This window comes from Rhizorhabdus phycosphaerae, assembly GCF_011044255.1.
Classification (GTDB): domain Bacteria; phylum Pseudomonadota; class Alphaproteobacteria; order Sphingomonadales; family Sphingomonadaceae; genus Rhizorhabdus; species Rhizorhabdus phycosphaerae.
The window spans coordinates 911442-968454 of the sequence record NZ_CP049107.1 but is presented as its reverse complement, the minus strand read 5'-3'; the positions used below and the strand labels follow the sequence as shown (position 1 = coordinate 968454).

General features: G+C 64.2%; 50 protein-coding genes and 1 tRNA gene (2 of these 51 only partly in view). 30 read left to right on the top strand and 21 right to left on the bottom strand.

Annotated elements, in window-relative coordinates; genetic code table 11:
* Positions 1-1276 carry the 3' portion of an HAD-IA family hydrolase gene (locus tag G6P88_RS20475; protein WP_345719194.1) on the top strand. It extends 113 nt beyond the left edge of the window, so only the last 1276 of its 1389 coding nucleotides appear in the window; its start codon lies beyond the left edge, outside the window; it ends in the stop codon at positions 1274-1276.
* A 285-nt stretch (positions 1277-1561) separates the two neighbouring features.
* Here the strand turns inward: G6P88_RS20475 and G6P88_RS04435 are convergent, their stop codons facing one another.
* Positions 1562-2470 carry a cobalamin B12-binding domain-containing protein gene (locus tag G6P88_RS04435; protein WP_165322019.1) on the bottom strand — a complete coding sequence of 303 codons (909 nt, stop codon included), beginning with the start codon at positions 2468-2470 and terminating at the stop codon, positions 1562-1564.
* Positions 2471-2628: 158 nt separating this feature from the next.
* On the opposite strand from G6P88_RS04435, the gene G6P88_RS04430 reads away from it, so the two are divergent.
* A complete protein-coding gene (locus G6P88_RS04430) occupies positions 2629-2958 on the top strand; it encodes a hypothetical protein (RefSeq protein WP_165322018.1) in 330 nt (109 codons plus the stop codon).
* 104 nt (positions 2959-3062) lie between these two features.
* Here the strand turns inward: G6P88_RS04430 and G6P88_RS04425 are convergent, their stop codons facing one another.
* The 3 genes from G6P88_RS04425 to G6P88_RS04415 all read right to left on the bottom strand — a co-directional run bounded on the left by G6P88_RS04425 (position 3063) and on the right by G6P88_RS04415 (position 6567).
* Positions 3063-3476, bottom strand: a complete 414-nt coding sequence (locus tag G6P88_RS04425; protein ID WP_165322017.1) for a hypothetical protein — start codon at positions 3474-3476, stop codon at positions 3063-3065.
* A 546-nt stretch (positions 3477-4022) separates the two neighbouring features.
* A complete protein-coding gene (locus tag G6P88_RS04420; RefSeq protein WP_165322016.1) occupies positions 4023-5444 on the bottom strand; it encodes a cytochrome P450 in 1422 nt (473 codons plus the stop codon).
* Positions 5437-6567 (bottom strand): hypothetical protein, encoded by a 1131-nt coding sequence (locus G6P88_RS04415; RefSeq protein ID WP_165322015.1) that lies wholly within the window; start codon positions 6565-6567, stop codon positions 5437-5439. The genes G6P88_RS04420 and G6P88_RS04415 overlap by 8 nt, the downstream gene beginning before the upstream one ends.
* A gap of 55 nt (positions 6568-6622) precedes the next feature.
* On the opposite strand from G6P88_RS04415, the gene G6P88_RS04410 reads away from it, so the two are divergent.
* The gene (locus G6P88_RS04410) at positions 6623-6874 is read left to right on the top strand and encodes a hypothetical protein (RefSeq protein WP_226946724.1); all 252 of its coding nucleotides are present in this window, start codon (positions 6623-6625) and stop codon (positions 6872-6874) included.
* Positions 6875-6939: 65 nt separating this feature from the next.
* Complete coding sequence (locus G6P88_RS04405) at positions 6940-7380, top strand: host attachment family protein (RefSeq protein ID WP_165322013.1); 441 nt, start codon at positions 6940-6942, stop codon at positions 7378-7380.
* Positions 7381-7414: 34 nt separating this feature from the next.
* On the opposite strand, the gene gyrA is transcribed toward G6P88_RS04405, so the two are convergent.
* The 3 genes from gyrA to yaaA form a co-directional block, all read right to left on the bottom strand.
* Positions 7415-10102, bottom strand: coding sequence for a DNA gyrase subunit A (gene gyrA / locus G6P88_RS04400; RefSeq protein ID WP_247710567.1), 2688 nt, complete (start codon positions 10100-10102; stop codon positions 7415-7417).
* A gap of 197 nt (positions 10103-10299) precedes the next feature.
* Complete coding sequence (locus G6P88_RS04395) at positions 10300-10473, bottom strand: hypothetical protein (protein WP_165322011.1); 174 nt, start codon at positions 10471-10473, stop codon at positions 10300-10302.
* 78 nt (positions 10474-10551) lie between these two features.
* Positions 10552-11313 carry a peroxide stress protein YaaA gene (yaaA, locus tag G6P88_RS04390; protein WP_165322010.1) on the bottom strand — a complete coding sequence of 254 codons (762 nt, stop codon included), beginning with the start codon at positions 11311-11313 and terminating at the stop codon, positions 10552-10554.
* Between the two features lie 197 nt (positions 11314-11510).
* On the opposite strand from yaaA, the gene G6P88_RS04385 reads away from it, so the two are divergent.
* A complete protein-coding gene (locus G6P88_RS04385) occupies positions 11511-12785 on the top strand; it encodes a tetratricopeptide repeat protein (RefSeq protein ID WP_165322009.1) in 1275 nt (424 codons plus the stop codon).
* Positions 12786-12859: 74 nt separating this feature from the next.
* Here the strand turns inward: G6P88_RS04385 and G6P88_RS04380 are convergent, their stop codons facing one another.
* On the bottom strand, positions 12860-13336 hold the full coding sequence (locus G6P88_RS04380; RefSeq protein ID WP_165322008.1) for an Lrp/AsnC family transcriptional regulator: 477 nt from the start codon (positions 13334-13336) through the stop codon (positions 12860-12862).
* Positions 13337-13540: 204 nt separating this feature from the next.
* On the opposite strand from G6P88_RS04380, the gene G6P88_RS04375 reads away from it, so the two are divergent.
* The 6 genes from G6P88_RS04375 (at position 13541) to G6P88_RS04350 (ending at position 20436) form a co-directional block, all read left to right on the top strand.
* Positions 13541-15442, top strand: coding sequence for a sensor histidine kinase (locus G6P88_RS04375; RefSeq protein WP_206335857.1), 1902 nt, complete (start codon positions 13541-13543; stop codon positions 15440-15442).
* A gap of 85 nt (positions 15443-15527) precedes the next feature.
* Positions 15528-15603 (top strand) — tRNA-Ile (locus tag G6P88_RS04370).
* Between the two features lie 196 nt (positions 15604-15799).
* Positions 15800-17068 carry an FAD-dependent oxidoreductase gene (locus tag G6P88_RS04365; RefSeq protein WP_165322006.1) on the top strand — a complete coding sequence of 423 codons (1269 nt, stop codon included), beginning with the start codon at positions 15800-15802 and terminating at the stop codon, positions 17066-17068.
* Positions 17065-17529, top strand: coding sequence for a c-type cytochrome (locus G6P88_RS04360; RefSeq protein WP_165322005.1), 465 nt, complete (start codon positions 17065-17067; stop codon positions 17527-17529). Before G6P88_RS04365 ends, G6P88_RS04360 begins: the two co-directional genes overlap by 4 nt.
* 310 nt (positions 17530-17839) lie before the next feature.
* Positions 17840-19522: an ATP-binding response regulator gene (locus G6P88_RS04355; RefSeq protein WP_165322004.1), complete on the top strand. Its 1683-nt coding sequence runs from the start codon at positions 17840-17842 to the stop codon at positions 19520-19522.
* Positions 19519-20436, top strand: coding sequence for a response regulator transcription factor (locus tag G6P88_RS04350; protein WP_165322003.1), 918 nt, complete (start codon positions 19519-19521; stop codon positions 20434-20436). Before G6P88_RS04355 ends, G6P88_RS04350 begins: the two co-directional genes overlap by 4 nt.
* Positions 20437-20460: 24 nt before the next feature.
* Here the strand turns inward: G6P88_RS04350 and G6P88_RS04345 are convergent, their stop codons facing one another.
* Complete coding sequence (locus G6P88_RS04345) at positions 20461-20964, bottom strand: Rid family hydrolase (RefSeq protein ID WP_226946723.1); 504 nt, start codon at positions 20962-20964, stop codon at positions 20461-20463.
* A 289-nt stretch (positions 20965-21253) separates the two neighbouring features.
* On the opposite strand from G6P88_RS04345, the gene G6P88_RS04340 reads away from it, so the two are divergent.
* The 5 genes from G6P88_RS04340 to G6P88_RS04320 all read left to right on the top strand — a co-directional run bounded on the left by G6P88_RS04340 (position 21254) and on the right by G6P88_RS04320 (position 28152).
* Positions 21254-23911, top strand: coding sequence for a TonB-dependent receptor plug domain-containing protein (locus tag G6P88_RS04340; protein ID WP_165322002.1), 2658 nt, complete (start codon positions 21254-21256; stop codon positions 23909-23911).
* A gap of 69 nt (positions 23912-23980) precedes the next feature.
* Positions 23981-24463, top strand: a complete 483-nt coding sequence (locus G6P88_RS04335; protein ID WP_165322001.1) for a Rid family hydrolase — start codon at positions 23981-23983, stop codon at positions 24461-24463.
* A 36-nt stretch (positions 24464-24499) separates the two neighbouring features.
* Complete coding sequence (locus G6P88_RS04330) at positions 24500-26092, top strand: flavin monoamine oxidase family protein (protein WP_165322000.1); 1593 nt, start codon at positions 24500-24502, stop codon at positions 26090-26092.
* Complete coding sequence (locus tag G6P88_RS04325) at positions 26089-26532, top strand: c-type cytochrome (RefSeq protein ID WP_165321999.1); 444 nt, start codon at positions 26089-26091, stop codon at positions 26530-26532. The genes G6P88_RS04330 and G6P88_RS04325 overlap by 4 nt, the downstream gene beginning before the upstream one ends.
* 30 nt (positions 26533-26562) lie before the next feature.
* A complete protein-coding gene (locus tag G6P88_RS04320; protein WP_165321998.1) occupies positions 26563-28152 on the top strand; it encodes a flavin monoamine oxidase family protein in 1590 nt (529 codons plus the stop codon).
* 131 nt (positions 28153-28283) lie between these two features.
* On the opposite strand, the gene G6P88_RS04315 is transcribed toward G6P88_RS04320, so the two are convergent.
* Positions 28284-28592, bottom strand: a complete 309-nt coding sequence (locus G6P88_RS04315; protein WP_165321997.1) for a UrcA family protein — start codon at positions 28590-28592, stop codon at positions 28284-28286.
* A gap of 275 nt (positions 28593-28867) precedes the next feature.
* Between G6P88_RS04315 and G6P88_RS04310 the strand changes: the two genes are divergently transcribed.
* From G6P88_RS04310 to G6P88_RS04275, 8 genes are all read left to right on the top strand, one after another.
* Entirely contained in the window at positions 28868-30979 is a 2112-nt protein-coding gene (locus G6P88_RS04310) for an acylase (RefSeq protein ID WP_226946722.1), read from the top strand.
* On the top strand, positions 30957-32138 hold the full coding sequence (locus tag G6P88_RS04305) for an efflux RND transporter periplasmic adaptor subunit (protein ID WP_226946721.1): 1182 nt from the start codon (positions 30957-30959) through the stop codon (positions 32136-32138). Before G6P88_RS04310 ends, G6P88_RS04305 begins: the two co-directional genes overlap by 23 nt.
* 4 nt (positions 32139-32142) lie before the next feature.
* A complete protein-coding gene (locus tag G6P88_RS04300) occupies positions 32143-35289 on the top strand; it encodes an efflux RND transporter permease subunit (protein WP_165321996.1) in 3147 nt (1048 codons plus the stop codon).
* Between the two features lie 117 nt (positions 35290-35406).
* A complete protein-coding gene (locus G6P88_RS04295; RefSeq protein ID WP_206335856.1) occupies positions 35407-36999 on the top strand; it encodes a flavin monoamine oxidase family protein in 1593 nt (530 codons plus the stop codon).
* 11 nt (positions 37000-37010) lie between these two features.
* Positions 37011-37439: a c-type cytochrome gene (locus G6P88_RS04290; RefSeq protein ID WP_165321995.1), complete on the top strand. Its 429-nt coding sequence runs from the start codon at positions 37011-37013 to the stop codon at positions 37437-37439.
* Positions 37440-37537: 98 nt separating this feature from the next.
* Complete coding sequence (locus tag G6P88_RS04285) at positions 37538-39190, top strand: FAD-binding protein (RefSeq protein ID WP_226946720.1); 1653 nt, start codon at positions 37538-37540, stop codon at positions 39188-39190.
* A 183-nt stretch (positions 39191-39373) separates the two neighbouring features.
* A complete protein-coding gene (locus G6P88_RS04280) occupies positions 39374-40372 on the top strand; it encodes an L-histidine N(alpha)-methyltransferase (protein WP_165321994.1) in 999 nt (332 codons plus the stop codon).
* A 39-nt stretch (positions 40373-40411) separates the two neighbouring features.
* On the top strand, positions 40412-41029 hold the full coding sequence (locus G6P88_RS04275; protein ID WP_165324890.1) for a ribonuclease HII: 618 nt from the start codon (positions 40412-40414) through the stop codon (positions 41027-41029).
* Positions 41030-41032: 3 nt separating this feature from the next.
* Here G6P88_RS04275 and G6P88_RS04270 read toward each other — a convergent pair whose 3' ends face one another.
* The gene (locus tag G6P88_RS04270; protein ID WP_165321993.1) at positions 41033-41332 is read right to left on the bottom strand and encodes a hypothetical protein; all 300 of its coding nucleotides are present in this window, start codon (positions 41330-41332) and stop codon (positions 41033-41035) included.
* Between the two features lie 287 nt (positions 41333-41619).
* On the opposite strand from G6P88_RS04270, the gene G6P88_RS04265 reads away from it, so the two are divergent.
* Positions 41620-42759 carry a site-specific DNA-methyltransferase gene (locus tag G6P88_RS04265; protein WP_165321992.1) on the top strand — a complete coding sequence of 380 codons (1140 nt, stop codon included), beginning with the start codon at positions 41620-41622 and terminating at the stop codon, positions 42757-42759.
* A gap of 101 nt (positions 42760-42860) precedes the next feature.
* On the top strand, positions 42861-43982 hold the full coding sequence (gene folP / locus G6P88_RS04260) for a dihydropteroate synthase (RefSeq protein WP_165321991.1): 1122 nt from the start codon (positions 42861-42863) through the stop codon (positions 43980-43982).
* Between the two features lie 17 nt (positions 43983-43999).
* Here the strand turns inward: folP and parE are convergent, their stop codons facing one another.
* The 3 genes from parE to G6P88_RS04245 all read right to left on the bottom strand — a co-directional run bounded on the left by parE (position 44000) and on the right by G6P88_RS04245 (position 47066).
* On the bottom strand, positions 44000-45982 hold the full coding sequence (gene parE, locus G6P88_RS04255; RefSeq protein ID WP_165321990.1) for a DNA topoisomerase IV subunit B: 1983 nt from the start codon (positions 45980-45982) through the stop codon (positions 44000-44002).
* A gap of 84 nt (positions 45983-46066) precedes the next feature.
* Complete coding sequence (locus G6P88_RS04250; RefSeq protein WP_425594469.1) at positions 46067-46354, bottom strand: I78 family peptidase inhibitor; 288 nt, start codon at positions 46352-46354, stop codon at positions 46067-46069.
* 10 nt (positions 46355-46364) lie between these two features.
* Positions 46365-47066: a GcrA family cell cycle regulator gene (locus G6P88_RS04245; protein ID WP_165321988.1), complete on the bottom strand. Its 702-nt coding sequence runs from the start codon at positions 47064-47066 to the stop codon at positions 46365-46367.
* Positions 47067-47145: 79 nt separating this feature from the next.
* Here G6P88_RS04245 and G6P88_RS04240 point away from each other — a divergent pair, with 79 nt between their 5' ends.
* The gene (locus G6P88_RS04240; protein ID WP_165321987.1) at positions 47146-47973 is read left to right on the top strand and encodes an ABC transporter permease; all 828 of its coding nucleotides are present in this window, start codon (positions 47146-47148) and stop codon (positions 47971-47973) included.
* A gap of 93 nt (positions 47974-48066) precedes the next feature.
* Here G6P88_RS04240 and G6P88_RS04235 read toward each other — a convergent pair whose 3' ends face one another.
* Complete coding sequence (locus G6P88_RS04235; protein WP_165321986.1) at positions 48067-48357, bottom strand: hypothetical protein; 291 nt, start codon at positions 48355-48357, stop codon at positions 48067-48069.
* A gap of 135 nt (positions 48358-48492) precedes the next feature.
* Complete coding sequence (locus G6P88_RS04230) at positions 48493-49485, bottom strand: 2-hydroxyacid dehydrogenase (RefSeq protein ID WP_165321985.1); 993 nt, start codon at positions 49483-49485, stop codon at positions 48493-48495.
* Between the two features lie 136 nt (positions 49486-49621).
* On the opposite strand from G6P88_RS04230, the gene G6P88_RS04225 reads away from it, so the two are divergent.
* Both G6P88_RS04225 and G6P88_RS04220 read left to right on the top strand, forming a co-directional pair.
* On the top strand, positions 49622-50065 hold the full coding sequence (locus G6P88_RS04225) for an SH3 domain-containing protein (RefSeq protein WP_165324889.1): 444 nt from the start codon (positions 49622-49624) through the stop codon (positions 50063-50065).
* On the top strand, positions 50062-50595 hold the full coding sequence (locus G6P88_RS04220) for a GNAT family N-acetyltransferase (RefSeq protein WP_165321984.1): 534 nt from the start codon (positions 50062-50064) through the stop codon (positions 50593-50595). Before G6P88_RS04225 ends, G6P88_RS04220 begins: the two co-directional genes overlap by 4 nt.
* A gap of 154 nt (positions 50596-50749) precedes the next feature.
* On the opposite strand, the gene G6P88_RS04215 is transcribed toward G6P88_RS04220, so the two are convergent.
* The 5 genes from G6P88_RS04215 to G6P88_RS04195 all read right to left on the bottom strand — a co-directional run bounded on the left by G6P88_RS04215 (position 50750) and on the right by G6P88_RS04195 (position 56555).
* Positions 50750-52519, bottom strand: coding sequence for an ATP-dependent nuclease (locus G6P88_RS04215; RefSeq protein WP_206335855.1), 1770 nt, complete (start codon positions 52517-52519; stop codon positions 50750-50752).
* A gap of 96 nt (positions 52520-52615) precedes the next feature.
* The gene (dinD, locus tag G6P88_RS04210; RefSeq protein ID WP_206335854.1) at positions 52616-53944 is read right to left on the bottom strand and encodes a DNA damage-inducible protein D; all 1329 of its coding nucleotides are present in this window, start codon (positions 53942-53944) and stop codon (positions 52616-52618) included.
* Positions 53941-54870 (bottom strand): IS1595 family transposase, encoded by a 930-nt coding sequence (locus tag G6P88_RS04205; RefSeq protein ID WP_165321982.1) that lies wholly within the window; start codon positions 54868-54870, stop codon positions 53941-53943. The genes dinD and G6P88_RS04205 overlap by 4 nt, the downstream gene beginning before the upstream one ends.
* A 208-nt stretch (positions 54871-55078) precedes the next feature.
* On the bottom strand, positions 55079-55909 hold the full coding sequence (locus G6P88_RS04200) for a 23S rRNA (adenine(2030)-N(6))-methyltransferase RlmJ (RefSeq protein ID WP_165321981.1): 831 nt from the start codon (positions 55907-55909) through the stop codon (positions 55079-55081).
* Positions 55910-55973: 64 nt separating this feature from the next.
* The gene (locus tag G6P88_RS04195) at positions 55974-56555 is read right to left on the bottom strand and encodes a pseudouridine synthase (protein ID WP_165321980.1); all 582 of its coding nucleotides are present in this window, start codon (positions 56553-56555) and stop codon (positions 55974-55976) included.
* Between the two features lie 152 nt (positions 56556-56707).
* On the opposite strand from G6P88_RS04195, the gene G6P88_RS04190 reads away from it, so the two are divergent.
* Positions 56708-57013, top strand: partial view of a hypothetical protein gene (locus G6P88_RS04190; protein ID WP_165321979.1) — the 5' portion only. Its footprint extends 15 nt past the window's final position; only the first 306 of its 321 coding nucleotides appear in the window; its start codon is at positions 56708-56710; its stop codon lies off the right edge, out of view.

Sequence of the window (57013 nt, the reverse complement as noted above, 5' to 3'; positions counted from 1 at the left end):
GCCCGCCGTGCCCGCCGAGGATGTGCGCCACATGGTCGGCCATGGCGCCCGCGCGCTGCTCCAGAAGGGCCTCGCCGCCACCGGCGAGATGACCGAGGCGCTGGTCGAGCAGGGCTTCCCGATCTTCATCGAATATTATCTCGACCATATCGCCGACGGGACAACGATCTTTCCGGGGCTGAACAAGGCGCTCGATACCTTGGCGGCGCGCGGCGTGAAGCTGGCGGTGTGCACCAACAAGGCCGAAAAGCTGGCGCGCCGCTGCATCGACGAGCTCGGCTGGGCCGACCGCTTCGACGCGCTGGTCGGCGGCGACACGCTGCCCGTCCGCAAGCCCGACCCGGCGCCGCTGTTCGAGGCGATCGCGCGCTGCGGCGGGGGCAGGGCGGCCTATGTCGGCGACTCGATCACCGACACCGACACCGGCCGCAATGCGAACATCCCGACCGTCGCGGTGAGCTTCGGCTTTTCCGATCGCCCGCCCGAGCAGCTGGGGGCGGCAGCACTGATCGACCATTTCGACGAGTTGATCCCGACGCTCGAGCGACTGGGGCAGGACGAACAGTGGATGCGCTGCCCGATCTGCGGCACGGCGCGCTTCGAAGGGGCGGGCTCAAAGCCGCATATCACATGTGCCGGCTGCGGCTCGAACGTCCGGGCTCGGTTGCTGTGGATGATGCTCGAGCGCGAAGGGCTGCTCCGCCCCGGCCTGCGCGTCCTCCACTTCGCGCCCGAGGCCTGCTTCGCCGGCCGCTTCCGCGAGATCTGGGGCGAGGGCTATGACCCGGTCGACTTCGACCCGTCGCTCTTCTCCCATGTCCCCGGCATCCGCGCGATGGACCTCGTCCGCGATGCGGCCGCGCTGCCCTCCGGCCATTACGACCTGATCATCCACTCGCATGTGATGGAGCATATCCCCGGCAATGTGACGGCGGTGCTCTACCATCTCCACCGCGCGCTCAAGCCCGAGGGCAGGCATATCTGCTGCATCCCCATCATCCGCGACGGTCATTCGGCCGAAGACCTCGGCCCCCTCGACCCCGCCGACGCGACCGCGCGCTTCGGTCAGGACGACCATGTCCGCCGCTTCGGCGGTCGGGACGTCCAGCAGACCCTGGGCATGATCTTCCGCCTGCCCGAACATTATGACCTGACCGCCACGTTCGACGAGCCGACCCTGATCCGCAACAACATCCCCCGCGTCGTATGGCGGGGCTGGTGCCCGAGTTCGGTGCTGGCGCTCGGCAAGGAGGATTTGCTGCTGCGCGGGGCATGAGCCTGGAACGTTTTCCAGTCGGGTGGAATCACCCGACGATTCAGAAAACGCGACAAACGAAGAGGATAGAGCAGTTGATCTGACGCAGTCAGATCGGGAACCGCTCCAGGCGGACTTTGTAGCCGAACGGATCAGGATTTCTATGCCAGTCCGATAAGTTCAAGCTCGGTCTCGCCGGCCCGGCAGATCGCGGATTGCCCGCCGGGCCGGAATAGAAACACAGATTTGCACCTCAAGGTGCCGAGAGGACGCGCCGCCGCTGTGTTTCGATTTGCGGGGGCTGGCCTATGGCCGCGCCGTGCCATGGAATGCAGCCACGGAAAGGTCGAACAGTTTCTGTGCGACAATGACGGCGGACGGCGCGTTAGGGGCCGTGGCGTCTGCACCGACGTCGTGGGCAAGCTTGGAATTCGCGGTAAACATCGGCCCGCCGACCATGATGCCGACCGCCTGATTGCGAGACTCCCGGCGTATCTGCGCAATGGTCGAGCTCATGCTCGCGAGTTGCCGCTCCGATCCCGCCGTCAGCCCGACGACCGCGAACCAGCTGTTCTTGGCGATCTCCGCGATGTCTGCGGACGTTCCCTCAAGCTCGGTCCGGACCTGCCAACCGGCAGCCAGCAGGAACCGTTCCACAATCTTGACCCCGAAGGAATGCTGGTTACCCGGCGTCATCGCCATCAGGACATGGCGACGTTCGTCCAGCGCCAGCAGGGTATAGGTGTCGTTGAAGACCGCCAGCAGCTTCTGCAGCCGGGCGACGCCCAGGGTGACATCGATGAAATCACACTCGTCGCGGTCCCACATCTCGCCGAGACAGCGCGCGGTAGGCTCGATCAATTCGAGGAACAACGTGTCCATCGAAAGCCCCCGGTCGCGGAGAACCAGCACGTAAGCGGCGGCAGCCTCCAGATCGCTGCCAAGCACGATGTCGGCAAGGCCTGTGATGTCGGCGCTGGTCGGGGCCAGGGTTTCGATGACGAGCTTCACGGGCGGGGCAGCCGGAACAGCCTCGCTGTGCAGCCTGAGCAGCCGCGGGACTATCTCGCTCGACACGATGCGCGCCAGCTTCGCCTGGCGCTCTGCCACGTCTTCGCGGCGATAGAATTCGGGAGCGATGAAGTGCGTTTCGAGTCGCTTCAGGCTTTGACCGTCGATTGCTGGTCTCGCCAACGGACTGATCGCCTGCCCCATAAATTTTCTCCGCGCCCCGCCTTGGTGGCGATCGCAATGTCTGAAATCAACACATCGGACGGCAGGTGTCGATAGCTTAGGTTGCCGCTGCACCATTTGCCGTAGACTCTGGGCGCGTGGACATAGTTGGGGTTGACGGTGACACGTGCGACAACCCCTTGAATAGCGGCGCGTCGGAAGCGTGTTGGACTGGGCGTTTTCGCGAAATATGGGGCGAGGGCTATGACCCGGTCGATTTCGACCCGCTCGACCCCGCCGACGCGACCGCACGCTTCGGCCAGGACGACCATGTCCGCCGCTTCGGTGGTCGGGACGTGCAGCAGACCCTCGGCATGATCTTCCGCCTTCCCGAGCGCTATGAACTGACCGACTCGTTCGACGAGCCGACCCTGATCAGCAACAGTATCCCCCGCGTCGTGTGGCAGGGCTGGTGCCCGAGTTCGGTACTGGTGCTGGATAAGGCGGACCTGCTGCTGCGCGGGGCGTGAGTTCGAGCGCTGGTCCTCAATTTCGCTCTTATCTGCATGGTACGAGGCAACAATCCGCCGATCACGACGTGAACCGAGCAGGAGGAAGCGATTTTCGAGATTTTTTAGGAGCCGAATGGCAACGGCTTGCAGTCTCTGACGGGTGCAGCCTGCATTGTCGAAGAAATTAGGGCTTTGTCACTTGCATTTGGGTGTCCCGGCTTTACTCCGAGTAATTCTACTGTCGGGCTATTTTCTAGATATATGAAGACTAGTTGAACATCATTTTTATCGGATTTTACACGATTTACGACAACCACTTTTCCTGTCTTTCCGTACGTAATATCGTGAATTTCTGCGGTTGCATTTAACCGCTTTGCAAATCCGTTGATGCTTTTGGCTGCATCTTCAGCTGAGCCTTCGGCCTTGCACTCAAATCGGGCAAAAGTCCGGGCAGTAATTACGGGATTGTAAGTGGACGTATTGCACCCCGCCAGCGTTGCAATCAAAACGAGAGAAGCGCGCTGGGATTTGTTCACATATTTCATCTTACAGGCGCACAAAGCCTCTGCAATAGGTCGCCTTCTGACAGATCCGAAGCTCGGCCTCGCAGGATTACGGTGACGCTGCACTTAACTCCCGGGGCTTCGGGCTCAAATCAGGTTGCGGCGGGTCTAGTACTGTTTCGCCTTATTAGCGAAACGACCGGTTCCCGGATGTGTCGGCTAACGCGAGCCGAGCCGATGAACAGCGGTTTAGCGCGTTTAGCGCGGTGGTTCGCTTATGAATGCAATCCCTCTGGCATCCGTACCTCTTAGCTGCTCCATCAGGCATCTGGCTTTTGCGGGGTTGTCTGGCGAGTTTCCCCGCAAGAGAATTGTTTGTGGGTCAGACTTCGATAGATGGGCGTCAGGTGCCTCACACTTGGTCTTGGCGATGTCGAATATGTCGGGCGTGAGCGGTCGTCTATGGTCTGCGCAGGCCGACACTGTTGCTACTACGGAGAATAGGATCGTGAGCCGAGCGATCACAAACATACTCCCACCGAGGCAAAGATTTTGCAGGTCTGCTTCCGGACAGCGCGCCTAAAGGTATCGATCATCTAATCGGCCCAACGCACGCTCCTCGAAAAACAACTGCACCGCCTCTTTCGGCCGCAACGTCAGCCGGCTCACCGGTTCCGGCCTCTTTATATGCTCGGGATAGCGTAACCTGAACGCGCGGACGATGCTGGCGATGATCAGTATCCCTTCCTGCTGGGCGAAGCCCGCGCCGATGCAGATGCGGGGGCCCTTGCCGAAGGGCATATAGGCGCGGCGGCTGGCTTCGGCCTGGTCGGGGTCGTCGAACCGTTCGGGCGCGAAGGCGTGGGGGCATTTCCAGTTGTTGCGGTTGCGCTGGATCAGCCAGGGCGAGATGACGAGCATCGCGCCCTTCTTCAGCCATTTGTCGCGCAGCGTGAGGTCCGCAGTCACCTCGCGCACGAAGAAGCTGACCGGCGGGTAGAGGCGCAGCGTTTCCTTGAACAGGTTGCGCACCGCCGTCATGCCGCGCAGCGATTCGAAGCTGATCGCTTCGCCCGCCGTCTCGCGCTCGATCTCCGCCACCAGCGCGTCCTGCGCATGGGGGCATTCGGCGAGAAGGTAGAGCGCCCAGCTCATCGCCGAGGCGGCGGTCTCGTGGCCGGCCAGGAAGATCGTCGAGATCTGCTCCATCAGCTCGACATAGGTGAAGGGCTGGCCGGTGCGCGGATGGCGGGCTTCGAGCAGCGACTGGAGAATGTCGTCCTGGGCTTCGCCGGTGCCGGCATGCCAGGCGTCATAGCGGGTCCGCACGATCGGTCCGAACACGCCGTGGATCGCCTTCGCGGCCTTTTCGGCGCGCTTGCGATAGCCGAGCAGCGGCAGGCCGTAGAGCTTGAGCATCGCCGCCGGCTGGACGTTCTTCTGGTAGCGATGGAAGGCGTGGTAGATATGCTCGGCGCTGGCGGCGTCGAGCTTCACCGAGAAGATCGTGCGATAGATGATGTCGGCCGCGACATGGGTCATCAGCGGATCGACCTCGATCGGACGGCTGCGATCCATCGCCGCGATCGTCGCGAGCAGGTCGTCGACCGCCCCCTGCATCGCGGGAAAGACGCGCTTGAGATTGGTGTGGGCGAAGGCGGGGTTCACCATCGTCCGCTGCTCTTCCCAGTCCTGCCCATTGGCCGAGAAGACGCTGTTGCCGATCAGCGGATCGAGCAGGTCGTTGAGGAAGCGGTGCTTGGGAAACACCTTGTCCTTGTCGTCCATCACCCGGTCGACCACCGACAGGTCGTTGGCGATATAGAAATCGAGGCGGGGCAGGCGGATTTCGCCCATCTGCATCGTGTAGCTGCGCTCGAACAGCGTGTGGATCCAGCTGTTCCAGCCGGTCAGGAAGCGCTTGACCAGCGATGCCTTGTCCCGGTGCGGAACCGGGTAGGGCGGGATGAAGCCGCAATCTTCTGTGGACGGCTCAGCCATGATTGTCGGCCTTGAACGCTTCGATCGATCCGGCGAGCGGCCGGGCGCCCGAGCTTAGCCCGATATAGTCGAGCGGAGAGAGGCGGTCGAACGTCCGCAGATAGTCGAAATGCGTCTCGTACTTGTTGCGGCGGCGCGCCTGATAGGTGGCGGGATCGCAATATTTGAACCAGCGCGGGCTGGTCTGGAACAGGTGGGCCCGGCGCGGCTGCTTGCAGCTGATGCACGGGTCGATGCCGGCGATGCAGGCGCCGTCGGTAATCGATCCGATGTCGAGCCAGTGGAAATCGCCCTGGCCGACCGCCTCCAGCTGCTCGTGGAAGCGGTGGCTGTCCTTGCGGTTGCCGATCAGGGCGATGCAGGAGCCGAGGGTGACGAGACTGAACCGGTCGGGGAGGGCGCCGCCCTCGGCCGCCAGGATGCGTGCCATGATCGGCACCGCCATGATCGAGCCGTTGCTGTGGGTGACGAACAGGATTTCGTCCCAGTCCTCCGACAGGCTCGCGCGGATGCGGTCGGCGAAGGCGGCCATGCGCTCGTCGACGTCGCCGGGCAGGCGATCGCCGGCCAGCGTGTCGTTGAAGATGATGAAGCGCAGCAGCCAGAAGCCCTGGATCTTGCGCACCACGAACATCGCGACCGCCAGACCGACCAGTGCGGCGGCAAGCCCACCCCATAGCGGCCCCAGCAGGATCGCCGCCGGCAGCGCCAGCAGCAGTCCGAACAGGATCGGCAGCAGGATCGTCGAGACGCCCGGATAATAGAAGGCGAAGCGCACGCCCCACGGGAATTTCCGCACGATCGGCCAGTCGAGCAGACGGGTGAAGTTCCAATAGGCACGCACCGAGTGGCGCAGCAGTCCGATCGGGTTCTTGACCCAATGCGCGCGAATGACGTCGTCCCAGCCGAGAAATTCATGCTCGGTCACGGCATCGTCGGTGCGGTCCTCGACGGTCCAGCCGACCGAATGGGGTGGCAGCCGGCGACGCTTTCCCACGTCGATCTCATGGCCGCTGGCGCGCGCATAGAGCGCCGCCTGCTCGGCATAGAGCTGGTGGTAGAAGCGGGCGCCACGGGGATCGAAACCGCTGAGATAGAATATTTTACGCTTGAACCCCGGCATCGCCGCTGCTTACTCGATCCTCATGGCCGACCAGGAACGTCACTATTGCCTTTTCATGGATGGCACCAAGCATAATCGCAACGCGGGGTGCCGGGCGCACGACAATGCCTATGGCATATATGGCGGCGGAACCGAGCGCGACCGGCGCGCGGCCGATCTGGCGCTGTATCGGCACATGCGGGCGAACCGCGATCCGCTCGCGCCGCTGGTCCTGTTTTTCACGACGGTCTATGGCTGGTTCTTCTTCAACTATCATGGCCGCCCCTGGCGCGGGCAGCTGGTTCGGAAGATCTTCCGCAATTACTGACGAGGGGGGCAACCCTCGAAGGTGATGAGACGTTTCCCTTTCAACTCATTGAAAGGACAGAATTCATGCGGATCGCACATGACGTCCTCGTGATGCTGGCAGACGGCCGGAAGTCGCTGTTCCTGCGCAACGAAGGCGATGCCGACTATCCCAATCTGGTGGTCGAGGATCAGCGAGCCCAGCCGGGACTGGATGATCGCGAGCTCAAGACCGACGCGCCAGGCAGAGCGATGAATCAGGTAGGCGGCGGGCTCAACAGCTACGAGGAGCCCGACTATCACCAGATCGAAGAGGACCGCTTCGCCCGCGACATGGCGGAGGTGCTAAAGGCCAAGGTTCAAAAGAATGGCGACGCGGACATCATCGTAGTCGCGCCACCGCGCACCTTGGGAGAGCTACGCCAGGCCTATGATCACAGCGTTGCCGACAGGATCGTCGCCGAACTCGACAAGGACTATGTCAATCATCCGATCGACAAGGTGGAAAAGCTGCTGCTGGCGCACTGAGGGCGAAAGGGGCGGCCGTCGGCCGCCCCCTCGATCACGCTTCGCTGTCCTCTCCGCCATCGGCAAGGTCTTCGCCGATAACGGCGCCATCGTCCGGCGCGATGGTCTGCTCGCCATCGCCCAGATCAACCTCGGCATCCTCTTCGCTTTCTTCGATCCGCGCCGCGCCGACGACATGTTCGTTGTCGGACACGTTGAAGAGGCGAACGCCCGCAGAGTTGCGCCCGATGACGCGCGTATCGCCCACCGAAAGGCGGATCAGCTTGGCCTGATCGGTGACCAGCATCAGCTGCTCGCCATTATGCGCCGGGAAGCTGGCGACGACCGGGCCGTTGCGCTCCAGATTGTCGATATTGCCGATGCCCTGGCCGCCACGGCCGGTCCGGCGATATTCGTAGGCCGAGCTGCGCTTGCCATAGCCATTGGCGCAAACGGTGAGGATGAACTCCTCTGCGGCTTCGAACTCGGCCATCCGCTCGGGCGACAGCGTTGGGTCGGCGCCATTGTCCTTCCACGGCGCGGCGCGGAGATAGGCCTCGCGCTCCTCAGTGGTGGCTTCAAACCCCTTGAGGATCGAGAGCGAGATCACTTCGTCGCCATCCTTGAGCAGGATGCCGCGCACACCCGTTGAGGTGCGGCTCTGGAACTCGCGCACTTCGGTGGAAGCAAAGCGGATCGCCTTGCCCGCGCGGGTAGCCAGCAGGACGTCGTCGCTTTCGGTCAGCAGCGCCACGCCGATCAGGCGATCGGTTGCGTCCTCGTCGAAGCGCATCGCGAATTTGCCGTTGGTCGGTACGTTCGCGAAGGCGTCCATCGAGTTACGGCGGACATTGCCATGCGCCGTCGCGAAGACGACGTGAAGCGAACCCCAGCTTTCCTCGTCCTCGGGCAGCGGCAGCACAGTGGTAATCTTCTCGCCGTCCGCGAGTGGCAGCAGGTTGATCATCGGCCGCCCGCGCGCCTGCGGCGCGCCCTCGGGCAGGCGCCACACCTTCTTGCGATAGACCTTGCCGTGGTTCGAGAAGAACAGCACCGGCGTGTGGGTGCTCGTCACGAACAGCTCGGTGACGGCATCCTCTTCCTTGGTCGCCATGCCCGAGCGGCCCTTGCCGCCACGGCGCTGCGCACGGAAGGCTTCGAGCGGGGTGCGCTTGATGTAGCCGCCATGCGTCACGGTGACGACCATGTCCTCGCGCTCGATCAGGTCCTCGTCGTCGATATCGTCGCCGGCCGGTGCGATGAGCGTGCGGCGCGGCGTCGCGAACTCGACCTGGACCGCGTCGAACTCCTCGATCATCACCTGATAGAGGCGCGCGCGATTGCCGAGAATGTCGAGCAGCTCGGCGATCGAGGCCGCCAGCTCCGCCAGCTCCCCGCCGATCTCGTCGCGGCCGAGTGCGGTCAGCCGGTGCAGGCGCAGGTCGAGGATCGCGCGGACCTGGGTCTCGGTCAGCTGATAGGTCGGCGCGTCGCCGATCGTGTCGACCGCCTCGACCAGCTTGATGTAGGATTCGATTTCACCACGCGGCCATTCGCGCGCGAGCAGCGAGGCACGCGCTTCCGCCGGGCTTGCCGAGCCACGGATGATGCGCACCACCTCGTCGAGATTGGTGACCGCGATCACCAGTCCGAGCAGGATATGCGCGCGCTCGCGGGCCTTGTTGAGCTCGAACTTCGACCGGCGCGTGATCACCTCTTCGCGGAACTTGACGAAGGACTCGATGATGTCGCGCAGGTTCAGCGTTTCCGGGCGGCCGCCGCGGATTGCGAGCATGTTGGCCGGGAAGCTGGTCTGCGCGGGCGTGTGCCGCCACAGCTGGTTGAGCACGACATCGGGAGTGGCGTCGCGCTTCAGCTCGAGAACGATGCGGACGCCGTGGCGGTTGGACTCGTCGCGGATGTCGGAGACGCCCTCGATCCGCTTGTCCTTGGCGGCTTCGGCAATCTTCTCGACGAGGCCCGACTTGCCGACCTGATAGGGGATCTCGGTCAGCACGATCGAGCGGCGGTCGTTGCGGCCCTCTTCGACCACATGGCGCGAGCGCATGATGATCGAGCCGCGGCCGGTGTGATAGGCCTGGCGCGCGCCCGACTGGCCGAGGATCATCGCCCCGGTAGGGAAATCCGGCGCGGGGACGATGGCCATCAACTCGTCGATCGTGATCGCCGGGTTCTCGACATAGGCTTTGCAGGCGGTGATGACCTCACCCAGATTGTGCGGCGGAATGTTGGTCGCCATGCCGACCGCGATGCCGCCGGCGCCGTTGACCAGCAGATTGGGGAAGCGCGCGGGCAGGACCTGCGGCTCCTGCCGCGAGCCGTCATAATTGGGCGTGAAGTTGACGGTGTCCTTCTCGAGATCCTCGAGCAGGGTCATCGTCACCTTGGCGAGGCGCGCCTCGGTGTAGCGCATCGACGCGGGCGGATCGGGATCCATCGATCCGAAATTGCCTTGGCCGTCGATCAGCGGCACACGCATCGCCCAATCCTGGGCGAGGCGTGCGAGCGCGTCATAGATAGAGGAATCGCCGTGCGGGTGATAATTACCCATCACGTCGCCGACGATCTTCGCTGACTTGCGATAGGGGCGTCCGGCGACGAAACCGCCTTCCTGACAGGCGTAGAGAATGCGGCGATGGACGGGCTTCAGACCGTCGCGCACGTCGGGGAGCGCGCGCGACACGATCACCGACATCGCATAGTCGAGATAACTCGACTTCATCTCGTCGACGATCGAGATTGGAGAAATATCGCTGTTTTCGATAGGCGGCGGTACGCTGGCCAAGTCTTACGATCCGTCTGTTTGAAGCGCCAATATGCCCCGGAACGGGGTGTCTGACGCTCCTAACGGACGATGTGCCTTATGGCTAGTGCAATGCGCCCGGAGCCCGCCCTATCGAGGCCGGCCACAGGGCAATATCAGCTCGCGACCATGTAGATAGCGAGCACGACGGCAAAGCCTACGAGGACTAGCGCAAGGCCCCATCCGAGGACGTTTCGCGTGACATGCGGGGTCGCGCCTGCACGGGCTTCATCGGTGCTGAGGTGCACGGCTTCCTGGTCGCTGCCGTCGGGGCGCACATGCGTTTCCATGATGATCTCTCCAAATAAGCTTCCCGCGACCAACGGGTGGAGAGGGGGGATGTTCCTGCCGAAAGGCCCGGGCGGGGCTCAGCGTTGCCGCACGAAGCGCCAGACCTGTTCGTCCGAATCCGCTGCCACGAAGGCATAGCCGTCGCTGTCGAAGCCTTTCAGGTCCTCCGGCTTGGCGATGCGATGTTCGCACATCCAGCGCGCCATCATGCCCCGTGCGCGCTTCGCGCCGAAACTGTTGAAGACGAGGCCCTTTGGCCCGTTCTCTCGGAAGTCCATGGTGATGATCCGCACGCCCTTTGGCGGCGCCTGCTCGACGACGTGCCAATATTCCTTGCTGGCGCAGTTGATGATCGTGTCCGATCCTTCCGCCAGAAGATCGGCGGCGAGCGCATCGGATACCTTGTTGCCCCACATCGCGTAGAGGTTGCGCGTGCGGCCCGGCGCCCAACGCGTGCCCATTTCGAGGCGATAGGGGCGGATGCGGTCGAGCGGCTTGAGCAGACCGTAAAGCCCCGACAGGATACGGACATGGTCCTGCGCATAATGGACCGCCGGCTCGTCCAGGGTCCGCGCCTCCAGCCCGATATAGACGTCGCCCGAAAAGGCGTAGAGGGCAGGGCGCTCCTCCTGCTCGGCGAACATCGCGTAGCGGTCGGCGTTCAGTTGGGCGAGTTTGTCCGAGATGCTCATCAGCTTTGCCAGCTTCTTCGGGCCCAGCCGCGAAGCCGCTTCGGCGGTGGCGAGTGCCTCCTGGGCAAAGCGCGGGGTGGTCGCGTCGACATCCGGGAGGGGGCTGGAATAATCGAGGGATTTGGCGGGCGAGAGCAGGAGCAGCATGGTCGAAGCCCTAGCCCCGGCGTGGGGCGGGATCAACCGTCGCGGTTCAATGCCCGTTCAGCGAACGGTGCGCAGAGTGCGACGAGTTAAGCCGGTTCATTTCGCCTGTGCTTGTGCGCAGGCGAGGGAGCGATTAGTCAACCGGCGTGTTTTACCGTCGGCCGTCCCTTTCGGCCGTCGATCAGGAGGCCTGAAGAATGAAATCCACGTCCCGCTATGCGCTTGTTGCGGCGCTTGGCTTCGCGCTTGCCGCCGTGGCGCCGGGCGCGCCCGCTTTCGCCAAGAAGAAGGAGGAGGCCGCGACCCCGCAGCTGAAGATCGGCGACGCGGTCCGCAAGCCGCTGGCGGAAGCCGACGCGGCCATCAAGGCCAAGAACATCCCCGGCGCAGAAGCCGCTTTGGCCCAGGCCAAGCAGGCCGCGAAGACCCCGGACGAGCAATATGTCGTCGCGCAATATGGCCTCAACGCCGCCCAGGCGAGCGGTGACCAGGCGAAGCTCTCCGCGGCGCTCGACGAACTGATCGCGACGGGCGAGGCTGCCGGCAAGCTGCCCGACGACCAGCGCGCCAAATTCTACTGGTTCCAGGGCCAGTTCGCCTATCAGACGAAGAATTATGCCAAGGCGGAAGCGTCGCTGACCAAGGCGATCGCCGCCGGTTCTACCGAAGCCGACGCTTATGCCGTTCTTGCCGACGTCCAGAACCGCAATGGCAAGCCGGCCGAGGCGCTCGCGACGCTGCAGAAGGTCATCCAGACCAAGGCGGCGGCTGGTCAGCCTGTCCCCACCGACTGGTACGGTCGTGGCGCCGACATTGCCTCGCGCGCCAAGCTGCCGGGTGAGTTCGTGAAGATCACGACGTCCTGGCTCGCCGCCTATCCGGTCAAGCAGAACTGGCATGATTCGCTGTTCATCTATCGTCAGATGGCCGGCCTGTCGGGTGAGAACGACCTCGACCTGCTGCGTCTCGCGCGCGCCGTCGATGCGCTGCCGCTGTCGGCTCAGTCCAACTATGTCGACTATGCGCTGGCGGTCTATCTGCGCTTCCCGAACGAAGCCGTCGACGTGCTCAACGAAGGCATCAAGGCCGGCAAGCTGAACCCGTCGACCAGCCAGAACACCCGCGAGATCATCGCCCTGTCGCAGCCCAAGCTCGGCCCCGACAAGGCCTCGATCCCGGCGGCGATCACGGCTGCAAACGGTCCGAAGGCTACGTTCAAGTCGGCAATGACCACCGCCGACCTTCTCTATGGCTACAAGGACTTCGCGAAGGCGGCAGAGATCTACAAGGTCGCTCTGACGAAGCCGGGGGCTGACACGGCCCAGGCGAACTTCCGTCTCGGCCTTGCGCTTGCGCAGGCGGGTGACAAGGAAGGCGCCAAGGCGGCGTTCGACGCGGCCGGCACCACCGGCAATTATGGCGTCCTGGCGCAATATGCGAAGGTGTGGGTCGACCACCCCGCCGCATCCTGATCGCGCTTAAGGAATGAAAGGCCCCGGTCGGAGCAATCCGGCCGGGGCCTTCTTTTTAGCGCCGCAGATAGCGATCAGGCTCCGTCGACGGGAATCCCCGGTACGTCCTTCGACGTACGGATGGTGAGCGAGGTCTTCACGCTCGCCACATTGGGCGCCGTCGTCAGCTGCGACGTCAGGAACTGCTGGAACGCCTGGAGATCGTGCGCCACGATCTTCAGGATGAAGTCGATCTCGCCGTTCAGCATATGGCATTCGCGCACTTCGGGGAGCGCTGCCACATGGGCTTCGAACTGGCGCAGGTCCTCCTCCGCCTGGCTACGGAGCGAGACGAGCGCGAACACCGTAATGCCATAGCCGAGGGCGGCCGCGTTGAGCCGGGCGTGATAGCTCTCGATGACGCCCGCTTCTTCCAGTGCGCGCACGCGGCGCAGGCAGGGCGGCGCCGTCAGACCGGCCTTGCGAGCGAGATCGACGTTGGTCATCCGCCCGTCCTCCTGCAGCTCGTGGAGGATAGTCCGATCGATAGGATCAAGCGAGGGAGCCGACATGGTGTAACCTTTCAACGATTACCCCGATCTTTAGAATAAAGTTACTGCGGGCTGCAATTAAAATAGAAGCTGCCCCGCAATGGTACCGGCGGCGGCAAACGCCCTTTGCGCAGCGGGCCGATGCGTTTACTATGGAGCGAAGGGGGACCGGTTCGGTTCATTCGTTCGGCACCGATCGGAGGCGGGCCTTTGCGTTTTGACGACATGTTGGCCACCTTGCTGGCACAGCCGACGCCCACTGCCGACGCGCGCATCTTCCTGTGGCGGCAGGTGGTGGACGTGCTGGCGCAGGGGCGCGGCCACCGCGTAGACGATCCTCTGGTCGACGCGCCGCGCGCTGTCGATGCCTATAATTTCCTGCGTGCAACCCGGCCGGAGATTCCGGCCGAATTGCGTCTCGCTGCCGGTCGCGGCCTGGCCGGCCGGCGCGTCCCGCCCGAACTGGTGATGCTGTTTGCCGAGGATCTGCCGCACATTGCGGCGCCGATGCTGGGCAATGTCCTGCTGTCGTCGCAACAATGGCTGGATCTGTTGCCGCGCCTTTCGCCAAGCGCGCGCAACCTGCTGCGCAACCGGCGCGACCTCGGGCGGGCGGTCGAGAAGGCGCTGGAAGGGTTCGGCGCGACCGATTTCCTCATCCAGGGACCGGTCGAGCCTTCGCCATCCGCGCTTGCGCCGCTGGCTGCGCCGATCGATGCGCTGAAGGCGTCCGCCGAGGTGGCCCAGCCGGCACCGGTTCCTGCGCCGGCTTCCGACGCCAGGCCTGCCGTCGCTGCCGCTTCGACTGCGCCGTCACCCCAGCCTTCGCCAGCGCCGCCGCCGCTCGCTCGCTATGATGTCGAGGGGGCGCTGGCCGAGCCTTCTCCGCCGCCAGCGGCAGAGGCAGTCCTGTCGTCCGATGCCGCTCTTTCTCCCGGCGACAGCCAGATTCGCGAACTTCTCTCGCGTATCGAGACCTTCCGGACCCGCTATCCGGCCAGCAGCCCGACCGAGCTGGACGAAGCGCAGGCCGCCGCGCTCGCGGAGGAACCGTCGGTCGTCCCTGCCCAGGCCGAGAATTTCCGGTTCGAGACCGGCGTGGACGGCGTCATCTGTTGGGTGCAGGGGGTGCCGCGCGGACCCGTCATCGGTGAGACGATCGCCGTTGCCGCTCACCAGACCGACCATGGCGTCGATGGCCATGCCGCCGGGGCCTATCGCAGCCGCACGCCTTTTCGCGATGCACGCCTCACCATAGCGGGCGAAGGGCCGGCTTCGGGCGAGTGGCGGATTTCGGCGGTGCCCTTCTTCGACCCGAAGGATGGGCGGTTCAGCGGCTATCGGGGAACCGCGCGGCGTCCGCGCGCCGACGAAAATGCTGCGAGCCTGTCGACGGGCCGCCAGAAAGCCGACGAACCGGCTGTGCAGGATTCGCTGCGCCACCTTGTCCATGAACTGCGGACGCCGCTCAACGCGATCATCGGCTTTTCAGAGATGATCGAGGGGCAGGTGCGGGGGCCCGCCGCGGCGCCCTATCGGAGCCGTGCGCAGGAGATATTGGAGCAGAGCAAGAAGCTGCTGAGCGCGGTCGAGGATCTCGATCTGGTAGCGCAGACCAAGCCGGTCGAGCAGGGCGGCGCCCCGGGCGCGGTGGACGTTTCTGCCATCCTCGCGCGTCTGCACAGCAATTTCGAGGACGTGGCGGCCGAGCGCGCGAGCGGCATCGCCTTTCGGATCGATTCGACGCTGCCGCCGGTTGCGGTCGACGCCGCAACGGTGGAGCGGATGCTTTCACGGCTCCTCGCCGCCACGATCGCCATGGCGGGCGAGGGCGAGCGCATCAGCGTCGACCTGCAGCGCGACCCGCGCCGCGCCAGCCATGTGCTGCTGACGGTCCTGCGCCCGCGCTCGCTCGACGGGCGCGACGAGAAGATGCTGCTCGATCCCGGTTATAATCCCGGCGGCAACTGGCCCGACGCCCCGGTCCTCGGTCTCGGCTTTGCGCTCCGGCTGGTTCGAAACCTCGCTATTGCCAGCGGCGGCATGCTCGAGATCGATTCGACGCGTTTTTATCTGAGCCTCCCGCTCGACGATCGCGGCGGCCGCGCCGAACAGGGCGCGCGCTGACTGGATCACGCACAGGGCGATTGAACCGCATCGCGTGCCCTTGCCGCCGGCCCCGCCCTTCGCTATCGCCGGGCGGCGCTGGTCGGGGCCTGTAGCTCAACGGTTAGAGCTGGCCGCTCATAACGGCTAGGTTGCGGGTTCGAGTCCTGCCGGGCCCACCAGCGCGCTTATCCCTTGTTTTCGACGTTCCGCCAGAGGCGACCCGCCTCATGGGTCCACGTGGGCGCTTCCGGATCGGGCGCGCCTGTCCCCGGTCCGGACGTACCTGATCGGCTGGCGGAAAGTCGCAATACGTAAAATGCGCCATTGGCCGGCTGGCGGGGCATCCGCAACTTTCCGGAATTGCGGGGGAAGCAGATGGCCGGAGCTTATGACGACACACTGGGCCGCAGGGCCCTTCTGCGGCGGGCCGGCGCGGCGGGGATCGTCGCCGGGCTGAGCGCCTGCGCGCCGGTAGGCTCGAAGCGGCTTGCGACCGCTGCCAAACTGGCCCGGCTCGATGGCACCCGCACGCTGGTTCCGTTCCGTGCGACGCCGCGCGAGATCGTCGACGTCAAATGCTGCATCCGGCCGCTGCGCGCGGCAGGCCCCAATCTTGGTACCGAGATGGTCGGCGACACGCTGGTCGTCCACAATTACGGTCATGGCGGCAGCGGCTGGTCGTTGTCGTGGGGATCGGCGGACATTGCGGTCGGAAAGGCGCTCTCGGTTCTCCCCCGCGAGATCGCCGTGGTCGGCTGCGGGATCGTCGGGCTTACGAGCGCGATCGTTGCCCAGAGGGCGGGGCTGAAGGTCACTATCTACGCGCGCGAGCTGATTCAGAAGACGCGCTCCTTCCGCGCCAGCGGCTCCTTTACGCCGGATGCACGTGTCGCGCTGGCCGAGCCGGCCGGTGCCGCCTTCGGCCCGCTGTGGGAGCAGATGGCGCGTCTGTCGTGGAAGACCTTCCGCACCTTTCTCGGCCTGCCGGGCAATCCGGTGGCTTTCAGCGACAGTTTCGCGCTGTCCGACGAGCCGATCAAGCGGCGTATCTGGCCCGCCGATCCGGCGATCACGGACAGCTGGAAGCCGGGCGGTCTTCCGCGCCAGAATGCGGAGTTCGGCCATTACATCGACCGGATCCGGGACATCGTTCCGCTGGGCACGGACCTGTCGCCCGAGGAAAACCCTTTTCCCGTGGCTTATGCCCAGCGCTCGTCGAACATGCATTTCAACTTCGCGAGCTACGCCCATTGCCTGCTTTCGGAATTTTTCGAGCGGGGCGGGCAATTCGTCGTGCGCGACTTCGCCGACCCGTCCGAACTGGCGACGCTGCCGCAGAAGGTGGTAATCCATTCGACCGGCTATGCTGCGCGCGACTTGTGGCGCGACAATACGATCATCCCGGTGCGTGGTCAGACCGGCTGGCTGATGCCGCAGCCTGCGGTCGACTATGGCGTCCGCTACAAGAATATCTCGCTTCTCTCCAAGGCTGACGGGGTCGTCGTCATGAACAACAATCCGGAGATCGGCGACATGCTCGGTGTGGGCGACTCCAATGAACTGCCCAACCGTAGCGCGATAGAAGAAGGCCTGGCGATCATCGCACCTGTTCTCGCGGCGGCGCGGCCGGAGCGCCTGGCATGAGCAGCCGGCCGGCCATTGCACTCGCGCTCGCCGCTGTCGTCTGGACGACGCTCGCCGTCGCGGCGGGGCCAGCGACCCGGCCCGCTGCCGCCCCCGCTCTCGGCGTCAGGGAGGGTGTCTATACCGCCGAGCAGGCTAAGGCGGGGGCACGCACCTATGCCATCCGTTGTGCGGTCTGCCATGGTTCGCGGCTCGAAGGCAGCTACGAGGTTCCCGCGCTGACGGGCAAGTTCGTCGCCCACTGGGCTCGGCGACCGGTCTGGCCGCTGTTCGATTATGTGTCGAGAGCGATGCCGCAGCCGGCGCCGGGATCCCTGTCCCCCACCGAAAACGCCGCTCTCATTGCCTTCCTGCTCGAAGCGAATGGGCTGCCAGCGGGCGAGCGTCCGCTCCCGTCGGATCAGGCAGGGCTGTCGGCGATTGCGTTCGATGGACCGGGGGCCGGTGCCGCATCGCGCTGAAGAGTCTAGAAATTTGTGCGGCGCGATAGAGGGTGAGGGTGGCCCGGTCCGTTTTGTGGACTGCTGCGCGCGGCGTTTACAGGCGGTAATGCTGGACTGGATCCTGAGTTGCTCCGTGCCTCACCCTTAAGTCGTAAAATCTGCAATGGATTGCTGTTGCGTTGCAGCAGGAGTCGGCGCAGCATGATGGTCAGATAATGAGCGATTCCAGGGGGCGGGAATTGGTCTTGATGGAGCGATACAAGCGGCGAAATGCGCCAGCAGCGGCTGGACCGGATGCTTGCGCCGCCGGAGCGGCCGGATGACAGCCATGGCGCCCAGTTCCGCGAGCGACGTCGACGCCCCGGACGCGGCCCGACACCTCGCTGGCGACGGTAATCGCCGCTATTTTCAGGGTATGATGCTGATCTTCGCAGCCTGCGTGCTGGACTGCGTGGTGTTGGTGCTCGAGATCGCGACCGACGGCGCCGACTGGATTTACTGGTCGATCCTGGCGCTGGTCCAGCTGCTGATCGGCTATGCCGCCTGGGCCTGTTTCAGGATGTTCCACCAAGGGTCGCGCCGCATCGCCGAGCAGTTGGAGCAGATGCAGCTACTGCGGCGCGCGAAGGATGCAGCGGAGACGGCCAACGTCACCAAGAGTCGCTATATCAGCAATGTCAGCCATGAGATCCGCTCGCCGCTCAACGCCATCTATGGCTATGCCCAGCTGATCGAGGGCAATGACGGCGTCGGCGCGAAGGAGGCGGTGCGGGTGATACGCCGCTGCGCCGAGCATATGACGAGCCTCGTCGAGGGGCTGCTCGATGTCGCCCAGATCGAACATGGCGTACTGCGCGTAAGATCCGAGGTCGTGCGGCTCGATAAATTCATCGACCAGCTGATCTCGATGGTGCGGCCCGCCGCTGCGGCCAAGGGCCTGCACCTGGACTATGTAAAGCGCGGCCGGTTGCCCGAGCATGTGCGCACCGATCCCAACCGCCTGCGCCAGGTCTTCCTGAACCTGCTGTCCAACGCGATCGCCTATACAGACAGGGGCTCGGTGACGCTCAGCCTCCATTATGCCGCCCAGGTCGCGACCTTCGAGATACGCGACACCGGGCGCGGCATCAGCCCCGAGGACCAGCCGACGATCTTCGATCCCTATGCGCGGGGCGGGGAGGAGCATGTCCGGTCCAAGCCGGGAGCGGGGCTGGGGCTTTCGATATCGCGCGCGATCGTCGAGATATTGGGCGGCCAGCTCGAACTGGTCGAGAGCAGCCCGACCGGGACCTGCCTGCGGGTCACATTGTTGTTGAGCGAGGTGGTAGCCAGGCAGGGCAGTAGCGAGAAGAAGCCGCAGATCGAGGGCTATCATGGCCCCCGACGCTCGATCCTCATCGTCGACGACGACGCCGATCAGCGCCAGTTCCTCGACGGGTTTCTCGGGGGCATGGGCTTCGATGTCTGGTGCGCACCAGACGGGGAATCGGCGATCGCGCTCGCATTGGACCGGCAGTTCGACCTCGTCCTGCTCGACATCAGCCTGCCCGGAATCTCGGGATGGGCGACCGCATCCGAGCTTAGGCTGCGGGGCGGGAGCGATCTGCGGATCGTCATGCTGTCCGCCAATGCCCATGAGCTGCACCGGCCGGACTTCCCGAACCCCGTGCACGACCATTTCCTGACCAAGCCCGTCAGCTTCGCCGCCCTGATCGAGACGATCGGGTCCCAGCTCGAGCTGGTCTGGCGCTTCGAGGCGGACGAGCCGGTGCCCCGCAAGGGTGGCGAGGGAGACCGTCGCGGCGGGCGCCTGGGGGAGGAGATGGAGGCTCGCCTCCGGCGGATCACCGAACTGCTGAAGATCGGCCACTTCCGGGGCCTGGAGGACGAGATACGCGAGCTGGCGGACCAATGCCCCGAGGCGCAGCGGCTGAGTGCGGAACTGTTCGACCGGCTCGACCGGTTCGATCTCGAAGGCATGGCGCGACTTGTCGAGGAGTATGAGGGTTGAACATTCCCGGTCACAGCGACACCGTCCTCATCGTCGACGACGAGCCGGACTCGCTGCGCGCAATCAGCCGTGCCCTTGAGGCCGCCGATCTGGCGGTGCTCGTCGCGACCTCGGGCAAGGCCGCGCTCGATCGTCTCCACCACATCGTACCCGACCTCATCCTGATGGATGCGGTCATGCCCGAGATGGACGGGTTCGAGGTCACGGCGCAGATCAAGAAGCGGCCCGAACTCCACCATGTCCCTGTCATCTTCATGACCGGGCTGACCGAAAGCGAACATGTCGTCGAGGCGTTCGAGGTCGGCGGCGTCGACTATGTCAAGAAGCCGGTGCAGCTGTCGGAGCTCGTCGCGCGCGTCCGCGTCCATATGGCGCAGGGTCGAGCGGTCCAGGCCAGCGTCGCCAGCCTCGACGCCACCGGTCGTCTCATGATCGCGACCGATACGCGCGGCAAACTGCTCTGGTGCACGCCCGGCGCCGAGCAGGCGATCGGCGGTATCGTGCCGGGCTGGAAGCGGGGGGCCGATCTTCCCCCCGCCCTGGGGCAGAAGGTTGCCACCCTGGTCGAGCGGGGCAGTCCGGGGTCCTCGGTCAAGATCGGGCCGCCCGGCTTTGCCGGTAATCTCGAACTGGTGATCATCGCCCGCTATCGCGGAGACGAGGTGCTCATACGGATCAACCAGCTCGATCCCGAAAAACATGTCGTTCGCCTGCGCGAGCAGCTCCAGCTGACCCATCGCGAGGCCGAGGTGCTGCTATGGGTCAGCTATGGCAAGGCGAGCATCGACATAAGCGACGTGCTGAACATCAGCCCTCGTACGGTGCAGAAGCACCTCGAACGCATCTACGAAAAGCTGGGCGTCGAGATGCGCTCGGCAGCGGCAGCGATCGCGACGCGGCTATTGGACCAATAGCGCGCGGTCGCGATCGCCCGCGCGTCATTTCGGCTTCCTGGCGGCGATCGCTTCGATCTCGATCAGGAAATAGGGGCCGACCAGAGCCCCGACCTGAAAGGTCGAGCGCGCGACCGTGGTCGGATTCTCGGCGGTTCCGAAGAACATCTTGAAGCCCTCGTTGGCGCCCATGAAATCGAGCTTGCCCAGTTTGGGGTCGGGGGCGACGAACAGGCTGAGCTTGACCAGATCCTGCATCCCATAGCCCTGCGACTCCAGGATCGTCTTGATCTTGTTGAGCACGCTGATGGTTTGCGTCTTCGTGTCGCCGAGATCCTCGATGCTCTTGATGTCGGCCATCGACTTGGCCGGATCGATCGGGGAGGGGAGCTGTCCGGAGATGTACAGCGTCTCCGCACCCGCCGAGACCTTGGCCGCGTCGAGAATCACTGCCTTGGGGTTGTTCTGGATCCGCGTGATCTGTGCCTGAGAGGCGGTTGCGAGGCAGGCCGCCATACAGGCGCCCGCTATCATCCATGTGCGCGTCAAGATCCATCCTCCGTTGCTGAATGCACGGCGGGAAACACCCCCTCCACCGTGGCGCGGACGATCATATGCGGAGCGGTCGACGGGGCCGTACGCAAAACGGCGTATGGGCAATGTGCCGGCCGATGCCCTGTTATGTCCTAACAAGAACTTACCAAGTTCGATTCGAACCGTCTCGCTGTTCCAAGGGGGAAATGCGGACAATGGTTCGCTCTGCAAGAATCGCCGGGACAAGGCGAAGTAAATGACGTGAAACGGAGAGGGACGCACCGCCACAGGGGGGAATGAAAAGATGCGTTCTATCGAAAAATTTTCTGTCGCCATATTTGCGACGACGGCACTCTCTTCGGTGATCCTCTGCGCTCCTGCCCGTGCGGACGTTGAGACTCAGCTTGCCGCTGCCGACGCGCCCGAGAAGGAGCCGGCCAGCGAGATCGTCGTGACCGGCACCCGCGCCAGCGGCCGCATGGTCGCAGAGAGCGCAACGCCGATCCAGCTCGTCAATTCGGACGCGATCGCCAAGGTCGGCCAGCCGAACCTCAACCAGGCGCTGACCCAGCTCGTCCCGTCCTTCACCGCGCAGACGCAGGGCACCGACATGGCGAGCTTCTCGCTCAGCGCCCGTCTGCGCGGCGTCAGCCCGAACCACACGCTCGTGATGGTCAACGGCAAGCGTCGTCACAACAATTCGATCCTCCAGGTGATCAACGGTGCCTTCGGCGGGTCGGTCGCGCCGAGCATCGACCTGATCCCGCCGGGGGCGGTGTCGCGGATCGAAATCCTGCAGGATGGTGCCGCCGCCCAATATGGCACCGACGCCATTGCCGGCGTGATCAACATCATAACGAAGAACAGCACCGAGGGGCTGTTGTTCGAGAGCACCGCCGGCGAATATTATGACGGCGAGGGCCGCACCTACAGCGCCAGCGGCAATTTCGGCATGCCGATCGGGGACTCGGGCTTCCTCAATCTGACGCTGTTCCACCGTCGTAACGATTATACGACGATCGGCGACGGCCAGACGACCGTCCGCAACATTGACGGTTCGACTGTCCGGTTGACGGGCGCCAATGTCCGCTTCCAGCCGATTTATGACGCCCTGAACGCGCGCAACGGCACGGCCGGGATCAATGGCGGGCAACCCAATTCACAGCTAAATGTCGCCTTCTACAATGCTGGTTACGACTTCGGTGACGTGCAAATCTACTCGTTCGGTGATGTCTCCTATCGCCACGGCAAAGCACTTCAAGGCTATCGGCCGCCCAACCGTATCTGCGTCGCCGGTAGCGCGACCTCGCCGACGGACCCGGCCAATTGCTTTGCGCCGACGGTTGCGTCCGGGATGGTTCCGCTGATCGAAGTGAAGCAGAACGAGTTCCAGTTCACCAGCGGCATCAAGGGCGAGCTTTCGGGCTGGGCCTGGGATCTTGGCGGCTCCTATTCGGAAGATCGTTCCGACGTCTATACGACCAACTCGGCCAATGCGAGCCTGTGGGCCGACACGACGAGGGCGGCCTTGGCGTCCGCGTCGCCTACCGATCGTGGCTTCACGCCCCGCGATTTCTATGACGGCGGTTTCCAGTTCAACCAGTTCATCGCCACGCTCGACGTGAACAAGCAGTTCGAAGTCGGCATGGCCGAACCGATGACCTTCGCTTTCGGTGCCGAATATCGGCGGGAAAGCTATTCGATCTTCTACGGCGACGAGGGCTCGCGTTACATCGAGGGTGGCCAGTCCTTCCCTGGCTACGGCATCACCGATGCCGGCAAGACCCGCCGCAACGTCAAGGCGATCTACGGCAACTTCATCCTCAAGCCGGTCACCGACCTCGTCGTCGACCTCGCGGGTCGTTTCGAGGATTATAGCGACTTCGGCAACACCACCATCGGCAAACTGACCGCACGCTACGACTTCAGCCCGGCCTTCGCGCTGCGCGGCACCGTCAGCACTGGCTTCCGCGCTCCGTCGCTGGCGGAATCGGGCTATTCGGCGACCAATGTCGGCCCAACCTCGGCGACCGTGCAACTGGCGCCGAGCTCGCCGGGTTCGGCGGCGGCAGGCTTCGGTGCGCTGCGTCCGGAGAAGTCGACCAACTTCTCGGTCGGCACCGTCATCCGCCCGGCTCCGCGCCTGGTGCTGAGCCTCGACGCCTATATGATTAAGATCCGTGATCGTATCGTCTCATCGGGCACGATCATTGGTCAGCGGCAATCGCCGACGGCCAATGCTCCGGCCGTCCAAGTGCTTACGCCGCTGATCAATGGCATCACGCCGTACGATCTTGTGATCGGAGCAATCAATGCTAGCGGAAAAGCGATCGACGACACTGTCGTGAGAACGGGCCAGCTGGCGATCCAGACGTTTACCAACGGGGTGAATACCGAAACCAAGGGCGTCGAATTCTCGGGCAGGTATGCGATGGACTTGCCGATCGGCAAGCTCGATCTGACGCTCGGCGCCAATTACAACCACACCAAGGTCAAGAAGAATCGGCTCGGGACACTGTTCGGTGCCCAAGCAAGGGCGATCATCGAAACGTCTAATCCGGATTATAAGGTCGTCGCCAACGCGCTTTTCACCAGCGGCCCGTTCAGCGCCAATCTGCGTGGCACCTATTTCGGCAAGACCACGGTTCTCGTGAACCCGGCAATTACCGTCGCTTCGGCGCCGATCACCGGCAATCTGTTCCCGGCGGTGGTCAAGGCGGCAGCGCTGGTCGATGCCGAGCTCGGCTATGATGTCACCGAATGGGCGAACCTCGCCATCGGCGCGCAGAACCTGTTCAACAAGATCCCGGAAACGCCGGGCCTGGTGCCGCTCGCGACCCTGCCGACCAATGGCGTGTCGCCCTACATCAACGGTACGACGACGATCAACGCGCCGTACAACCACGGGCCCTACGGCACCAACGGCGGCTATTACTACGCCCGCCTCACCCTGAAGTTCTGATCGCTTAGGAGGGGGCGCCTAATCCCCGCGCTCCCTCCGCCCCTCAACGACATCCACAGGAGACATGCCATGATCCGCACGATCGCCATGACCGCCGCCATCGCCCTGGCCCTTGGGGCCTCGGGCGCGCAAGCCCAGATCGAGCGGACCTCCGCCAATCCGACGGCGGTGATCGCGAGCAGCGCGATGGTGCCGCCGGGCACCAAGCTCTACTTCCTCTCCGGCAGCACGGCCTCTCCGGTCGACCCGGCCAAGCCCGAGGAGTTCGGCGACACCAAGGCGCAGACGCTGTCGATCCTCACCAAGATGAAGGCGCAGCTGGAAAAGCTCGGCCTCGGCATGGGCGACATCGTCAAGATGACCGTGTTTCTGGTCGGCGTTCCCGAGCGGGAAGGGCGGATGGACGCGCCGGCCATGAACGAGGTGTTCAAGACCTTCTTCGGAACGCCCGAGCAGCCCAACAAGCCGACCCGCTCGACCGTGCAGGTCGCCGCGCTCGGCCGACCCACCACGCTCGTCGAGATCGAGGCGATTGCCGCCAAGGCGCCCTGATCCCTGCTCCCCGGCTCCGCCCGAAAAGGTAGTTCGATGACAGACACTTCTTCCGGACCCTCGCGCCGCGATCTCCTGACCATGATCGGCCGGATGGGGGGCGGTGTTGCGCTGTACCAGGCGATGACGGCTCTGGGGCATGCCGCAGAGACCCAGTTCAAGGGGCCGCCGAAACTCAGCGGAGCGCGGCCGGGGGCGTCGGTGGTGGTGCTGGGTGCCGGCCTTGCGGGCATGCTGGCCGCTTACGAACTGGCAAAAGCCGGCTACAAGGTCCAGATCCTCGAATATCAGGACCGGCCCGGCGGCCGGAATTATTCGGTGCGCGGCGGCGACAAGGTGGTCGAGGTCGGCGGATCGGAACAGACCTGCACCTTCTCGGCCGGCAATTATCTGAACCCTGGTCCGTGGCGCATTCCGCACCATCACCGGACGCTGCTGCATTATTGCAAGGCGTTCGGGGTGGAGCTCGAGCCGTTCGTCCAGATGAACCACAATGTGTTCGTCCACCGGACCAGCGCCTTCGGCGGCAAGCCGCAGCGCTACAAGGAGCTGGCGGTCGACTTCAAGGGCCATGTCTCGGAACTGCTGTCAAAGTCGCTCAACGCGGGTGCGCTCGACGACAAGGTAAGCAAGGAGGACAAGGAGAAGCTCCTCCTGGCGATGCGCGAATGGGGCGTGCTCGACGACAAGCTGGCCTACACCAGCAGCCTCAAGGTGTCGGGCCAGCGTGGCTATGACCAGCCGCCGGGTGGTGGGGTTGGCGGCGCTCCGACGCCTTCCAAGGTCAATGGTCTGAGCGATGTCCTCGCGTCCAATGTGTGGACGCAGATGGGCTTCTATTTCAACTATGTGATGCAGACGACCATGTTCCAGCCCAAGGGCGGCATGGACATGATCGGCAAGGGCTTTGCCAAGCAGCTTGGCAATATGATCCGCTATAATGCCAAGGTGACCAAGGTTGCTCAGAGCGCCAAGGGCGTCACCGTCAGCTGGGAAGACCTGAAGACCGGGCAGGTGAGCGATACCAAGGCCGATTGGTGCGTCTGCACGATCCCGCTGCCGGTCCTGAGTCAGCTCGACGTGCAGGTCGGGCCAAAGATGAAGGCCGCGATCCGCGCCGTGCCGTATAACGGCCAGCTCAAGATCGGTCTCGAGATGCGCCGTCGCTTCTGGGAAGAAGATTATTCCATCTATGGCGGGCACAGCTTCACCGATCAGGCGATCGGGCTGGTGTCCTACCCGAACAACAATTTCTTCCAGGATGGCCCGGCGGTGCTCGTGGGCGCTTTCGCCAGCAATGCCGGCGCGCTGCAACTGACGGGCATGACGCCCGAGCAACGGATCGAGGCGGCGCTGGCGCAGGGATCGGTCTTCCACCCTGCCGAATATCGGAAGGAATATGCGAGCGGCGTATCCTTCGCATGGAGTCGCCAGCCCTGGATCCTCGGCTGTACCTCGCGCTGGACCGAAGAAAGCCGGGCGGCGCATTACCAGAATCTGGTCGCGCTCGACGGCCGCATCGTCCTCGCCGGTGAGCATGCGACCTATTATGGCGGCTGGATGGAGGGCTCGCTGCTCTCCGCGCTCGATGCGATTGAGCGGCTGCACCAGAAGGCACTCGCCGCATGAGGCTGGAGCGGTCGTTGCTGGTGGCTGCGGCGGGCGCTGTCGTCGCGTTGGTCGCCACGGCATCGGCTTCTGCGCAGGACTCTGCGGGCGGCGTCAGCGCGGTGCAGGTCGCGAACGAAGGCAAGCTCGTCTACGAGCAGATCTGCCAGGCCTGCCACATGGCCGACGCCAAGGGCGGCGGCGGCGCGGGCGCGGCGATTCCGGCGCTCGCGAACAATCCGAAGCTCAAGGACAAGGATTATCCGATCACCCTGCTGCTGAAGGGGCGGGGCGGGATGCCCTGGTTCACCGACATGCTGACGCCCGAGCAGATGGCTGCGGTCGCAACCTATATCCGCAGCCATTTCAATAACTATCCCGATCCGGTCACGGTCGAGGACGTGAAGCGGGTAGGCGCCGGCAATCCGGGATCCGCTCCCGACTGTACCACCTGCAACTGATTTCGAGAGAGTACCAAGGGGGATCGGCCGATGCTCAACGACATGGCGCCGCAGACGCGCCGGGAATGGCTGACGATGATCGGCCGCGTCGGCGGGGGCATGGCGATGTATCAGGCCATGACGGCGTTGGGTCATGCGGCCGAGACGCAGTTCGGCGGGCCGCCCAAGCTGACCGGCGCTCGCCCCGGCGCGTCGGTGGTGGTACTGGGCGCGGGCCTGGCGGGGCTGGTCGCCGCCTATGAGCTGTCCAAGGCCGGCTACAAGGTCCAGCTGCTCGAATATCAGGATCGACCCGGGGGCCGGAACTATACGGTGCGCGGTGGTGACAAGATCGTCGAAGTGGGTGGCGCCACCCAGTCGGTCAATTTCGCACCGGGCAATTATCTCAACCCGGGCCCGTGGCGCATCCCGCACCACCACCGGACCATCCTCCATTATTGCAAGGCTTTCGGGGTCGAGCTCGAACCGTTCATTCAGATGAACCACAATGTGTTCGTTCATCGCAAGGATGCCTTTGGCGGCAAGCCGCAGCGCTATCGCGAGCTTGCTGTCGACTTCAAGGGCCATGTCTCGGAATTGCTGTCCAAGTCGCTCAATGCGGGCGCGCTCGACACGACGCTGGGCAAGGAAGACAAGGAGAAGCTGCTCCAGGCGATGCGCGAATGGGGCGTGCTCAATGCCGACCTCGCCTATGACAGCAGCATCGCGGTGTCGGCCCAGCGTGGCTATGACCGGGCGCCCGGTGGCGGCGTCGGCGGTGCTCCGACCCCGTCGAAGGTCAACGCCTTGGGAGACGTGCTCTCCTCGAAGGTCTGGTCCCAGATGGGCTTCTATTTCAACTATGTGATGCAGACGACCATGTTCCAGCCCAAGGGCGGCATGGACATGATCGGCAAGGCCTTCGCCCAGCAGCTGGGCCAGATGATCCGCTACAACACGAAGGTCGTGAAGATCGCCCAAAGCCCCAAGGGCGTCAGCGTCGCCTGGGAAGATGCCAGGACCGGGCAGAAGGGCGAGGCCAAGGCCGACTGGTGCGTGTGCACGCTGCCGACCAGCATCCTCAACCAGATGGACATCCAGATCAGCGATGCCAAGAAGGCGGCCATCAAGGCGCTGCCCTATTCGAGCTCGGCCAAGATGGGCCTCGAGATGCGCCGCCGCTTCTGGGAGGAGGACTACTCCATCTATGGCGGGCACAGCTTTTCGGATCATCCGTCGATCGGGACGCTGTCCTATCCCAATTTCGATTTCTTCCGCGATGCTCCGGGCATGCTCACCTCCCTGTCGGGCGGCCCGGGCGGGTTCATGATCGCGGGCATGACGCATGAGCAGCGCATCGAAGCGGCGCTTGAACAGGGCTCGCTGTTCCACCCGGAAATTCGCAAGGAGTATATGAACGGCGCCTCCTTCGCCTGGGCGCGCCAGCCCTGGATACTCGGATGCTGCGCCACCTGGACCGAGGCGACGCGCAAGGAGCATTACCAGAATCTCGTCGCGCTAGACGGCCGCATCGCCCTCGCTGGTGAACATGCCTCTTATTATGGCTGCTGGCAGGAGGGAGCGCTGCTGTCCTCGATCGACGCCATCACCCGGCTGCACCAGCGGGCCCTGGCTGCCTAGGATCGGGGATGCGCGCCGCATCAAGCGTCCATTTTGCGGGAGGGGGACCCGCAAACGCAGAACGACCTCCGATACGCGGGTATCGGAGGTCGTTCGCAAGGCTTGGGCCCGTCCGTCGCCGGACGGTGGCCTCAGTTCGCGGCGACGCGCACCGAGTTATTCTCGGCTGCGGTGCGGAGCGCCGCGTCGAGGCTGGCGTTCATCTCGCGACGGCAGCGCCAATCGGGCTGACCATCGCCGCCGACGCGATCTTCCGGCTCGCACATGGCGGCGATTTCGCGCGTCATGCGGTTCCGGAACTGTTCGACGGCGACGGGATCGAGCAGATTGACACCTTCGACCGACGTCTTGAACGACACCGGCTGACGGCCCTCGGCCGAAACGGCGGCGGGCAGCGCCAGAAGGCAAGCCGCCGACAGTGCGACAACCAAGTTCTTCATAGCAAATACTCCTGCAAACGACATTTATCTTTTTGTAATTACTTTATTTTTATCTACGATCGATATCGCATCAGGTCTTTGCCGAACGGTTCGGGCTTCGACGAACGGGCCCATCTCCGCAGCATCACACCTGTAAAGCGTTCTAGATGCGCTTGGGTCGCACATAAGTCCGTCGCCCTCGCCGAACAAGGCGAATACGTTGCTGCGCCGCAGAAATCCGCCATTTTTTTCGGTAATTACCGGGCGTTTCATGCTGCATTGCAGAGGACTGACGCATGATCCGGCGTGACATGGCCAAGCATCGAGCAAGTATAACAGCCAATTTTATTCGCGGAATCAGTATCATCCTTTGCGCGGCCCTCGGCGACGTCGCTCATGCCGCGGAACGCCATGGGGAAATCCTCTGGGACCGCTACGGCGTGCCGCATGTCTATGCGAAGAGCGAGGCAGACGCCTTTCGCGGCTTCGGATGGGCGCAGGCGCACAGCCACGGCAATGTGATTCTGCGACTCTATGGCCTCGCGCGGGGGCGCGGCGCCGAATATTGGGGGGCCGAGCATCTCGCCGACGATCGCTGGACTCTCTCTCATGGCATAGCGGAGCGGGCGGCCGAATGGTACCGGTTGCAGACGCCCGGTTTCCGCGCGGATCTCGACGCATTCGCTGCGGGCATCAACGATTATGCCGCAGCCAATCCCCAGGCCCTGGATCCCGAAGTACGACGCGTGCTGCCGGTCACTGGCACCGACGTGATCGCGCACGCGCTGCGGCTCGTGAACTATGTCTACATCGCGTCACGGCAAAAGACGCTGGGGGAGGAGCCGGCTGGCGGCTCCAACGCCTGGGCGGTCGCACCGTCGCGCTCGGCCAGCGGCAACGCGATGCTGCTCGCCAATCCGCACCTGCCCTGGGCGCCGGGGCAATATACCTATTATGAGGCGCAGATCAGCGCGCCGGGTTTCTCGATCTATGGCGCCACGCAGGTCGGGCTGCCGATCATCCGCTTTGCCTTTACCGACAAGATCGGCTTCACCAACACGGTCAACACCATCCTCGGCTCGACGACCTATCGGCTGACGCTGCAGGATGGGGGCTATGTGCTCGACGGCAAGGTCCGTCCGTTCGACCTGCGCACACGCGAACTGCTCGTGCGCGAGCCGGACGGGCAGTTGCGGAGTGAGCGGCTGACGATCCGCTCGACCGTCCACGGTCCCGTTTTCGAAACGGCCGACGGCGACACCGTGGCGGTCCATGTCGCGGGCCTTGATCGGCCTGGCATGCTCCAGCAGTATTTCGACATGGCGCGGGCATCGGGCCTGGATGAGTTCGTCTCGATCCTGCGCCGGATGCAGATCCCGATGTTCAACATCGTCTATGCCGATCGCGACGGGCACATCCTGTACATGGACAACGGCATATTGCCCCGGCGGCGTAAGGGCAGTTTCGCCGACTGGTCGCGGCCGGTGCCGGGTGACGATTCCGCGGACCTTGTCACCGCCGTCCATGGCTATGATGACCTGCCGAAGGTGATCGATCCGCCGAGCGGCTTCGTCCAGAATGCGAACGACCCGCCATGGACGCCGACCTGGCCGCAGCCTTACCGCGCGACCGACTTCCCTGCTTATGTCGCGCCGCCGGGGCCGATGTCGCTGCGCGCGCAGATGTCGGTGCGCCAGCTGCTCGGTACCGACCGGCTGACCTTCGACCAGTTGCTGGCGCGCAAGCACGATACGACTGCGCTGCTCGCCGGGCGGGTCCTGCCGGACATGCTTCCCGCCGCGCTGGCCTCTTCCGATCCAATGGTACGGAGCGCGGGCGCGGTGCTGGCCGCATGGGATGGCCGTTTCGAGGCGGACTCGCGGGGGGCCCTGCTGTTCGAGAGCTGGGCGCGGCTCTTCATGGGATCCCGCTTCACCGATGACGCATCCTTCGCCCGGCGCTGGGACGCGCAATCGCCGATCGATACGCCCAGCGGGGTCGGTGACGTGGCGAAGGCACTGCTTCTGCTGCGGCAGGCAGCCGACACCACCATCGCCCAATTCGGTGCGCTCGACCGTCCCTTCGGTGAGGTCTCGCGCTTCGCGATCGGCGATGTCGACCGGCCGGGCAATGGCGGCTTCGGCAATCTCGGCCTGTTCCGCACGATCACATGGGGGCCTCTGCGCAACGGCCGCCGCACGCCCACGGCCGGCGAAACCTGGGTCGCCCTGATCGAATTCGGACAGAAGCCCAAGGCGATGGGCGTGATGAGCTATGGCAACAGCAGCCAGCCCGGCTCTCCCCATCGCAGCGACCAGCTCGATCTCATTTCCCGCAAACAACTCCGCACGCTCTGGACCGAGCGCGCTCAGGTAGAGGCCAATCTTGAAGCCCGCACGGATTATTGAAACGTCGCGTCGTCGCGTTCCGACGTTGCTGCTGGTGGCGGTGGCGACGCTGTCGCTCGCCGGCTGCTCCGCGCGCGAGGAGCGCGACAAGGGGCCGCCCGAAGTCGGCTATCGCACGATGCGCTACCAGGACGTGCCCCTCGAGGCGGAACTGCCCGGACGGACCACGGCGGTGCGCGAGGCGGAGGTGCGGCCACAGATCACGGGGGTCATCCGCCGACGGCTGTTCGAGGAGGGGCAGTTCGTCCGCGCCGGACAGCCGCTCTACGAGATCGATCCCAGCCTGTACCAGACCGCCGTGCGGCAGGCCTCCGCCAATCTGGCGGCGGCCGAGGCACTGGCCAAGGCGACGCGGAAGCGCGCCGATCGCCTGACCCCGCTCGCCAATGCGCAGGCGGTGTCGCAGCAGGACTTCGACGATGCCGTGGCGACTTCGCTTCAGGCGGCTGCGTCGGTCGCGCAGAATCGCGCGGCGCTGGAGACGGCGCGGATAAATCTGCGCTTCACCACCGTGCCTGCGCCAGTGTCGGGCATCGTCGGCCGATCGCTGCTGACCGAAGGCGCGCTGGTCAGCATCAATCAGGTCGAGCCGCTGGCCCGGATCAGCGTGCTCGATCCGATCAATGTCGACATCCAGCAGAACGCGACCGAGCTGTTCCGCCTGCGGCGGATCGCCCTTCGGGACGGCGGGAAAATGGGCGTGGAAGTCCGCCTGAAGCTCGACGACGGCGAAATCTACCCGACGGTCGGGCGCCTCCAGTTCTCCGAAGTCTCCGTGGCGACCGGAACCAGCACGGTGACCCTCCGGGCGCGGTTCGACAATCCCGACAATCTGCTGATGCCGGGCATGTTCGTGCGGGCGATGCTGGTGAAGGGGGTGCAACGCGGTGTCATGCTGGTGCCGCAGAGCGCGCTGGGGCGCGACGCACAGGGGCGGGCGCAGGTGTTGCTGGTGGGCAAGGGCGACAAGGCCGAGCAACGCCTCGTCACGGCTGAACGCACTGTCGGCAGCAATTGGGTGGTGACCGCCGGGCTGAAACCCGGCGACAAGCTGATCACGCAGGGGCTGGGCAAGGCGCGGCCCGATCAGCCGGTGAAGGCGGTGCCCGATACGACGCCGCAACGGCCCAAGTCGGCCAAGGACAAGGCGGCGCGCTGATGTCATGTCCCGCTTTTTCATAGCCCGGCCGATCCTGGCCTGCGTCGTTGCCATCATCACCATATTGGTAGGGGTGGTGGCCCTGACGACGATGTCGATCGAGCAGTTTCCCGACATCGCGCCGCCGCAGGTGAACGTCAACGCCACCTATCCGGGGGCGTCGGCCACCACGCTCGAAACCAGCGTGACGCAGGTGATCGAGCAGCAACTGACCGGCATCGACGGTCTGCTTTATTTCAGCGCGACCTCCAGCGCCCAGGGGCAGGTTCAGATCACCGTCGTTTTCGCCAAGGGAACCAACCCCGACATCGCCCAGGTCCAGGTGCAGAACAAGGTCCAGCAGGCGATGGGGCGGCTGCCCCAGGCGGTGCAGGAGCAGGGCGTCACCGTCACCAAGTCCAATCCCGATCAGCTGCTGATTGCCACCATATTCGACACCACCGATCGTTCGACCAACATCGATGTGGCCGACTTCATGGTGTCGCGCCTGCAGGACCCGATCGGGAGGATCCCCGGCGTGGGACAAACCACCGTCTTCGGCACCCAATATGCGATGCGCATCTGGCTGGATCCCAACAAGCTGGCGGCCAACGCGCTGATGCCGGGCGACGTCATACAGGCGGTCGCTTCGCAGAATGTCGAGGTCGCGGCGGGCGTGGTCGGCGGCCTTCCGAGCCCGGCTGGGCAGTTGCTCAATGCCACCATCACCGCACAGTCACGCCTGACCTCACCCGAAGAGTTTGCGCGCATCGTCGTCAAGTCGACGGCGGACGGAGCATCCGTGCTCCTGTCCGACGTCGCCCGGATCGAACTGGGCGCGGAGAGCTACAATGTCGTCAGCCGGGTCAACCGGCACCCGGGCGCGGGCATGGGTATCTCGCTCGCGCCCGGCGCCGACGCGCTGATCACGGCCCGGCTGGTCAAGGCCGAGATCGAGAAGCAGGCCAAGGATTTCCCGCGCGGCTTCACCTATGCCTATGCGAACGACACGACCGCGTTCCTGGAGAAGTCGGTCGAGGATGTCGTGCACACGCTGTTCGAAGCGGTGGTGCTCGTCGTGCTGGTGATCTTCATCTTTCTCCAGAGCTGGCGGGCGACCCTCATCCCGGCGATCGCGGTGCCGGTGGTGCTGCTGGGGACCTTCGCCGTCCTCGCGATGGTGGGCTATTCGATCAACACGCTCACCCTCTTCGGCATGGTGCTGGCGATCGGTCTGCTGGTCGACGATGCGATCGTCGTGGTCGAGAATGTCGAGCGGCTGATGCACGAAAATCCGGGCATGTCTCCGCGCGAAGCAACGATCCTTTCGATGCAGGAGATCCAGGGCGCGCTGGTGGCGATCGCGCTGGTGCTGTCGGCGGTGTTCCTGCCCATGGCCTTTTTCGGCGGATCGACGGGCGTCATCTATCGTCAGTTCTCGGTGACGATCGTGTCGGCGATGGCACTGTCGGTGCTGGTTGCCCTGATCCTCAGCCCCGCGCTGACCTCGACGTTGCTCAAGCCGCGCGAGGGCGGGGAGGGCAGTGGCCGGCTCGCGCGCTGGAGCCTCGCTTTCCACCACTGGTTCGAGCCGCGTTTCGCTCGACTCACCGAACGCTATCATGCGCGACTGACCTGGACGATCGGCCGGCGCCGGGGTGCCATGCTCGTCTATGGGGCCATGGTCATCCTGCTCGGGCTGCTGTTCGTCCGCCTTCCAACCGGCTTTCTCCCGAGCGAGGATCAGGGGTTCGCGCAGCTGCAATATACCCTGCCTGCCGGCGCGACGCTCGAGCGCACCCGCGCCGCGCAGAGGCAAATAGAGGACTATCTGCTCGGCCAGGAGGGCAAGAATATCAAGACGCTCCTGACCGTCGCGGGGGCCGGCAGCGGCGGCAATGCCAGCGGGCAGAATGCAGGGCGCGGCTTCATGTCGCTGATCAACTGGGACGATCGACCCGGGGCGCAACGCACCGCCAACGCGGTAGCCCGGCGGGCGACGCAGGCCCTGGGCGGCTATCGCGATCTCGAATTCTACGCGCTCGTGCCGTCGGTCGTGCGCGGTCTCGGCCAGTCTTCGGGCTTCACCGCCGAACTGCAGAACAGCAGCGGCATGCCCCGCGACGCCTTTCTGACGATCCGCGACGCCGTCCTGGCGGAAGCGCGCAAGGATCCGCTGCTGACCAATGTGCGGCTGTCGACCTTGCCCGACCAGCCCACGCTGCGGATCACCACCGATAACCAGAAGCTCTCGGCGCTCGGCGTGTCGGTCGCCGATGCCAATGCCACGTTGGCAGCGGCCTGGGGCGGGCGATATGTGAACGACTTCGTCGATCGCGGGCGCGTCAAGCGCGTCTATGTCCAGGCCGATGCGCCGTTCCGGTCGCGGCCCGAGGATGTCGATCTCTGGCATGTGCGCGGCAATGCGGGGCAGATGGTACCTTTCTCCGCATTTGCCGCCATTTCCTGGAACCAGGCGCCGACCTCGCTGACACGCTTCAACGGCATTCCCAATTTCGAGATCAACGGACAGGCGGCGCCGGGATCAAGCTCCGGCCAGGCGATGGCGGCGATCGAGGCGATCATCGGCAAATATCCGGGGGTGTCGCTCGCCTGGGCCGGAGCGTCCTTTCAGGAGCGGCTCGCTGGCGGGCAGGCGTGGATCCTCTACGTGCTCGCGCTGCTGGTGGTGTTTCTCTGCCTTGCGGGGTTGTACGAAAGCTGGTCCGTTCCCGTCGCGGTGTTGTTCGTGATCCCGCTCGGCCTGCTCGGCGCGATCCTGGCTGTTTCGTTCAGGGGACTTCAGAACGATGTCTATCTCCAGATCGGGCTGGTCACGACCATGGGGCTTGCCGCGAAGAATGCGATCCTGATGATCGAATTCGCCGAGCGGTCGGTGCGTGAGGGGCGCGGCGCGGTCGAAGCCGTGCTGGACGCCGCGCGCATCCGCCTGCGCCCGATCCTGATGACCAGCTCGGCCTTCATCTTCGGCGTGCTGCCGCTGGTCGTGGCGACGGGGCCGGGCGCAAACAGCCGTATCGCAATCGGCACCTCGGTTCTGGGCGGGATGGTGTCGGCCACCTTGCTGGCGGTCTTCTACATCCCGCTCGGTTTCATTCTGGTTCACCAGCAAGTCGAACGCTGGCGCGTCTGGCGCTCTCGGGGCAACTGAACCGGTCTCGCCGCGCGCTTCGCTCGCAATACGCATGATGGCGTATCAACAGCCCCGGCTTTCGTCCCGACACTGATCCCATGAGGCACCGATCCGGTGTCGTACATGGGGAAAATAATGGCCGAAGAGCAAGTCGGGGGCATGACCAAGCGGGACTTGCTGGCGCTGATCGGTAAGGCTGGGGGGGCCTCCGCCATGTATATGGCGATGTCGAGCCTCGGCCACGCAGCACCGACGCCGTTCAAGGGGCCCATCGATCTCGCCGGCGGGGCCAAGGGCGCATCGGTCCTCATTCTCGGCGCGGGTGTCGCGGGGATGACGGCGGCGCTCGAGCTCAGCCGCGCCGGCTACAAGGTCCAGGTGCTCGAGTATAATGATCGTATCGGCGGGCGCTGCTGGACGCTGAAGGGCGGAGACACGTACACCGAGCTTGGCGGCGCCACCCAGAAATGCACCTTCGCGTCGGGTAACTACATCAATCCCGGTCCATGGCGTATCCCTTGGCAGCATCGCGGGATCATGCACTATTGCCAGCAACTCGGTGTCGCGCTGGAGCCCTTTCAACAGCTCAACTACAATGCCTATCTGCACTCGACCAAGGCGTTCGGGGGCAAGCCGCAGCGCTACAGCACGATCCAGGCCGACTTTTACGGCCATGTCGGCGAGCTTCTTGCCAAGTCGGTCAAGAAGAGCGCGCTGACCGACGAAGTCAGCACCGAGGATAGCGCCATCCTGCTGGAAGCGCTGAAGAGCTGGGGCGCGCTCGATTCCAGTTATCGCTATGTCAAAGGCCCGGAATCATCGGGTCGGCGCGGATGGAAGAAGAATCCAGGCGGCGGTCTGACGGCCGAACCGATCCCGTCCGATCCGCTCGATCTGTCCACGGTGCTCAAGTCCGGCTTGTGGCGCGGCATCGGCCAGCATCTGACCAACGACCATCAATATGCGATCTTCCAGCCCGTGGGCGGCATGGAGCAGGTTGCCAAGGGTTTTGAACGCGCCGTCGGTCATCTGGTCCGGCTGAACAGCAAGGTGAAGGCGATCCGCCAGTCCGAAACCGGTGTGACCGTCGACTATGTCGATACGGTCAAGGGCGACCAGCTGACGGCCAAAGCCGACTGGTGCATCTGCACGATCCCTCTGTCGATCCTCAGCCAGATCGAGATGAACGTCGGACCTGAACTGAACGCCGCGATCCACGCGGTGCCCTATATGCCGAGCGTCAAGACCGGCATCGAGTTCAAACGACGCTTCTGGGAACAGGACGAGCAGATCTACGGCGGCATTACCACGACCGACCTTCCGATCGGGCAGATCAGCTATCCCAGTTACAATTACGGTTCGAAGGGGCCGGGGACGCTGCTCGCCGCTTATGCCTATGGCGCCTATGCCTATGAATTCACGAGCCTGTCGCCCGAGGAACGGGTGCGCCTGACCCTCGATTGGGGCGCGCAGATCCACCCGCAATATCGCGAGGAGTTCGTCAGCGGCGTGTCGGTAGGCTGGCACCGCGTGCCGTGGACGCAAGGTTGCTTCGGCATCTGGACCGAGGAGAGCCGGGCGCAGCATTACAAGAATCTGTGCCAGCTCGACGGGCGCATCGTGCTGGCCGGCGAACATGCCTCCTATGTCGGCGGCTGGCAGGAGGGCGGCATAACTTCTGCGCTCGACGCGATCGGGCGGCTGCATCAGCGGGTTCAGGCGGCGTGAAGGGACACTGCATGAGCAAGAGTAAGAGCATTTCTGCCCTCTGTCTCGCCGGGCTGGCGCTCGCGGCGGGCGGCGCCGTGGCTGCGGTCGCGCAGAGCGGCCCCGCCGGTGATGCCGACGGCGCCTTCGTGACCGCCGCGAAGTTCAGTGAACCGACCGGAGAAGCTATGTACCGGCGGGTCTGTGCCGGTTGTCATATGCCGAAGGGCGAGGGGGTTTCCAACGGGGCCGGCTTCTACCCGGCGCTGGCGGCCAATCCCAAGCTGGAGGCAGGGGGCTATCCCGTCTATATATTGCTCAACGGTATGAACGGCATGCCTGCTCTTGGGCGCATGATGACCGACCAGCAGGTGGCCGAGGTGGTCAACTATGTCAGAACGCACTTCGGCAATAATTATGGTGATGCAGTCACCGCCGAAGAGGTGAAGGCGCTCCGCTGAGCCCGCGCCCAGGGCAACCTTACCTGACATAGGTCATAGTTTTATAAAACCGCTGTCACATTAAAATTCTCTTCGACGATATCGATGAGGAGAGAATCGTGGCTGGAGCGGTTGTGTGGGACCGGGAAGCGGACGTCGTCGTCCTGGGGTCGGGCGGGGCGGCGATGACTGCAGCGATTACGGCCCATGATTTCGGGGCGAAGGATGTCGTGATCCTCGAACGCTCGGGCATGGTGGGTGGAACCACTGCAATGTCGGGCGGCATGCTCTGGATACCCAACAACCATCACCAGCAGGCAGCCGGGATCGCGGATTCGGATGAGGATATCGTCACCTATCTCGACTCGCTCGCGCCGGGGGCGCTCGATCCCGAGACGCTCTGGGCGTTCATGCAGAACGGCCCCGAGATGCTGCGCTACTTTGACGAGAAGACGCCGGTGCGCCTCCATGCCTTCGCCGACTTTCCGGACTATCAGCCCTATGCTCCCGGTGCGAAGCCCGATGGCGGGCGGTCGCTCGACAATGCCGCTTTCTCCTTCGCGCGGCTGGGCAAATGGGCGTCGCGGGTGAACCCCAGCAAGATGGCCTATCCGTTGCGCGGCAGCCTGATGGAAGCGACGCGCGGAACACTGGACGAGCAGACCCTCGCCGAGCGTGAGGCTGGCGACTATCGCGGATTGGGCCAGGCGCTCGCGGGCTCGCTGTTCCTGGCGGTGATCGAGCGGAATATCCCCGTGGAGTTCGAAACACGCGCCCGCCGCCTGGTCAAGGATGGCGACCGGGTCGTGGGCGTGATCGCCGAGGATGCGAGCGGCCGGACTGTCCATGTCCGGGCGCGGCGGGGCGTGGTCATCGCAACGGGCGGTTTCGAGTGGAACGAGACGCTGGTGAAGGCCTTCCTGCGCGGCCCTTTGACGGGGCCTGTCAGCGTTCCCGAGAATGAGGGCGACGGGCTGCTGATGGCGATCGAGGCCGGTGCGCAGATCGCCAATATGCAGAACGCTTACTGGATGCAGAGCACGCTGGAGTTCAAGCCGCAGCACCGTGCCGCCAAGCCCAATTATCTCCTGGGCTCCGACGAGCGCGCGCGGCCGGGCGCCATTCTCGTCAACCGCAAAGGGCAGCGCTTCGTCAACGAGGCCGCCAATTACAACGCGCTCGGCAAGTCGCTGCACGCCTTCGATGCCGGGACGCACAGCTATGCGAACCTGCCTTACTGGTTGATCGTCGACCAGCGCTACAAGGACAAATATCACCTGTTCAATGCCGCACCCGGCGCGCCGGCGCCTGCCTTCGCGATGAAGGCCGATACGCTCGAGGAACTGGCGCGGATCGCGGGCATCGACGGCGACGGGCTGCGCGCGCAGATCGAACGCTTCAATGCGATGGTCCGTAACGGCCATGACGACGAGTTCCACCGTGGCGACAACAGCTATGACAATTTCTACATGTGGGGCGACATGGAGTTCGAGCCGCCCTTCCGCACGCTGGGCGTGATCGACAAACCGCCTTTCTATGCGGTGAAGATGGAGGCGGGGGCGCTGGGAACGGCGGGCGGCCCCAAGACCAATGCCGATGCGCAGGTGGTCGACTGGCAGGGCAATGCGATCCCCGGTCTCTATGCCGCGGGTAATGCGATGGCGGCCGTGTTGGGCGATGTCTATGGCGGCGCGGGTGGCACGCTCGGCCCAGGCATGACCTTCGGCTACATCGCCGGCAAGCATCTGGGGACGCATCTGCCGAACCATTGAGCGGCAGAGGACCTACCTGTCCTGCCCAGGCCGTCTTGAACTGTGTCGACCGCGAATCTTGCTGGTCAGGCGCCGTTCGTGAAGCCTCCGTTCGCTCTTCTATTTACATCGTTGAATATCTCGTGACATTGTCTCTTCAGAGCGACTGATCGATCCGGCATCGACGGGCTTTAGGAGTACAGGGTGACGGGCGACGGATCGAGGCAGGGGCGGCCCGCGCGCGACATCGTCGCCTTCCACGATCATGGGTCGCCGACGCCCGAACTGGCGCGCGTCGTGCTCGATGCACTGGGACGGGAGCCGAAAAGTCTCGCAGGACTGGCGCTGATCGATCGCCACTCGCCGGCGCTTCGGCAGCTTTGTGCTTTGCCCGAATATTATCTCCAGCGGTGCGAGATCGAGATACTCCGCACCCATGGCAGTGCGATCGCCGAGGTGGTGGGGCCGGCGGCCCAGCTGATCGGGATCGGTGGCGGATGCCTCGACCAGATCCGTCTGCTGATCTCGCTGTTAGCCGCCCCCTGGGCTTATGTCCCGGTCGACGACGAGCGCGAAGGCCTGCTTGCGGACGCCCGCCTGGTCCAGCAACAATGGCCGCGCTTGTGGGTGGAGGCCGTGCGGGCCGATCTGCACGCGTCCATGACCCTGCCTCCCAATGCGGGTGGAGGACGCAGGATCGCCTTCATGCCAGGCAATGTCATCGGCAATTTCGACCCCGCCAGCGCCATTGGCCTGCTCGCACAGCTGGGGCGCGCGGTCGGATCGGGCGGCCTGATCCTCGTGACCGTCGATCTGCGCAAGAGTCCGTTGATCGTGTCGTCCGCCTATGACGATCCCCACGGCTATAATCGTGCGTTGATCCTCGGCGTGCTCGACCGGCTCAACCGTCAGCTCGGTGCCAATTTCGACGGGCGCCTGTTCGAGCATCGCGTGCACTATGATTCCGACCGGGGCTGCATATCGGCAGATCTCATCAGCTTGGGCCCGCAGGATGTGCGGATCGGAGACACGCTGTTCCGCTTCGCGCAGGGCGAGCCTCTGTCGATTGACCGGAGCTGGAAATATGGCGTCGAGGATTTTCGGGCTCTGGCCCGGGGCGCCGGCCTGCGCCCGGTCGACCTCTGGCAGGACGCTCGCGGCTATGTCGGCTCCTTCCTCCTCGAAGTTGCGCCGTCCGACTGAGGCATGGGATTCGCGCTGATGGCGCGCTATGCACGGGCCATGGCCGGACCCTGTTTTTCGCTCGAACTGCCCCATCCCTTGCCGCTGGCCGGCGTCGACGAGGCGGGCCGGGGGCCGCTGGCTGGCCCGGTGGTTGCGGCGGCGGTAATCCTCGATCGCGAGCGGGTGCCGACGGGCATCGACGACTCCAAGAAGCTCAAGGCCGGCGCGCGGGCGGCCCTATGCCTGGAACTGCGAAAGGTCGCGCAGGTCGGCGTCGGCATCGCGACCGTCGAAGAAATCGACAGCCTGAACATATTGTGGGCGTCGATGCTGGCGATGGAGCGCGCGGTTGCCGCGCTCAGCGTCGAGCCGGCGATGGTGCTGGTCGACGGAAATCGCTGCCCGAAATGGTCGCGTCCTTCGTTGGCGGTGGTCGGGGGCGATGCCCGCTGTCTGTCGATCGCGGCCGCCTCGATCATCGCCAAGGAAGAGCGTGACCGGCTGATGGTAGAGCTCGACCAGGCGCATCCCGGCTATGACTGGGCGAGCAACAAGGGCTATGGCACGGCCGCGCACATGGCAGCGCTGGATCGTATGGGCCCGACGCCCCATCATCGCCGCAGCTTCGCTCCCATCGCGCAGTTTTCGATGTTCCGGGTCGAAAGCGCAGCTTGATCCTCAGATCCCGCCGATGAAGTCGAGGCAGCCACGCCGGAATCCCCAACTGTCGGCGGGGCACTGATCCGGATAGCGGACCGATGCGAGGACCGCCCAGCGATAACCACGGTCCCGCTCGGAGCAGTCGAAACAGTCGGAGGGAGATCGGGCGTCGCTTGGAACCCTGTCGTCGATGGTCGAGGCTTCGGCGCGGGAGAAGAGGGATACGTCGCCGACAGGACCGTAAGTTCGCTGCGTGAGCCCGTCGACCGTCGCCAGCCCTGCCAGGGTGCCGCCCAGCACGGCGGCGACCGCTGTCACAGCCAGAGCCGGAGGAAATCGCCACTTTGACCACAGCATGACCGTTAAACTGCGATACGGAGCAGCCGTTCCGAAAAAAATCGACGAATGGCGACGGGGTGAGTCCCGCAGGCCACACCACAAGGGATTGAGTCCCGGTCCCCTGTTCGGACTCAATATGAAGTGACGGACTCCTTTCGTTCCGTTCGCTCGAGTCGAATCTGCGATTCGTCTGTCAAACTATTGTTCTTGACCGAAGAGTCCCGATGAATCACCGTGCGCGGCGACAGCAAAAGGGGGTCAATTCGATGGGTGTTCTCGAGAAAATTCCGGCCACGCGCCGTGCGCGTCGCGCCGTCGAGGCCCCTGCGCGCCTGCCTCTCAACGAGATTTTGAAGGGCGATTGCATCGAGACTATGCGCGCTCTGCCCGATCGCTGCGTCGACATGATCTTCGCCGATCCACCCTATAATCTCCAGCTGGGCGGCGATCTCCACCGGCCTGACGGCAGCCAGGTCGACGCGGTCAATGACGACTGGGACAAGTTCGACACCTTCGCGACCTATGACCGCTTTACCCGCGAATGGCTGCGCGAGGCGCATCGGATCCTGAAGGATGACGGCACGATCTGGGTGATCGGCAGCTATCACAACATCTTCCGCGTCGGCACCGCGTTGCAGGACCAGGGCTTCTGGATCCTCAACGACATCATCTGGCGCAAGGCTAATCCGATGCCCAATTTCAAGGGCACCCGCTTCACCAACGCGCATGAGACGCTGATCTGGTGCTCCAAGGCGGAGAAGGCGAAATACACCTTCAACTACCGCACGATGAAGGCGCTCAACGACGACATCCAGATGCGGTCGGACTGGACCCTGCCGATCTGCTCGGGCGGCGAGCGGCTGAAGGGCGACGACGGCGCCAAGGCCCACCCGACGCAGAAGCCGGAATCGCTGCTCTACCGCGTCATGCTCGCCTGCACCGAACCGGGCGATCTGGTGCTCGATCCCTTCTTCGGCACCGGCACGACCGGCGCCGTGGCGCGCCGCCTCGGCCGCCGCTGGATCGGCATCGAGCGCGAGGACAAATATATCAAGGTCGCCAACCAGCGGATCGCCGCCACGCTGCCGCTCGATGAAAGCGCCATGCTGTCGATCCCCGAAAAGAAGGCGGCTCCCCGTGTAGCATTCGGCCTTCTGGTCGAAAGCGGCCTGATCCCGCCCGGCTCGGTCCTGAGCGATTCCCGTCGCCGCTGGACGGCACAGGTCCGCGCCGATGGCGTGCTGGCGAGCAGCTGCGGCGCCACCGGCTCGATTCACCGCCTCGGTGCCCTGCTTCAGGACGCCCCATCCTGCAACGGCTGGAGCTTCTGGCACATCGAGACGCCCGAAGGGCTGCAGCCGATCGACAGCCTGCGCCAGAAGCATCTCGCCCAGCTGAGCGACTAAGGGCGCGGCACGGGCCGGTCGTTCTCGGAAGCGCTGTTGCCGCCTTCGCCTTCCCCTTGATCGCGCTGGTCAGCCGGCGGCACCGGCGGTAGCGAGAGGCTATGACGACCAAGAGCATCTCCCGCTACGCCCGCCTCTATTTTCAGCCGGGCGGGTTCATCGCCTCGCCCTTTGGTCATGAGGGCGGCGTGGCCCGTCTGGCGGGAGGGCTGCAATGGTTCACCGGCTATGAGGTGATCGTCGTCGATGGCGGGGCTAGGGCGGATGTTCGCTGGGTGCCCCTGGCCGAAACAGACGCCTTTCTCGCAAGCTTGTCAGGCGAGCAGGCGGACGCGGCGGACCGGACGATCGCCCATATCATGGCGCCGCGCCCCGCATTGCAGCTGGCCGGCGGCACCGTTCCGCTCGATCAGCCGCAGGTCATGGCCATACTCAACATGACCCCCGACAGCTTCTCCGATGGCGGGCGGCATCTGAACGATCCGACGGCCGCCGCGGCCTCGGCGGCGGCGATGGTTGCCGCCGGTGCTGCGATCGTCGATGTCGGCGGGGAGTCGACGCGACCCGGTGCCGAAACCGTGGCGGAGCGAGAGGAGATCGCCCGGATCGAGCCGGTCGTCCGCGCGCTGGCCGGGCAGGGCATCCTCGTATCGATCGACACGCGCAAGGCGGGCGTGATGGCGGCGGCGCTCGAGGCAGGGGCGGCGATCGTCAACGATGTGTCGGCGCTCTGTCATGACCCGGACTCGGTTGCGTTGCTCGCCGGCCGCGATTGCCCCGTCATCCTGATGCACCATCAGGGCGACCCCGCGACGATGCAGCAGCGCCCCGCTTATGAGGATGCGTTGATCGAGGTCTATGACTGGCTCGCCGAACGCATCGCCTTTGCCGAGGCGGCTGGGATCGCGCGCGACCGCATCGTCGTCGATCCCGGCATCGGCTTCGGCAAGGCGCTGCGGCACAATCTCCAGCTGCTCAACGGCCTTGCGCTGTTCCACGGTCTCGGCTGCCCGATATTGCTGGGGGCGAGCCGCAAGCGGATCATCGGCGCGCTGTCGAACGAGGCGCCGACCGACCAGCGCCTCGGCGGATCGATCGCGCTGGCACTGCACGGGGCACAGGCCGGGGTTCAGCTGCTGCGGGTGCATGATGTGCCCGAGACGGTTCAGGCGATCCGCATCTGGCGCGGCCTGCGCGACGAGGCGTTGATGCCGCGTCCCTGATGCCGCGTCCCTGACGCTCAGGCGTCGATCACCTCTTCGTCGACGCTGGCGGCGTTCGCCTGGATGAAGGCGAAGCGGTGCTCGGGGTTCTTGCCCATCAGTCGGTCGACGAGGTCGCGGATTCCGGCGCGCTCCTCATATTCCTGGGGCAAGGTGACGCGCAGCAATGTGCGGGTCTTCGGGTCCATCGTCGTTTCGCGCAGCTGCTGCGGGTTCATCTCGCCCAGGCCCTTGAAGCGCGAGACCTCGACCTTCTTGCCCTTGAACTCCTTCGCCTCGATCTCGCGGCGATGCTCGTCGTCGCGGGCATAGACGCTCTTCGCGCCGGCGGTCAGGCGATAGAGCGGCGGCTGGGCAAGGTAGAGATGCCCCGCACGCACGAGGTCGGGCATTTCCTGGAAGAAATAGGTCATCAACAGCGTCGCGATATGGGCGCCGTCGACGTCGGCGTCGGTCATGATCACCACGCGTTCGTAACGCAGCAGGTCGACATTGCACCGTTCGCGCGTGCCGCAGCCGAGCGCCTGGCCGAGATCGGCAATCTCCTGATTGGCGCCAATCTTGGCGCTGTTCGCCGAAGCGACGTTGAGGATCTTGCCGCGGATCGGCAGGATCGCCTGTGTCTTGCGGTCGCGCGCCTGCTTGGCCGAGCCGCCGGCGCTGTCGCCCTCGACGATGAAGATCTCGGTTCCCTCGGGCGCGTCATTGGCGCAGTCGGTGAGCTTGCCCGGCAGGCGCAGCTTGCGGCCGGCGGTCGCGGTCTTGCGCTTGACCTCACGCTCGGCCTTGCGGCGCAGACGGTCGTCCATCCGGTCGAGGACGAAAGCGAGCAGCGCCTTGCCGCGCTCCATATTGTCGGCGAGGAAATGGTCGAAATGGTCGCGCACAGCGTTTTCGACGAGGCGGGCGGCGTCGGGCGAGGTCAGCCGGTCCTTGGTCTGGCTCTGGAACTGCGGGTCGCGGATGAACACCGACAACATCTGTTCGGACCCGGTGACGATGTCGTCGGCGGTAATGTCCTTGGCCTTCTTGTTGCCGACCAGATCGGCAAAGGCGCGGATCCCTTTTACCAGTGCGGCGCGCAGGCCATTTTCATGGGTGCCGCCATCGGGCGTCGGGATGGTGTTGCAATAATAGCTGTACGAGCCTTCCGACCAGAGCGGCCAGGCGACCGCCCATTCGACCGATCCCTGGCTGTCGGGGAAGCTCTGCTTGCCGGCGAAGAACTGTGCGGTAGCGCATTCGCGGTCGCCGATCTGGTCGCGCAGATGGTCCGACAGGCCGCCGGGGAACTGGAAGACCGCTTCCGACGGCGTGTCGTCGCCGATCAGCGAGGGGTCGCATTTCCAGCGTATCTCGACCCCGGCGAACAGATAGGCCTTGGAGCGGGCCAGGCGCATCAGCCGGGCGGGGCGGAAATGCGCACCGGGGCCGAAAATCTCGGGATCGGGGGTGAAGGTGACGCTGGTTCCGCGCCGGTTGGGGGCCGCGCCGAGCTTTTCGATCGGGCCGAGCGTTTCGCCACGCGAGAAGCGCTGGCGGTACAACTCCTTGTTGCGGGCGACCTCGACGATCGTTTCGGTCGACAGGGCGTTGACGACGGAGACGCCGACGCCGTGGAGGCCGCCGCTGGTGGCATAGGCCTTGTCGCTGAACTTGCCGCCCGAGTGGAGCGTCGAGAGGATCACCTCCAGCGCCGACTTGCCCGGGAATTTCGGGTGCGGGTCGACGGGAATGCCGCGCCCGTTGTCGATGACGGTCAGGCGATTGCCGGGCTGCAGCGACATTTCGATCCGGCTGGCATGGCCGGCGACCGCCTCGTCCATCGCATTGTCGAGCACTTCGGCCGCGAGGTGATGATAGGCGCGCTCGTCGGTGCCGCCGATATACATGCCGGGCCGGCGCCGGACGGGCTCAAGCCCCTCCAGAACCTCGATCGCCGACGCGTCGTAGTTGCCGGAACTGGTGGAAGGCGCCGAAGCGAAAAGGTCGTCTGACATCGGCTGCGACTATAGGGCCGACGAGGGTGCGAAGGGAAGGGGCGTGACGCTGTCGACTGACTGCAATGGGCGCCCGCAATCGGCTCAGCCGCAGCTGATCCTGACGATGATGTCGGATGCGTCGAGTTCGACGTTCAGCCGGTCGGGGCGATACTCCATCGTCACCGCCTGGCCGGGGCGGACGACCCGCATCGCCCTGGCGCCCGACGCAGCGCGCGCCTCTTCTGCTGACGAAGCGGGCTTGCCGACCAGGGACTGGGCGGCATCTGCATTGCAGGCGCCTGCTTCAGCCGGCGGAGATGAAGGCGATTTCGTCGTGGCGCATGCGGCGAGGCCGGCCGACAGGGCCAGCATCAGCGCCGCATGCTTCACGCGCATGGGATCAGCGGACGCGCGGACCGCCGAAGGGCAGCGGCGGCGGCGGACGGCGGTCGCGGCGCGGCAGCTGCGCCTGATAGGCGATCGAGCAATGATCGAGGCAATAGGGGAAGCCGGGATTGATCGGATCGCCGCAGAAATGGAAGTCGGGCTCGCCCGGATGGCCGATCGGCCATTTGCAGACGCGGTCGTTGAGTTCGAGCAGGCTCGTCTTGCCGGCGATCTCGGCCGACGGCTTGGCCGGAACCAGGCGGCGGGGCGGGGCGGGCGGGATCGGCGCGCTCTGTTCGCCGGGCGCCTGGCGCTGGAAACCGCCGGGGCCGATCGAGCGGACGAGCGGCATCGGGGCCGGAGTCGGCGCGGCAGCGGCCGGGGCTGCAGGTGCGGCAGCCACCGGGGCGGGTGCGGGCGCGGGCTTCGGCGCGGGAGCCGGTTCTGCAGCGACCGCCGGTGCGGCGGGTGCGGCCTTGGGCGCGGGGGCCGGTTTCTCCGCGGCAGGCGCCGCCGAAGACTTCTCGGACGCTGCGGCGGAGTCGCCGCCGCCACCCTTGACCGGGGACGGGCGCGCTTCGAGGCCCAGGCGGTGTGCCTTGCCGATCACCGCGTTGCGGCTCACGCCGCCAAGCTCCTCGGCGATCTGGCTGGCGGTCATCCCCTGACCCCAGAGGCGCTTGAGTTGATCGATCCGTTCTTCCGTCCAGGACATCTCTTTACCTCGTCTGCCCCCGCTGCCGGACGTCTCCGGCTCTTGCGGGCGGGGCGGTGAGCCGATAGGCGAATTGCCCATGAGCGACCAGCCCAAAAACATCATGATGCCCCCGCCCGGCGAGCCGGTGATCCCGTTCGTCAACTGGGGGGGAATGCTTGCCCTCTATGTGAAGGAGGTGAAGCGTTTCTTCAAGGTCCAGCTTCAGACTATCTGGGCCCCCGCCTTCACGACGCTGCTCTATCTGCTGATCTTCACCCTCGCGCTGGGCGGCAAGGACCGGATGGTGATGGGCTATCCCTTCGCCACTTTCGTCGCCCCCGGCCTGATCGTCATGGGGATGATGAACGCGGCCTTCGCCAATTCGAGCTTCTCGCTGCTGGTCGGCAAGATGCAGGGGACGATCATCGATTATCTGATGCCGCCGCTGTCGACCGCCGAAACGCTGGTCGCGCTGATCGGCGCTTCGGTCACCCGCGCGATCCTCGTCGGTCTGGCTTTGTGGGTCGCGATGGCCTTCTGGCCGGGGGTCGAGGTGATGCCGCGCCATCTGCCGGCGGTGATCTGGTTCGGCCTGATGGGCGCGATATTGCTCAGCCTGGTCGGCGTTCTGACCTCGATCTGGGCGGACAAGTTCGATCATGCGGCCGCCGTCCAGAATTTCGTGGTGGGGCCGCTGTCGCTGCTGTCGGGCACCTTCTATTCGGTCGAGGTGCTGCACCCGACCTTCCAGACGATCAGCCACGCCAACCCGTTCTTCTACGTGATTTCGGGGTTCCGCTATGGCTTCCTCGAACGCTCGGACTCGCCGGTGCTCGTCGGGGCGATCGCGCTGCTGGTGCTGAACCTGGTGCTGGGCTGGGCCAATTACGTCGCGCTCGATCGCGGCTGGAAGATCAAGAGCTGAGCTGCATAGAGTCGCGCGGCGCGGGCAAAGAAAAAGGGCCGCCCCTGATACGCCGGGACGGCCCTGTACTCGGGCTTGCGCCCTTAAGCTGACTTACTTGTAGCGGCGGCGGCCGTTCTTATCGATGTAATATTTCCGGCCATAGCTATCGCGATAATAGCGGCGCTCCTTGTTGAGCGTGTTGAGCAGCGCACCGCCGGCGCCACCGATCAGCGCACCTTCGCCGACCGATAGGCCCGGGATCACCGCACCGGCGACGACGCCGCCGGCAGCGCCGATACCGGCACCGCGGAGAATATGTTCGGCGCTCTGCGCGAAAGCGGGGGCGCCGGCACCGGCAACCGACAGCGCGGTCGCCGCAGCAATGATCTTGACCATCTTCATGACTAGGTCCCTTCCTCGAAAACTCGTGTCGGAAAAACGCGGCTCCCGTCTGCGGGTTCCCTCGTCGTCCTGTCCGAATCTTCTAGAAAAACCTGACTGAACGGGGTGTGAAGCCGCCGTTCATCTTGGGACAATCTAAATCCAGCCCTCGAACACCTGATCGCGTGGGCGATGGCCGTCGGCCCAGTGGCGGATATTCGCGATCACGCGCTCGCCCGTCTCCATCCGCCCCTCATAGGTGGCCGAGCCCATATGCGGCAGCAGCACCACATTATCGAGCGCGAGCAGCCGGGGATCCACGGCCGGCTCGTGCGTGAACACGTCCAGGCCCGCGCCCGCAATCTCGCCGCGCTCCAACCGGTCGATCAAGGCCGCCTCGTCGACGATCGATCCGCGCGCGGTGTTGATCAGATACACATGGCGCGCGAGCAGCCCGATCCGCCGCGCGTCGATCAGATTCTCGGTCTCGGGCGTGTGCGGGCAGTGGATCGAGACGATGTCGCTGTCCTGTAGCAGCCGGTCCAGATCGGGCTCGAACCGCGCGTCCAGCTCCTCCTCGACCGCTTCGGGCAGGCGGTGCCGGTTGTGGTAGACGATCGACAGGTCGAAGGCGCGGGCCCGGCGCGCCACCGCGCGGCCGATCCGGCCCATGCCGACGATGCCCAGCGTCTTGCCGTCGATCCGGTGGCCCAGCATCGCGGCGGGGCTCCACCCCGTCCAATTGCCCGAGCGGACCAGCTTCTCGCCCTCGGCCAGCCGGCGCGGCACCGACAGGATCAGCGCCATCGTCATGTCGGCGGTATCGGCGGTCAGCACGCCCGGCGTGTTGGTGACGATCACCCGCGCCGCGCGCGCCGCCTTCAGGTCGATATGATCGACGCCATTGCCGAAATTGGCGATCAGGCCCAGCCGGCCGTTGCCGGCCGCGATCACCTCCGCATCGATCGCGTCGGTGATCGTCGGCACCAGCACGTCGCAGCGCGCGGCGGCGGCGGCCAGTTCGGCCTGCGTCATAGGGCGGTCGCTCTCGTTCAGCTCGACGTCGAACAATTCGCGCATCCGCGCCTCGACCTGCGCGGGCAGGCGCCGGGTGACGATCAGCTTGGGATTGTGAGGACGGTCCGCCATGCTCCGTCGCTAGTCCCGCAGGCTGGCGAGCGCAAGCGCGTCACGGCGCTTGAACCCTGTCGGCGGGGCTATACTAAGGGCGCTCGGACAAAAGGGGGAACAGGTGAAAAGGCTGCACTGGTTGTTGCTGGCGGGCATGGTCGTCGCGGGCGGCGCGGAGGCGCAGGAGCGCAAGACGCCCTATTGGGCCTCGATCGCCACCGGCAACGCGCTGCTGCGCACGGGGCCGGAGCGCACCTATCCCGCCACCTGGCGCTATCGCCGCCGCGACCTGCCGGTGCAGGTGATCAAGGTCTATGGCAATTGGCGCCGGATCAAGGAGCAGGACGGCACCGAGGGCTGGATGCTGGCGACGCTGCTGAGCGCCAAGCGCACCGCGATCGTCACCGGCGACACCCCGGCCGAGATGCACGCCGACCCCGACGCCGGCGCGCGCATCGCCTGGCGCGCCGAGCCGGGCGTGGTCGGCCAGATCAGCCAGTGCGAGGATGGCTGGTGCCTGTTCGATGTCGCCGGCAAGAAGGGCTATATCCAGACCGACCATATCTGGGGCGTCGACCCGGGCGAGGAGGTGGAGTGAATCTCGGCCCGCGCCTCGAAACCCCGCGCCTGATCCTGCGCCCCCACCGGCTCGACGATTATGAGGCCTGCTGCTTCCTGACGAGCGACCCGGCGGCGGTGCGGATGATCTTCCAGAACCCGCTGACGGCGGAGGAAAGCTGGCACCGCATGCTGCGCTTCGTCGGCCATTGGGCGCTGCTCGGCTATGGCCTGCTGCTGGTCGAGGAGAAGAGCACGGGCCAGGTGGTGGGCGAGGTCGGCATCGCCGATTTCCACCGTGGCCTCGGCCCCGATTTCGACCCCTTCCCCGAAATGGCCTGGATGATGGCGAGCGACGTCCACGGCCGCGGCTACGCCACCGAAGCCGCCACCGCGATGCTTCGCTGGATGGAAACCGCCTTCGCACCCGAGCGGATCGTCTGCATCATCGACCCGCACAACGCCGCGTCGCTGCGCGTGGCCGAGAAGCTGGGTTTCCGCGCGTTCGGCAATGCGGAGTATAAGGGGAAGGCAGTGTTGAAGCTGCGGCGGGTGGTGAGTGTGGGGTGAGGGATGACTAACGATTCGCCGAGCGGGAGTTTGGTTTGGTTTTATTCTTGCATGAACACCCAGAAGTCCCGGTAATCACTCAATACGGCTGACCAAATCGCTCAACCGCCCCTTTGTATGGGGCAAGCGTGGGCTATTGCGCTGTACACCCCTATCACACGTCGAGCGCAAATTTCTCAAGATTATTGATCAGTATCACCATCTCTTCTGGTATTTCCGCAATATGCATGGCTTCTATTACTGCGCTAGCTGTTACGTTTACACCGTAGCGATCTTGAATACAGTTATTCACATATGTCAGTGCATCTTTGCCAGGTATCAGGCGGAGCCGTGTAGCCGGATCCCTCCAAAGTTCGACAAGCTCCGCTCTGACAGATTTCGCTAGCTCGCTCTCGTCGACTTTCCGACCGCTGTTCCGCTCATAACTCTTTCGCGAGCGCAAATGTTGGTCAACCACGTACTCGAATTTCTCCTTGGCGAATGCATCGAGTAATTCAGCTGCTTCATTCCTATAGTCGGTAACTTGGAGTCCTCGGCGTTTGCGGTCTGCGAGCTTTGCGCGAACAGCCCGGTCGATCGCCTCAGGGACGAGTACAAAATTCTCAAGCTCTTTGCATTCGTGGACCGTCGCGAACTTGCAGAAATTCCCACAGAGGTCGATGACTGAAGCGCGTTCTTCCGCTGGCCGGTAGTCGCGATCGAGAATGGCAGCCGCTGATACGTCAACGCCAAGTGTTGCCTCGATACCACGGCGTAATGTGCGGATGCGGTCTGGATTGAATCCCTCTAGGGGAACGACAGCGAAGTCCGATCGATTGGCTAGTCGCTGCCGTTCCATCCGGCGTGCGAAGCGGCCTAGCAGATGAAAATCAGTGCCCTCCACAAAGACGACCTTTCGGGTTTTAGCTAGCTGCGTCAGAATTGGATTGATCGCTGAACCCAAGCTGCGGAAGACAGATTCAAGCTGCATAGTATTTTTTAAGCGTTTTGCGCGCGTTCTTCCCTTATCGACGAGAACAACCTCATCTGCATCGGCTTCGGTAAGAATCTCTGTGGAGTGCGTTGCCACGAGAATATCAGGACCAAGCTTGCGAAGAATGCCAAGCAACTGCCGCTGCAGGTCTGCGTGGAGGTAGATGTCTGGCTCGTCGATCAGGAATAGGGACACATTCTTTGCATGGAGCAAGTATGTCAGCATCTGGCACCAGACCTGAAAGCCAAAGCCTGCCCAGAAAATCTCTCTAGGTATCCGTCCCTCCGGGCACCACATATGTAGAACCGTGCGCTCATGGGAGTAATCCAACTCGGGTGGGGTGACGTCCATGCCAGGCCAAGTCCGCTTCAATAGCTCTCGGAATTCACCAAACGCGTCAGGGAAGTGGTGCCAGATATTTCGGAAATTTCGAGCTGCCCCGTAATTAGAGAGCGCCCGTTTGGCGGCCTCCGGCTCGTAAAGAAACTCTCGGTGGTCAACCGGCGCGAGGATCGGCACAAAGCCGATGGGGCATCGAAACAGCTTTTTGAAGCTGGCAGGTGACCCGTAGCTGCGACCCTGAGCATCTGGGATAAGATAACAGACCTGTGGCTCAGGAAAATACAATGTTAATGTGTTGCCGTTTGAAAGCTTGAACCGTACCCAAGCAGGTTCGTCACGCTCGTAGTCGAAGAAGATATTTTCTTCGGCTACCGACAAAGCGGCTAGGTTGATCTTGTGTCCGAGCACTCCGCCTGATGGACCTTGCACGATTTCAGGCTTGCGCAAGTTTGCGCGACGTAGGGCAGCAGCCAGAATTCTAAAAGAAGCTAGAACGGTCGACTTTCCGGCGTTGTTTGGCCCAACGAGTATATTGAGCTTTCGGATCGCAATGCTGAAACTACGAAAGGCTTTGAAGCGATGGAATTCAATGCCTACGAAGTGATCCAAGTTATCCATATACCTTAGACCTCGTTCAAGCGGATCACCGAGCAATGCCAAATTTTTGGGAGCTATATACATTCGTGACCCAAGGCGGAATTTGATCTACTCTTTGAAGTAGCTCCATACGAACTCCATGCCCTTGTCGGTAATCTTGAATCCTCCCCGCACGTCCTCGGCATACCCTTGGTAGATGAAGTTCGACTTGCTCGCCTTGTGTGACTTGAGGTTGCGGACAATCTGCGAAAATTTGGAGTCCTTTCGGCTTTCATTCGTCGCCATATGGTCGTCTGACAGCTTTACATAACCCGGCATCGCATCAATCAAATCGCTGGTGGTGATTTCCCCATTCGGCCTGACCGACATGATGAGTAGCGCATATTTCCAGAGGTCTTTGCTGAGGTCGATTTCAACCGGATCAGCGGCCTTGGGGGCAGCCAGTGGCTGCTCGATACGTGTCTGTGCAGGGATCGCTCGCATTCGCTGCTGCTTGCGTTCCTGTGCTGCAATCTTCTTCACATTCTCTGCCACGGGCAGGTTTTCAGGCATGATGCCGCTAAGCTGCTCAATGGTCTGGCGGACCTTTACGCCGACCTCATAGTGAGCAGTGCATGCAGCTTCCTTGCCTCGGATGTCTTCCCTGCGAAGTTTTTCCTCGGTTTGCGTGATGCGAAAGAGGTTCGCAGCAAGTTCGGTGCTCCCCATGTGATCAAGGACGTTCGCCTTCGCTGGAAGGTTCTTATATCGCTTTATCTCATCGACCCCACGGCCACCATATAACCCCTGATAGCCCTTGTTGTGGAATTTCGCGAAATCCTTCCCGGTTTCGACACCAGCGGCTTTCGCCGCCCCGTTGAGTTTCTTGATCTCTGATACGACCTGCTCACGCAGATATAGCCGCTGGTGGTTTTCTGACAGCTTGCCGAAATCTATACCGTCTCGGTCGGTGAGTTCCTGGCGGCGGGTTTGGATGGCGAAATAGGTCTGGGCGAATGCGACAGGGCGTTTCCGGCCATCACCGTTTTGCGCGACGAGATAGCACGCATAGCGATCCAAGCGGATATCGGCGATCTCACGCCCGGCCCCGCTTCCAACCGTGACCATTTTGCCGACGTCGGCAAAATGGTCGGCAGCGTTATGGCCGGATTGCTCGCAAGCCGCCTTGGCCTTGGTGATGACGGCGAGAAAGTTGTCCCATTTCCCGTAGCCAAGAAGCGTCGCCAAATCTCTGGCAAACCAGACTTTATCCCCGCCTTCGACGTCTTCTCCGGCTGCCTCGAATCGATCGATCAATGCGTCGATGCTGTCCACTTCAGCCGCGTTTTCGACTAATTCCGTGACTTCGCGGGGATTGGTTTGCGCAACACGCTGCATGGCCTCATCAAAGTCGAAATCAAACTTCACCGGGCCATCCAGTTTGCGATTGTCTGTCATGCGATCAGTTCCTTGTAGGTGAGGCGACCGGAGACCTGATCCAGCAGCGCATTGACCCGATCGCCTTCCTCGGCCTCACGCCGATTAAAACGCCACGTCATCTCGCAGAGATAGCGGCTCAAGTGCTTTGGGGAGAGCCAATGGTGGGTCCCGATCACCTGCCGCTTGAACAGCGCCAAAACACTCTCAATACCGTTGCTACGCAGGCAGAAATGCCGGACATACTCGCTCGCACTGTGGTTGACGCGATGATGCGTGTAGCGGCCTGAAAGCCCGTCGAAACTGACATGCTCATCCGTCATCACGCTGGCACCCGGCGCGACAACGCTGTTGATCGCGCCTTGGACGTTCTTCGCGCGCAGGTTGGGCAACGTGCCGGTGACAAGTTCGCCGCCCCGCTCAAGGATGCCCATGATAATGGCTTTGCCCTTGCCACCCTGCTTGCCGCCCGTGCGCTTGCTATGCTTCTTCTTTTTCTTGCCGCCGATGAACGTCTCATCGGCCTCAACCTCGCCTTCCAGCGGGCGATTGAAGGACTTCGTTTGCGCGGCATAGCGCATCCGGTGCAGCATAGACCAAGCGGTTTTTTGGGTGACGCCGATATCCTTGGCGAGCTGGGTGCTGGCGATGCCCTCATTGTGGCTGGTCACAAGCCAAACGGCGAGCATCCATTCGCGCAAGCCGATCTTACTATCCTCAAAGATTGTGCCGACCTTGATTGAGAACCGCTTACGGCAATCGCCGCACTTGTGGGTGCGACGGTCGGAAAATCTGTAAACCTTGGTCGAGCCGCAATGCGGGCAGAACGCGCCATGCTTCCAGCGGATTGCAGCGAAGTGCTCGACGGCGGCTTGCTCGTCGGGAATCGCCTTCATCATCTGGATGAGGCTGTTGAAGTGCTGCTTTGCGGGGGCTGGGCGTTCCATGCCCCCCATATGGTAAGGAAATCAGATTGGGTCAATCAAGTATATAAAACGAAAATTTGGCAACATTGATTTTTATTGGAGCAATATTCGTCAGTCTGCAATCTGCCTCGCCGCTGGTGGTAATATTGAGATGAGTGCCGGCCGGCCTCGTCTAAGGCAGGACCGCGCTAATCCCTCCTGCCGGCCAACGCGCCAATCCAACCCCATCTCACCCGCCCAACCACTCCGCCGTCATCTCCCCCCTATGCCCCTCCGGCGCCAGCGTGGCGCGCAGCGCTTCCAGCAGCGGCGGGAGGGCCTGGGTGAAGGCGTAGGGCGGGTTGACGATGAACAGGCCGGCGCCGTTGTAGAGGCCGGGCTGGACGCTGTCGTAGAGCCAATGCTCCACGTTCATGACCTTGGGGATGCCGAGCCGGCGCAGCTGCTTCTTCCACTGGAAGTGCGTCTCATGGTCCTTCAGCGGGTACCAGATCACCGTCACGCCATGCGCCCATTTGCGGTGGGCGGCGGCGAGGGTGGTGGTGATGCGGGCGCGTTCGTCGGTCTGTTCATAGGGCGGATCGACCACCACCACGCCGCGGCTGGTGCGGGTCGGGACCATCGCCAGCCACAGCTCATAGGCGTCGCGCTCATGCACGGCGGCGGCGGTGCCGCGCATCGCGCCGCGCAGGGCATAGGCGTCCTCGGGGTGCTTTTCGTTGAGGATCAGCAGGTCCTGCGGGCGCAGCAGCTGCGCCAGGATGCGCGGTGAGCCGGGGTAGAGGCGCGGCTCGGCCCCGTCGTTCACCGCCTGTACGGCGGCGCGATAATCGTCGAGCAAGGGGTTCGCATCGGCAAAGGCGCGCACCACGCCCTGCATCGCCTCACCGGTGCGCTGGGCTTGATCGCCCTCGAGGTCATAGATCCCGCAGCCGGCATGGGTGTCGATCAGGGTCAGCCCGCCATCCTTGAGCTGCAAGGCGCGGACAAGTGCGATCAACAGGCTGTGCTTCACGACATCGGCGCTGTTGCCGGCATGGAAGGAATGGCGATAATTCATCGGAAAGCGTCAAAACCCTTCTGCGCGAAGCCTGTCATTCCATGTGCCGTCGGCACCCAGGCTGTCACCGGCCATAGCCGCCGCTGCCGGCCTCGCCCAGAGCAGAGACCTCCTTGAACGCGCCCGGCGCGATCCCCGCGACGGTCCAGTCGCCGATCGACCAGCGCACCAGCCGCAGCGTGGGCAGGCCGACCGCCGCCGTCATCCGGCGCACCTGCCGGTTGCGCCCTTCGCGGATGGTGATCTTCAGCCAGCTGTCGGGGATCAGCTTGCGCTGGCGTATCGGCGGATCGCGCAGCCACAGGTCCGGCGCGTCGATGCGGGCGACCTCGGCCGGCAGGGTCATGCCGTCGTTGAGGCGGACGCCGCGCCGCAGGGGCTCCAGATCGGGCTCCTGCGGATCGCCTTCGACCTGGACGAGATAGGTCTTCGGCATCTTGAAGCGCGGATCGGCGATGCGCGCCTGCAGCCGCCCGTCGTCGCAGAGCAGCAGCAGCCCCTCGCTGTCGCGGTCGAGCCGCCCGGCGGGATAGACGCCCTTTACCGTGATGAAGTCGGACAAGGTCGATCGCGTCGTCGGCGATCCGCGATCGGTGAATTGCGACAGGACCCCAAAGGGTTTGTTGAACAGGAGCAGCCGGGCCATGCCGGGTCCATATCCTGCGACGGCGTCCCTGTCTTCACGCCCATGCCGCAGCGGGACGGGCGGCGCGGTCGGCCGGTGCGGGCATCGGCCTGCGGCTATGGCATGAACAGGCATCTGTGCTTGGGCGCGCTTGCCATGCTAGGGCCGCCGCCATGTCGAACTCCCGAAACAATGCCGGTACCGTGGTCGTCGATGGCCTGTCCTATGACTGGCGGCTCCAGCGCGAACCCGGTCTGTCGGACGACGAAGGCTGGCGGGGGATGACGATCTCGCTGCTCCAGCAGGACGCCAGGCGCGAGGCGCTGGTCGAATTTCCGCCGCCCAAGCGGCTTTTGAAAGGGCTGCCGCGCGGTCGCCTCCAGCTCGACGACGCCACCATCTCGCGCTGCGTGCGCGCCGCTCTGTCGGCCGGTTGGGAGCCGGAATCGCGCGGCCGGCCGGTGGTGTTCATGGTCGAC

What these genes read in the sequence shown, in the direction of transcription:
- G6P88_RS04435 (WP_165322019.1), bottom strand. Translation starts at nt 2,470, where the DNA reads ATGGGGCAGGCGATCAGTCCGTTGGCGAGACCAGCAATCGACGGTCAA.
- G6P88_RS04420 (WP_165322016.1), bottom strand. Translation starts at nt 5,444, where the DNA reads ATGGCTGAGCCGTCCACAGAAGATTGCGGCTTCATCCCGCCCTACCCG.
- G6P88_RS04415 (WP_165322015.1), bottom strand. Translation starts at nt 6,567, where the DNA reads ATGCCGGGGTTCAAGCGTAAAATATTCTATCTCAGCGGTTTCGATCCC.
- G6P88_RS04410 (WP_226946724.1), top strand. Translation starts at nt 6,623, where the DNA reads ATGGATGGCACCAAGCATAATCGCAACGCGGGGTGCCGGGCGCACGAC.
- G6P88_RS04405 (WP_165322013.1), top strand. Translation starts at nt 6,940, where the DNA reads ATGCGGATCGCACATGACGTCCTCGTGATGCTGGCAGACGGCCGGAAG.
- gyrA (WP_247710567.1), bottom strand. Translation starts at nt 10,102, where the DNA reads ATGAAGTCGAGTTATCTCGACTATGCGATGTCGGTGATCGTGTCGCGC.
- G6P88_RS04395 (WP_165322011.1), bottom strand. Translation starts at nt 10,473, where the DNA reads ATGGAAACGCATGTGCGCCCCGACGGCAGCGACCAGGAAGCCGTGCAC.
- yaaA (WP_165322010.1), bottom strand. Translation starts at nt 11,313, where the DNA reads ATGCTGCTCCTGCTCTCGCCCGCCAAATCCCTCGATTATTCCAGCCCC.
- G6P88_RS04385 (WP_165322009.1), top strand. Translation starts at nt 11,511, where the DNA reads ATGAAATCCACGTCCCGCTATGCGCTTGTTGCGGCGCTTGGCTTCGCG.
- G6P88_RS04380 (WP_165322008.1), bottom strand. Translation starts at nt 13,336, where the DNA reads ATGTCGGCTCCCTCGCTTGATCCTATCGATCGGACTATCCTCCACGAG.
- G6P88_RS04375 (WP_206335857.1), top strand. Translation starts at nt 13,541, where the DNA reads ATGTTGGCCACCTTGCTGGCACAGCCGACGCCCACTGCCGACGCGCGC.
- G6P88_RS04365 (WP_165322006.1), top strand. Translation starts at nt 15,800, where the DNA reads ATGGCCGGAGCTTATGACGACACACTGGGCCGCAGGGCCCTTCTGCGG.
- G6P88_RS04360 (WP_165322005.1), top strand. Translation starts at nt 17,065, where the DNA reads ATGAGCAGCCGGCCGGCCATTGCACTCGCGCTCGCCGCTGTCGTCTGG.
- G6P88_RS04355 (WP_165322004.1), top strand. Translation starts at nt 17,840, where the DNA reads ATGGCGCCCAGTTCCGCGAGCGACGTCGACGCCCCGGACGCGGCCCGA.
- G6P88_RS04340 (WP_165322002.1), top strand. Translation starts at nt 21,254, where the DNA reads ATGCGTTCTATCGAAAAATTTTCTGTCGCCATATTTGCGACGACGGCA.
- G6P88_RS04335 (WP_165322001.1), top strand. Translation starts at nt 23,981, where the DNA reads ATGATCCGCACGATCGCCATGACCGCCGCCATCGCCCTGGCCCTTGGG.
- G6P88_RS04330 (WP_165322000.1), top strand. Translation starts at nt 24,500, where the DNA reads ATGACAGACACTTCTTCCGGACCCTCGCGCCGCGATCTCCTGACCATG.
- G6P88_RS04325 (WP_165321999.1), top strand. Translation starts at nt 26,089, where the DNA reads ATGAGGCTGGAGCGGTCGTTGCTGGTGGCTGCGGCGGGCGCTGTCGTC.
- G6P88_RS04320 (WP_165321998.1), top strand. Translation starts at nt 26,563, where the DNA reads ATGCTCAACGACATGGCGCCGCAGACGCGCCGGGAATGGCTGACGATG.
- G6P88_RS04315 (WP_165321997.1), bottom strand. Translation starts at nt 28,592, where the DNA reads ATGAAGAACTTGGTTGTCGCACTGTCGGCGGCTTGCCTTCTGGCGCTG.
- G6P88_RS04310 (WP_226946722.1), top strand. Translation starts at nt 28,868, where the DNA reads ATGATCCGGCGTGACATGGCCAAGCATCGAGCAAGTATAACAGCCAAT.
- G6P88_RS04300 (WP_165321996.1), top strand. Translation starts at nt 32,143, where the DNA reads ATGTCCCGCTTTTTCATAGCCCGGCCGATCCTGGCCTGCGTCGTTGCC.
- G6P88_RS04295 (WP_206335856.1), top strand. Translation starts at nt 35,407, where the DNA reads ATGGCCGAAGAGCAAGTCGGGGGCATGACCAAGCGGGACTTGCTGGCG.
- G6P88_RS04290 (WP_165321995.1), top strand. Translation starts at nt 37,011, where the DNA reads ATGAGCAAGAGTAAGAGCATTTCTGCCCTCTGTCTCGCCGGGCTGGCG.
- G6P88_RS04275 (WP_165324890.1), top strand. Translation starts at nt 40,412, where the DNA reads ATGGCCGGACCCTGTTTTTCGCTCGAACTGCCCCATCCCTTGCCGCTG.
- G6P88_RS04265 (WP_165321992.1), top strand. Translation starts at nt 41,620, where the DNA reads ATGGGTGTTCTCGAGAAAATTCCGGCCACGCGCCGTGCGCGTCGCGCC.
- folP (WP_165321991.1), top strand. Translation starts at nt 42,861, where the DNA reads ATGACGACCAAGAGCATCTCCCGCTACGCCCGCCTCTATTTTCAGCCG.
- parE (WP_165321990.1), bottom strand. Translation starts at nt 45,982, where the DNA reads ATGTCAGACGACCTTTTCGCTTCGGCGCCTTCCACCAGTTCCGGCAAC.
- G6P88_RS04245 (WP_165321988.1), bottom strand. Translation starts at nt 47,066, where the DNA reads ATGTCCTGGACGGAAGAACGGATCGATCAACTCAAGCGCCTCTGGGGT.
- G6P88_RS04240 (WP_165321987.1), top strand. Translation starts at nt 47,146, where the DNA reads ATGAGCGACCAGCCCAAAAACATCATGATGCCCCCGCCCGGCGAGCCG.
- G6P88_RS04235 (WP_165321986.1), bottom strand. Translation starts at nt 48,357, where the DNA reads ATGAAGATGGTCAAGATCATTGCTGCGGCGACCGCGCTGTCGGTTGCC.
- G6P88_RS04230 (WP_165321985.1), bottom strand. Translation starts at nt 49,485, where the DNA reads ATGGCGGACCGTCCTCACAATCCCAAGCTGATCGTCACCCGGCGCCTG.
- G6P88_RS04225 (WP_165324889.1), top strand. Translation starts at nt 49,622, where the DNA reads ATGGTCGTCGCGGGCGGCGCGGAGGCGCAGGAGCGCAAGACGCCCTAT.
- dinD (WP_206335854.1), bottom strand. Translation starts at nt 53,944, where the DNA reads ATGACAGACAATCGCAAACTGGATGGCCCGGTGAAGTTTGATTTCGAC.
- G6P88_RS04205 (WP_165321982.1), bottom strand. Translation starts at nt 54,870, where the DNA reads ATGGAACGCCCAGCCCCCGCAAAGCAGCACTTCAACAGCCTCATCCAG.
- G6P88_RS04200 (WP_165321981.1), bottom strand. Translation starts at nt 55,909, where the DNA reads ATGAATTATCGCCATTCCTTCCATGCCGGCAACAGCGCCGATGTCGTG.
- G6P88_RS04195 (WP_165321980.1), bottom strand. Translation starts at nt 56,555, where the DNA reads ATGGCCCGGCTGCTCCTGTTCAACAAACCCTTTGGGGTCCTGTCGCAA.